At 66.9% G+C, this 55,937-nt stretch carries 56 protein-coding genes and 1 tRNA gene (2 of these 57 only partly in view); 36 read left to right on the top strand and 21 right to left on the bottom strand.

The window, feature by feature from the left end; genetic code table 11:
- The 17 genes from folP to dhaM all read left to right on the top strand — a co-directional run.
- On the top strand, positions 1–537 hold the 3' portion of the coding sequence (gene folP / locus QNO00_RS09725) for a dihydropteroate synthase (protein ID WP_284024387.1). The gene continues 366 nt to the left of window position 1, outside the view; 537 of the gene's 903 nt are visible here — the last part of the coding sequence; the start codon falls outside the window, past its left edge; it ends in the stop codon at positions 535–537.
- Between the two features lie 2 nt (positions 538–539).
- A complete protein-coding gene (gene folB / locus QNO00_RS09720) occupies positions 540–938 on the top strand; it encodes a dihydroneopterin aldolase (RefSeq protein WP_284024386.1) in 399 nt (132 codons plus the stop codon).
- Positions 935–1,435 carry a 2-amino-4-hydroxy-6-hydroxymethyldihydropteridine diphosphokinase gene (gene folK, locus QNO00_RS09715; RefSeq protein ID WP_284024385.1) on the top strand — a complete coding sequence of 167 codons (501 nt, stop codon included), beginning with the start codon at positions 935–937 and terminating at the stop codon, positions 1,433–1,435. The genes folB and folK overlap by 4 nt, the downstream gene beginning before the upstream one ends.
- Before the next feature lie 7 nt (positions 1,436–1,442).
- The gene (locus tag QNO00_RS09710) at positions 1,443–1,958 is read left to right on the top strand and encodes a DUF3180 domain-containing protein (RefSeq protein ID WP_284024384.1); all 516 of its coding nucleotides are present in this window, start codon (positions 1,443–1,445) and stop codon (positions 1,956–1,958) included.
- Complete coding sequence (locus QNO00_RS09705; RefSeq protein WP_284024383.1) at positions 1,951–2,463, top strand: PH domain-containing protein; 513 nt, start codon at positions 1,951–1,953, stop codon at positions 2,461–2,463. Before QNO00_RS09710 ends, QNO00_RS09705 begins: the two co-directional genes overlap by 8 nt.
- The gene (locus QNO00_RS09700) at positions 2,460–4,022 is read left to right on the top strand and encodes a PH domain-containing protein (RefSeq protein ID WP_284024382.1); all 1,563 of its coding nucleotides are present in this window, start codon (positions 2,460–2,462) and stop codon (positions 4,020–4,022) included. Before QNO00_RS09705 ends, QNO00_RS09700 begins: the two co-directional genes overlap by 4 nt.
- A complete protein-coding gene (locus QNO00_RS09695) occupies positions 4,009–4,932 on the top strand; it encodes a Rossmann-like and DUF2520 domain-containing protein (protein WP_229966561.1) in 924 nt (307 codons plus the stop codon). Before QNO00_RS09700 ends, QNO00_RS09695 begins: the two co-directional genes overlap by 14 nt.
- The gene (gene panC / locus QNO00_RS09690; RefSeq protein WP_284024381.1) at positions 4,929–5,852 is read left to right on the top strand and encodes a pantoate--beta-alanine ligase; all 924 of its coding nucleotides are present in this window, start codon (positions 4,929–4,931) and stop codon (positions 5,850–5,852) included. The genes QNO00_RS09695 and panC overlap by 4 nt, the downstream gene beginning before the upstream one ends.
- Positions 5,853–5,982: 130 nt before the next feature.
- Positions 5,983–7,437: a lysine--tRNA ligase gene (lysS, locus tag QNO00_RS09685; RefSeq protein ID WP_284024587.1), complete on the top strand. Its 1,455-nt coding sequence runs from the start codon at positions 5,983–5,985 to the stop codon at positions 7,435–7,437.
- 3 nt (positions 7,438–7,440) lie between these two features.
- A complete protein-coding gene (locus tag QNO00_RS09680) occupies positions 7,441–7,623 on the top strand; it encodes a hypothetical protein (RefSeq protein ID WP_229966563.1) in 183 nt (60 codons plus the stop codon).
- A gap of 97 nt (positions 7,624–7,720) precedes the next feature.
- Positions 7,721–8,047 (top strand): histone-like nucleoid-structuring protein Lsr2, encoded by a 327-nt coding sequence (locus tag QNO00_RS09675; protein WP_229966564.1) that lies wholly within the window; start codon positions 7,721–7,723, stop codon positions 8,045–8,047.
- Positions 8,048–8,165: 118 nt separating this feature from the next.
- Positions 8,166–10,673, top strand: a complete 2,508-nt coding sequence (locus QNO00_RS09670) for an ATP-dependent Clp protease ATP-binding subunit (RefSeq protein ID WP_229966565.1) — start codon at positions 8,166–8,168, stop codon at positions 10,671–10,673.
- Between the two features lie 147 nt (positions 10,674–10,820).
- Entirely contained in the window at positions 10,821–11,336 is a 516-nt protein-coding gene (locus QNO00_RS09665; RefSeq protein WP_229966566.1) for an amino-acid N-acetyltransferase, read from the top strand.
- Positions 11,337–11,509: 173 nt separating this feature from the next.
- Positions 11,510–11,686, top strand: a complete 177-nt coding sequence (locus QNO00_RS09660; protein WP_104159952.1) for a CsbD family protein — start codon at positions 11,510–11,512, stop codon at positions 11,684–11,686.
- Between the two features lie 216 nt (positions 11,687–11,902).
- A complete protein-coding gene (dhaK, locus tag QNO00_RS09655) occupies positions 11,903–12,901 on the top strand; it encodes a dihydroxyacetone kinase subunit DhaK (RefSeq protein ID WP_284024380.1) in 999 nt (332 codons plus the stop codon).
- Between the two features lie 3 nt (positions 12,902–12,904).
- Positions 12,905–13,546: a dihydroxyacetone kinase subunit DhaL gene (dhaL, locus tag QNO00_RS09650; RefSeq protein ID WP_229966568.1), complete on the top strand. Its 642-nt coding sequence runs from the start codon at positions 12,905–12,907 to the stop codon at positions 13,544–13,546.
- Positions 13,543–14,289, top strand: a complete 747-nt coding sequence (gene dhaM, locus QNO00_RS09645) for a dihydroxyacetone kinase phosphoryl donor subunit DhaM (protein WP_284024379.1) — start codon at positions 13,543–13,545, stop codon at positions 14,287–14,289. Before dhaL ends, dhaM begins: the two co-directional genes overlap by 4 nt.
- Positions 14,290–14,304: 15 nt before the next feature.
- On the opposite strand, the gene QNO00_RS09640 is transcribed toward dhaM, so the two are convergent.
- Positions 14,305–15,252, bottom strand: a complete 948-nt coding sequence (locus QNO00_RS09640; RefSeq protein WP_284024378.1) for an iron-sulfur binding domain-containing protein — start codon at positions 15,250–15,252, stop codon at positions 14,305–14,307.
- An 87-nt stretch (positions 15,253–15,339) separates the two neighbouring features.
- Between QNO00_RS09640 and QNO00_RS09635 the strand changes: the two genes are divergently transcribed.
- Positions 15,340–16,083 carry a hypothetical protein gene (locus QNO00_RS09635; RefSeq protein WP_284024377.1) on the top strand — a complete coding sequence of 248 codons (744 nt, stop codon included), beginning with the start codon at positions 15,340–15,342 and terminating at the stop codon, positions 16,081–16,083.
- On the opposite strand, the gene disA is transcribed toward QNO00_RS09635, so the two are convergent.
- From disA to QNO00_RS09620, 3 genes are all read right to left on the bottom strand, one after another.
- Positions 16,084–17,160 (bottom strand): DNA integrity scanning diadenylate cyclase DisA, encoded by a 1,077-nt coding sequence (gene disA, locus QNO00_RS09630; protein WP_229966572.1) that lies wholly within the window; start codon positions 17,158–17,160, stop codon positions 16,084–16,086.
- Between the two features lie 166 nt (positions 17,161–17,326).
- Positions 17,327–18,694, bottom strand: coding sequence for a DNA repair protein RadA (gene radA / locus QNO00_RS09625; RefSeq protein ID WP_284024376.1), 1,368 nt, complete (start codon positions 18,692–18,694; stop codon positions 17,327–17,329).
- Positions 18,695–18,783: 89 nt separating this feature from the next.
- A complete protein-coding gene (locus QNO00_RS09620) occupies positions 18,784–19,914 on the bottom strand; it encodes an FUSC family protein (RefSeq protein ID WP_229966574.1) in 1,131 nt (376 codons plus the stop codon).
- Between the two features lie 248 nt (positions 19,915–20,162).
- Here QNO00_RS09620 and pstS point away from each other — a divergent pair, with 248 nt between their 5' ends.
- The 4 genes from pstS to pstB all read left to right on the top strand — a co-directional run bounded on the left by pstS (position 20,163) and on the right by pstB (position 24,359).
- Positions 20,163–21,290, top strand: coding sequence for a phosphate ABC transporter substrate-binding protein PstS (gene pstS, locus QNO00_RS09615; RefSeq protein ID WP_502863300.1), 1,128 nt, complete (start codon positions 20,163–20,165; stop codon positions 21,288–21,290).
- Between the two features lie 171 nt (positions 21,291–21,461).
- Positions 21,462–22,394 (top strand): phosphate ABC transporter permease subunit PstC, encoded by a 933-nt coding sequence (gene pstC / locus QNO00_RS09610; RefSeq protein WP_229966575.1) that lies wholly within the window; start codon positions 21,462–21,464, stop codon positions 22,392–22,394.
- Complete coding sequence (gene pstA, locus QNO00_RS09605; RefSeq protein WP_229966576.1) at positions 22,394–23,497, top strand: phosphate ABC transporter permease PstA; 1,104 nt, start codon at positions 22,394–22,396, stop codon at positions 23,495–23,497. The genes pstC and pstA overlap by 1 nt, the downstream gene beginning before the upstream one ends.
- Positions 23,498–23,579: 82 nt before the next feature.
- Positions 23,580–24,359, top strand: coding sequence for a phosphate ABC transporter ATP-binding protein PstB (gene pstB / locus QNO00_RS09600; RefSeq protein WP_229966577.1), 780 nt, complete (start codon positions 23,580–23,582; stop codon positions 24,357–24,359).
- A gap of 67 nt (positions 24,360–24,426) precedes the next feature.
- Here pstB and QNO00_RS09595 read toward each other — a convergent pair whose 3' ends face one another.
- The 3 genes from QNO00_RS09595 to QNO00_RS09585 all read right to left on the bottom strand — a co-directional run bounded on the left by QNO00_RS09595 (position 24,427) and on the right by QNO00_RS09585 (position 26,930).
- The gene (locus tag QNO00_RS09595; protein ID WP_229966578.1) at positions 24,427–25,437 is read right to left on the bottom strand and encodes an inorganic phosphate transporter; all 1,011 of its coding nucleotides are present in this window, start codon (positions 25,435–25,437) and stop codon (positions 24,427–24,429) included.
- Positions 25,438–26,055 carry a DUF47 domain-containing protein gene (locus tag QNO00_RS09590; RefSeq protein WP_229966579.1) on the bottom strand — a complete coding sequence of 206 codons (618 nt, stop codon included), beginning with the start codon at positions 26,053–26,055 and terminating at the stop codon, positions 25,438–25,440.
- Between the two features lie 230 nt (positions 26,056–26,285).
- A complete protein-coding gene (locus QNO00_RS09585) occupies positions 26,286–26,930 on the bottom strand; it encodes a hypothetical protein (RefSeq protein WP_229966580.1) in 645 nt (214 codons plus the stop codon).
- Between the two features lie 259 nt (positions 26,931–27,189).
- On the opposite strand from QNO00_RS09585, the gene QNO00_RS09580 reads away from it, so the two are divergent.
- Positions 27,190–27,265, top strand: a tRNA-Lys gene (locus tag QNO00_RS09580).
- 532 nt (positions 27,266–27,797) lie between these two features.
- Here the strand turns inward: QNO00_RS09580 and QNO00_RS17380 are convergent.
- Both QNO00_RS17380 and QNO00_RS09570 read right to left on the bottom strand, forming a co-directional pair.
- Positions 27,798–28,199 (bottom strand): CDGSH iron-sulfur domain-containing protein, encoded by a 402-nt coding sequence (locus QNO00_RS17380; RefSeq protein ID WP_502863299.1) that lies wholly within the window; start codon positions 28,197–28,199, stop codon positions 27,798–27,800.
- Positions 28,196–29,290, bottom strand: coding sequence for an iron-containing redox enzyme family protein (locus QNO00_RS09570; protein ID WP_284024375.1), 1,095 nt, complete (start codon positions 29,288–29,290; stop codon positions 28,196–28,198). Before QNO00_RS09570 ends, QNO00_RS17380 begins: the two co-directional genes overlap by 4 nt.
- Before the next feature lie 207 nt (positions 29,291–29,497).
- On the opposite strand from QNO00_RS09570, the gene QNO00_RS09565 reads away from it, so the two are divergent.
- Positions 29,498–30,094, top strand: coding sequence for a hypothetical protein (locus QNO00_RS09565; protein WP_229966584.1), 597 nt, complete (start codon positions 29,498–29,500; stop codon positions 30,092–30,094).
- A gap of 48 nt (positions 30,095–30,142) precedes the next feature.
- Here the strand turns inward: QNO00_RS09565 and QNO00_RS09560 are convergent, their stop codons facing one another.
- A complete protein-coding gene (locus QNO00_RS09560; protein ID WP_284024374.1) occupies positions 30,143–30,724 on the bottom strand; it encodes a dihydrofolate reductase family protein in 582 nt (193 codons plus the stop codon).
- A gap of 137 nt (positions 30,725–30,861) precedes the next feature.
- Between QNO00_RS09560 and QNO00_RS09555 the strand changes: the two genes are divergently transcribed.
- The 3 genes from QNO00_RS09555 (at position 30,862) to QNO00_RS09545 (ending at position 32,812) form a co-directional block, all read left to right on the top strand.
- The gene (locus QNO00_RS09555; RefSeq protein WP_284024373.1) at positions 30,862–31,176 is read left to right on the top strand and encodes a GNAT family N-acetyltransferase; all 315 of its coding nucleotides are present in this window, start codon (positions 30,862–30,864) and stop codon (positions 31,174–31,176) included.
- 173 nt (positions 31,177–31,349) lie between these two features.
- Positions 31,350–32,081, top strand: coding sequence for a hypothetical protein (locus tag QNO00_RS09550; RefSeq protein WP_229966587.1), 732 nt, complete (start codon positions 31,350–31,352; stop codon positions 32,079–32,081).
- Entirely contained in the window at positions 32,078–32,812 is a 735-nt protein-coding gene (locus QNO00_RS09545) for a hypothetical protein (RefSeq protein ID WP_229966588.1), read from the top strand. Before QNO00_RS09550 ends, QNO00_RS09545 begins: the two co-directional genes overlap by 4 nt.
- 227 nt (positions 32,813–33,039) lie before the next feature.
- On the opposite strand, the gene QNO00_RS09540 is transcribed toward QNO00_RS09545, so the two are convergent.
- The 4 genes from QNO00_RS09540 to QNO00_RS09525 all read right to left on the bottom strand — a co-directional run bounded on the left by QNO00_RS09540 (position 33,040) and on the right by QNO00_RS09525 (position 38,319).
- Positions 33,040–33,315 carry an HPr family phosphocarrier protein gene (locus QNO00_RS09540; protein ID WP_229966589.1) on the bottom strand — a complete coding sequence of 92 codons (276 nt, stop codon included), beginning with the start codon at positions 33,313–33,315 and terminating at the stop codon, positions 33,040–33,042.
- Between the two features lie 70 nt (positions 33,316–33,385).
- A complete protein-coding gene (ptsP, locus tag QNO00_RS09535) occupies positions 33,386–35,095 on the bottom strand; it encodes a phosphoenolpyruvate--protein phosphotransferase (protein ID WP_229966590.1) in 1,710 nt (569 codons plus the stop codon).
- A 30-nt stretch (positions 35,096–35,125) separates the two neighbouring features.
- Positions 35,126–37,288 carry a PTS fructose transporter subunit IIABC gene (locus QNO00_RS09530; RefSeq protein WP_284024372.1) on the bottom strand — a complete coding sequence of 721 codons (2,163 nt, stop codon included), beginning with the start codon at positions 37,286–37,288 and terminating at the stop codon, positions 35,126–35,128.
- Entirely contained in the window at positions 37,288–38,319 is a 1,032-nt protein-coding gene (locus QNO00_RS09525; RefSeq protein ID WP_229966592.1) for a 1-phosphofructokinase family hexose kinase, read from the bottom strand. Before QNO00_RS09525 ends, QNO00_RS09530 begins: the two co-directional genes overlap by 1 nt.
- 350 nt (positions 38,320–38,669) lie before the next feature.
- Between QNO00_RS09525 and QNO00_RS09520 the strand changes: the two genes are divergently transcribed.
- The 3 genes from QNO00_RS09520 (at position 38,670) to QNO00_RS09510 (ending at position 40,646) form a co-directional block, all read left to right on the top strand.
- A complete protein-coding gene (locus tag QNO00_RS09520) occupies positions 38,670–39,326 on the top strand; it encodes an alpha/beta hydrolase (RefSeq protein WP_284024371.1) in 657 nt (218 codons plus the stop codon).
- Positions 39,327–39,455: 129 nt separating this feature from the next.
- A complete protein-coding gene (locus QNO00_RS09515) occupies positions 39,456–39,731 on the top strand; it encodes a GlsB/YeaQ/YmgE family stress response membrane protein (RefSeq protein ID WP_229966594.1) in 276 nt (91 codons plus the stop codon).
- Between the two features lie 165 nt (positions 39,732–39,896).
- Complete coding sequence (locus QNO00_RS09510; RefSeq protein WP_229966595.1) at positions 39,897–40,646, top strand: hypothetical protein; 750 nt, start codon at positions 39,897–39,899, stop codon at positions 40,644–40,646.
- A gap of 146 nt (positions 40,647–40,792) precedes the next feature.
- Here the strand turns inward: QNO00_RS09510 and QNO00_RS09505 are convergent, their stop codons facing one another.
- The gene (locus tag QNO00_RS09505) at positions 40,793–42,049 is read right to left on the bottom strand and encodes a DUF445 domain-containing protein (protein ID WP_284024370.1); all 1,257 of its coding nucleotides are present in this window, start codon (positions 42,047–42,049) and stop codon (positions 40,793–40,795) included.
- Between the two features lie 239 nt (positions 42,050–42,288).
- Between QNO00_RS09505 and QNO00_RS09500 the strand changes: the two genes are divergently transcribed.
- Genes QNO00_RS09500 through QNO00_RS09490 form a run of 3 tightly spaced genes read left to right on the top strand, consistent with a single transcriptional unit; the run spans position 42,289 to position 45,050 of the window.
- Positions 42,289–44,133: a glycoside hydrolase family 15 protein gene (locus tag QNO00_RS09500; protein ID WP_284024369.1), complete on the top strand. Its 1,845-nt coding sequence runs from the start codon at positions 42,289–42,291 to the stop codon at positions 44,131–44,133.
- Positions 44,130–44,525: a DoxX family protein gene (locus QNO00_RS09495; RefSeq protein WP_284024368.1), complete on the top strand. Its 396-nt coding sequence runs from the start codon at positions 44,130–44,132 to the stop codon at positions 44,523–44,525. The genes QNO00_RS09500 and QNO00_RS09495 overlap by 4 nt, the downstream gene beginning before the upstream one ends.
- Before the next feature lie 9 nt (positions 44,526–44,534).
- A complete protein-coding gene (locus QNO00_RS09490; RefSeq protein WP_284024367.1) occupies positions 44,535–45,050 on the top strand; it encodes a metallophosphoesterase family protein in 516 nt (171 codons plus the stop codon).
- 75 nt (positions 45,051–45,125) lie between these two features.
- On the opposite strand, the gene QNO00_RS09485 is transcribed toward QNO00_RS09490, so the two are convergent.
- The 5 genes from QNO00_RS09485 to pta form a co-directional block, all read right to left on the bottom strand.
- Positions 45,126–46,469: an MFS transporter gene (locus QNO00_RS09485; protein ID WP_229966600.1), complete on the bottom strand. Its 1,344-nt coding sequence runs from the start codon at positions 46,467–46,469 to the stop codon at positions 45,126–45,128.
- Between the two features lie 241 nt (positions 46,470–46,710).
- Positions 46,711–47,895, bottom strand: coding sequence for a zinc-dependent alcohol dehydrogenase (locus QNO00_RS09480; RefSeq protein WP_229966601.1), 1,185 nt, complete (start codon positions 47,893–47,895; stop codon positions 46,711–46,713).
- Between the two features lie 101 nt (positions 47,896–47,996).
- Entirely contained in the window at positions 47,997–48,506 is a 510-nt protein-coding gene (locus QNO00_RS09475) for a hypothetical protein (RefSeq protein WP_229966602.1), read from the bottom strand.
- Between the two features lie 134 nt (positions 48,507–48,640).
- Positions 48,641–49,798 (bottom strand): acetate/propionate family kinase, encoded by a 1,158-nt coding sequence (locus tag QNO00_RS09470; RefSeq protein ID WP_284024366.1) that lies wholly within the window; start codon positions 49,796–49,798, stop codon positions 48,641–48,643.
- Entirely contained in the window at positions 49,798–51,870 is a 2,073-nt protein-coding gene (gene pta / locus QNO00_RS09465; protein WP_229966604.1) for a phosphate acetyltransferase, read from the bottom strand. The genes QNO00_RS09470 and pta overlap by 1 nt, the downstream gene beginning before the upstream one ends.
- A 357-nt stretch (positions 51,871–52,227) precedes the next feature.
- Here pta and QNO00_RS09460 point away from each other — a divergent pair, with 357 nt between their 5' ends.
- The 3 genes from QNO00_RS09460 (at position 52,228) to QNO00_RS09450 (ending at position 55,125) form a co-directional block, all read left to right on the top strand.
- A complete protein-coding gene (locus QNO00_RS09460) occupies positions 52,228–53,775 on the top strand; it encodes an APC family permease (RefSeq protein ID WP_229966605.1) in 1,548 nt (515 codons plus the stop codon).
- A gap of 68 nt (positions 53,776–53,843) precedes the next feature.
- On the top strand, positions 53,844–54,176 hold the full coding sequence (locus QNO00_RS09455) for a thiamine-binding protein (RefSeq protein ID WP_229966606.1): 333 nt from the start codon (positions 53,844–53,846) through the stop codon (positions 54,174–54,176).
- A 70-nt stretch (positions 54,177–54,246) separates the two neighbouring features.
- Positions 54,247–55,125 (top strand): spermidine synthase, encoded by an 879-nt coding sequence (locus QNO00_RS09450; protein ID WP_229966607.1) that lies wholly within the window; start codon positions 54,247–54,249, stop codon positions 55,123–55,125.
- 105 nt (positions 55,126–55,230) lie between these two features.
- Here QNO00_RS09450 and QNO00_RS09445 read toward each other — a convergent pair whose 3' ends face one another.
- On the bottom strand, positions 55,231–55,937 hold the end of the coding sequence (locus QNO00_RS09445; RefSeq protein WP_284024365.1) for an NCS2 family permease. It continues 724 nt past the right edge of the window; the window shows 707 of its 1,431 coding nt (coding positions 725–1,431); its start codon lies off the right edge, out of view; its stop codon occupies positions 55,231–55,233.

Here is a 55,937-nt window from a genome sequence, read left to right as displayed (position 1 = left end):
GCGGAAAAGGCCATCCAGGCCGGCGCCGCCCTGATTAATGACGTCTCCGGCCTGGAGGTGGATCCCGCAATGCCGGCGCTGATCGCGCGCACCGGGGCTCACTACGTGCTGATGCACAGCCGCGGCGCCGTCCGCAGCAGCGACCCGCACGCCGAGTACGACTCCGTCGTCGATGACGTGATCACCGAGCTGACGAAGCTCCGGGACCAGTTCTACGCCGCCGGAGCAACTCCTGAGCAGATCATCCTCGATCCCGGGCTGGGCTTCTCCAAGCACGGCAACGACAACTGGGAACTGCTGCGCAGCATCGGCAAGTTGAACGGTCTGGGCCACCGGGTCCTCATCGGCGCTTCCCGGAAGCGTTTCCTCGGCTCCCTGCTGGCCCGCTCCGGCAAAGCGGCCCCGCCCCTGGAACGCGACGACGCCACGGTGGCCATCACCGCACTCGCCGCCTTTTCCGGCGTCTGGTGCGTCCGGGTGCACAACGTCGGCCCGAGCCTCGACGCCGTCAAGACCACAGCAGCATGGAAGGCATAGACATGGAAGCCGGCAGCGCAGCCACCCGCACCCGCGCACGCGACATCATCACCCTGACCGGAATCACCGCACGGGGATTCCACGGAGTGTTCGACGAGGAGCGGCGCAACGGCCAGCCTTTTGTGGTGGACGTGGTGCTGCACGCCGACCTGCGGCCGGCCGGCCTCAGCGACGACCTGACATTGACCGCCCACTACGGCGAACTCGCTGAGCAGGTGGCCGCCATCATCGCCGGCGAACCGCTGAACCTGATCGAGGCACTGGCGGAGCGCATCGCCGGCGCCGTCCTGGACGGCTTTGCCGGCATCAGCGCCGTCGACGTCACCGTCCACAAACCGCAGGCACCCATCACCGTTCCCTTCGGCGATGTCTCAGTGACAATCCACCGGGACCGGCTGTGACCGGCGCCGGGGCCGTGACCGCGGTCCTCGCCCTGGGCAGCAATCTCGGCGAAAGCCGGGACACGCTCTCCCTCGCCGTGGCCGAACTGGCCAACCATCCCGGCGTTCGGCTCCAGGCGGTGTCGCCGGTGGTGCGGACCCGTCCGGTGGGCGGGCCTGAACAGCCCGACTACCTGAACCTGGTGGTCTCCGTGGAAACCGACCTGCCGCCCCACGACCTGCTGGCCCACTGCCAGAGCGTGGAAAACGCGCACCACCGGGAACGCGAGGTGCGCTGGGGGCCGCGCACCCTCGACGTCGACATCATCACCTACGGCGACTTGGTGCTCGACGACGAAACCCTCACCCTTCCGCATCCGCGGGCGCACACCCGTGCCTTCGTGCTGCAGCCCTGGGCCTGGATGGATCCGGACGCCGTGCTTTCAGGCACCCCGGTTGCCGAGCTCGCCGCCCGTGCCGAGGATCTGCCGGGACTGGAAATCTTCGAGGGAGACTGATCCGGCCGTGTCGAGCATTAAATACCGCTGGCTCGCCGTCATCGCGGTTGCCGCCGGCATTGTTGGCTGGCTGGGAAACTACTGGGCCGTCCGCAATTCCCTGCCCGCGCCCGTCCTCAGCGTGTACGGGCTGCTCGCCGTCCTCTTGATCTCCGGCGCGACCCTCATCCTGGGCCTGCGCGTTCGGCGCTGGCAGCAGGGCAACCGGAACCGCGAGCTGGACCCGATCGCCGCCGCCCGGACACTGGTCCTGGCCCAGGCAACGGCCTACGCCGGGTCGCTGCTGCTGGGCTGGCACGCCGGCATCTTCCTGGAGCAGGTACCCCTGTGGTCCCTTCGTCCCGGGCACAGCGCCACGTGGTCCTCGCTGGCTATGATCGCCGGAGGAGTTCTTATGATCTCCGTCGGTCTTCTGGTGGAGCGGTTCTGCAGGCTCCCCCCACCGGACGACTCCAACGGGCACGGCGGCACCGCTGCCGGCCCGGACACCAGACGTGAACCGGGAGACGGAGAATATGCCTAGCGAAGCAATCGATCCGGACGGAATCAACTGGGAGCACATCTCGCCCCGGTACCTCACCGTCCGCCTCATCGGCTGGGCCGTCGAAGCCCTGCTGACCGTGGCTCTGGCCTGCACCCCGCTGATCCTGCGGGCTGCCGGGGTGTGGCTCTCGGCTCCGAGCTGGCTGGCCTGGGGCCTGCCGGCAGTGGTCGCAGCGGCCTATCTGTGGCGCGGAGCCCTGCTGCCGCGGCAGGTGCGCGCGGTTTGCTACGCCGAACGCAACGAGGACTTCCTGCTGCGGCGCGGCATTTTCTACCAGCGCACGCTGGTGGTTCCCTATGGCCGGATGCAGTACGTGGACGTGACGGTCGGTCCCCTGGAACGGGCCTTTGGCCTGTGCTCTCTCAAGCTGCACACCGCGGCGCCCGGCACCAACGCCGTCCTGCCGGGCCTGCCGGCGTCCGAGGGAGCCCGCCTGCGCGAGCACCTGTCCGAACGCGGCGAAACGCAGCTGGCCGGGCTGTGAGCATCCCACGCAGCGGGGAATGGGCCCGCGTCCACCCGGTGTCGCCCCTGGTGCGCGGCTGGATAGCCCTGGCCGCGATTGCCTTTGTGTTCGGCCGGAACCTGGTCGAGGACCTGATCGGCGTTGGCAGGGACGACGACGGCGGCGGCGGGGGCAGGACCGCGCCCGCACCCGACGGCACTGTGCTGCTGATCGGCATTGGCATCCTCGCGGCGATCCTGCTGATCATCGCCGCCGTCTTCTTCCTGTCCTGGTGGTTCACGCGCTATCAAGTAACCGATGACCACGTGCGGGTCCACTCCGGCGTCGTATTCCGCCAGCAGCGCCAAGCCCGCCTGGACCGCGTTCAGGCCATCGACATTGTCCAGCCCCTGCTGGCACGGCTCTTCGGCCTGGCCGAACTGCGCTTCGAGGTGGCAGACGCCGGTGAGTCCGCCGTCCGGCTGGCGTTCCTCAAACTCGACGACGCCCAGCAGCTGCGGACCATGATCCTGGACCGGGCCTCCGGCGCGCCGGCAGCGGAAGCGGGCGCCGGCGGCGAGGACGCTGACGTCCCTCCGGGCGGACGGCAGGTTCCGGGCCCCGTTGAGGCTCCGGAGCAGCCGATCCTGGAGCTGCGTCCCGGGCGGGTCATAGCCGCCACCCTGCTCTCCGGAACCACCCTGTTCCTGCTGGCCGGCGTCGCCGGCGTCACCATCCTCACTGCCGTCACCGGCGAGGCCGTCAGCCTGGCCATCCTGTTCCCCCTGCTCTTCGGCGCCGTCGGCGGCTACTGGACCGAGTTTTCCACCTCGTTCAATTTCCGCGCCTCGGTGTCCCGGGACGGAATCCGCGTGCGCTACGGGCTGCTGGACACCCGAACCCAGACCGTCCCGCCGGGCCGGATCCAGGCAGTGGCCGTCAAGCAGTCGCCGCTCTGGCGGCTCACCGGCTGGTACCGCGTCTCGGTCAACGTGGCCGGTTACGGCGATGCGGCCACGTCCGAAGGACAGGCCCGCACCAAGCTGCTTCCGGCCGGAACCCTGGAAGAGGTTTTCGCCATCCTCGCCCTGGTGCTGCCCGAGCCCGGCACCGACCGGCCGCTGGATGTCTTCACCGCCGGAATCGCCGGCCGGGACTCCGGCGACGGCTTCACGACCACACCCCGCCGCGCCCGCTGGATCGCACCGCTGGCCTGGCGGCGCAACGGCTTCGCCCTCACGGAAACGGCGCTGCTGGTCCGCAGCGGCGCCCTGTGGCGGGCACTCTCAGTGGTTCCGCATGAACGCACGCAGTCCATGTCGCTGGAGCAGGGTCCGCTGCGCCGGCGCTTCGGCACCGCCGACCTGGTCCTGCATTCCACCCCCGGGCCGGTGCATCCGCGGATCCGGAAAATCGATGCCGCCACGGTCCGCGGCCTGTTCCTGGAGCAGGCGGTCCGGGCCCGCGAAGCCCGGCGCCGTGACCGCAGCGGCCGCTGGAACCAGGCAACAGGTTCCGGACCGGTTGACCCCGGCAGCATCAACCCCCACGCCATCAGCAACACCGTTTCGAAGGAGCACCCCCATGAACAGCGCTGACGCCAGCACCGCCGAAAAACGACGGCGGGGCAGGCTCGGCATCGGGGTCATCGGTGCCGGGCGGGTCGGGGCAGTGCTCGGGGCTGCCCTGCGCGCAGCCGAACATGCCGTCGTCGGCGTCTCTGCGGTAAGTGAGGAAAGCCGCGAACGCGCTGCCAACCTGTTGCCCGGCGTTCCCGTCCTGGACATTCCGGAAATCGTGGAGCGCTCCGAGCTGGTGCTGCTGGCAGTGCCGGACGACGCCCTGGGGCCGCTGGTCTCCGGGCTCGCCGCCACCAACGCCTGGCAGGCCGGACAGCTGGTGGCGCACACTTCGGGCCGGTTCGGCACCGATATCCTCGAACCCGCCCGCCGGGCCGGGGCCATTCCGCTGGCCCTGCACCCGGCCATGACCTTCACCGGGATGAGCCTTGACCTGACCCGGCTGGCCGATTGCTCCTTCGGCGTCACCGCCCCCACCGCCGTGCTGCCCATCGCGCAGGCCCTGGTGGTGGAAATGGGCGCCGAACCGGTGGTCATCGATGAGGCCGACCGGGTCAACTACCACCTGGCCCTGGCCCACGCCTCCAACCACCTGGTGACCATCACCGCGCAGTCCACGCAGCTGCTCAAGGACATCGGCGTCGAATTTCCGGACCGCCTGCTGGGTCCGCTGATGCGCGCCTCCCTGGAAAACGCCCTTGCCTCCGGCGAGCATGCGCTGACCGGCCCTGTGGCGCGCGGGGACGCCGGCACGGTGGCGGCGCACCTGAGCGAAATGGCCGACCAGGACAGCGCCGACCTCCGGGACACCTACCGCGCCCTGTCGCTGGCCACCGCACGCCGGGCCATCGACCGCGGGCTGCTCAGTGCGGCCCGCGGCCAGGCCGTCATCGATGCCCTGACCCTGGATGCGGAAGGACCGCGGTGAGCACGCCGCTGGTGCTGCGCACGGCAGCGGACCTGCGGGCTGCCGTTGCCGAGGCGCTGGCTGCCGCCGGCGGCACCGGCCGCGACGGTGTCCAACCTCCCGCGCTCGGACTGGTGCCGACCATGGGCGCGCTCCATCACGGCCACCGCGCCCTGGTGGAGGCCGCGCGGGCCGAGAACGACGTCGTCGTCGCCTCGGTTTTCGTCAACCCGCTGCAGTTCGACGACGAGGATGACCTGCGCCGCTATCCGCGCACGCTCGAGGCGGATGTGGAACTGCTTGGCGACGCCGGCGCGGACCTGGTCTTCGCGCCGTCGGAGGCGGAGGTCTATCCGGACGGCCCGCCGCTGGTGCGGGTCAGCGCCGGCGAGCTGGGAGCCCGCTACGAGGGAGCCTCCCGGCCCGGACACTTTGACGGTGTGCTCACGGTGGTGGCCAAGCTGCTGCACTACGCCCAGCCCGCCCGCCCGGCGCGCTACCGCGCCTACTTCGGGCAGAAGGACGCCCAGCAGCTGGCGCTGATCCGCCGAATGGCCGCTGACCTGAACTTCCCGGCGGACATCGTGGGAGTGCCGGTGGTGCGCGCCGCCGACGGGCTGGCCGAGTCCAGCCGCAACGTTTTCCTGGACCCGGAGCACCGGCGGGCGGCAACGGTCCTGTCCCGCGCCCTGTTTGCACTGCAGCACCGGGTCTCTGCCGGCGCACCTCCGGACCTGGCCGCCGCCGTCGCACTCGTGAAAACCGAAGCCCTGGTGGAGCTGGACTACTTCGACATCGTGGATCCGCAGACGCTGCAGCCGCTGCCCGCCGGGAGCGGGCCGCTGCGAAAGCCTGCGCTGGCGCTCCTGGCCGCGCGCATCGGATCGGTGCGGCTGATCGACAACCTGCCCTTGGCGCCCGCAGCCGGAGAGGGTCCCTAGCCCACTGATCTGTGCGCCCGCCGTGAACCGGCTGGCGATCTGCCGTAAACCTCCGCCGCGCGGCTCTGTAAACTTAAGTATTGTGACCACATCTAACTCCGTACCCGAAGCAGCCGACACCTCCGAGCAGATGCGCATCCGCGCCGAGAAGCGGGCCCGCCTCATCGCCCGGGGCTCGGAAGCCTACCCGGTGGGCGTGGAGCGCACCCATTCCCTGAAAGAGGTCCGGGAGAAGTTCGGACACCTGCAGGCCGACGAAACCAGCGGCGAAACCGTCGGCGTCACCGGCCGCGTGGTCTTCATCCGCAACACCGGCAAACTCTGCTTTGCCACCCTCCAGGAGGGCAACGGCACCCGGGTGCAGGCCATGCTCAGCCTGGCCGTCGTCGGCGAAGAGTCGCTGGCGGACTGGAAGGCCCTGGTCGACCTCGGGGATCACGTTTTTGTCCGCGGCGAGGTCATCTCCTCCCGCCGGGGCGAGCTTTCCGTCATGGCGGATTCCTGGTCGATGGCCTCGAAGGCCCTGCGCCCGCTGCCCGTGCTGCACGCCGGCCTGAATGAAGAAACCCGGGTCCGGCAGCGCTACGTGGACCTGATGGTCCGCGACGAAGCACGCGAGATGGTCTACAAGCGGGCCGCGATCATCCGCGGCGTCCGGGACACCCTGCACGGCCACGGCTACGTGGAAGTGGAAACTCCCATGCTGCAGCTGGTCCACGGCGGAGCGGCCGCCCGTCCCTTTGAAACGCACCTGAACGCCTTCGACCAGAAGATGACCCTGCGCATCGCCACCGAGCTGTACCTGAAGCGGGCGGTCGTCGGCGGGATCGAGCGGGTCTTCGAACTGGGGCGGATCTTCCGCAACGAGGGCGTGGACTCCACGCACAGCCCCGAATTCACCACGCTGGAATGCTACGAGGCGTATGCCGACCAGTTCGTTATGGCCGACCGGATCAAGGAAATCATCCTGCACTGTGCGGATCTGGTGGGCAGCCGGCAGATTGAGACCGAGGCCGGAACTATCGACCTCGACGGGGAATGGAAGTGGCTGTCCGTTTATCCCGCCCTGTCCGAGGCCGTGGGTGAGGAAATCACTCCGGACACCGACGCCGAAACCCTTCGCCGCGTTGCCGAAAAGCACGAGGTCAAGGTGGATCCGAAATGGGACGCCGAGAAACTCGCAGTGGAACTGTTCGGCGAAATCGTGGAACCAACCCTTATCCAGCCGACGTTCGTCTACGATTATCCGCCCTCGGCCCAGCCGCTGGCCCGGCCGAACCGAAATGATCCGCGCCTGATTGAGGCCTGGGACCTGATCATCGGCGGCATGGAACGCGGCACCGCATTCTCGGAGCTCATTGATCCGGTCATTCAGCGCGAACGCCTGACCGAGCAGTCCCGCCGGGCGGCCGACGGCGATGACGAGGCCATGGCCCTTGACGAGGACTTCCTGCGTGCCCTTGAATACGGTGCACCGCCCATGGGCGGTATCGGTCTCGGAATTGACCGCCTTGTGATGCTTTTCACGAACACGGGTATCAGGGAAACAATTTTGTTCCCCCTCCTAAAGCCGGAAATGGGTTAGACCATGGAATACGTTGAAGTTCTACTGCCCTCAATCTGTGTCGGAGGTCTCTTTTATTTTGCGATGAAGGCCCTGCTGAATGCGGACCGTTCAGAACGAAAAGCGCTGGCTGAAGCGGAACGTGAAGCTGATCTGGCGGCAGATCGGGAAGCAAGTAGTTCGGCATCTGAAAAAGAAAGTAATTAAATCGCCGACTACGCTTTGACGGGGCATTCAAAATTGCGCCATACTCTAAGTGGTCTCATTATCGTTTTTTCCCGGTTTAACTGCTTAGGAGCCTGTCGTGGCGCAAAAGGTAAAAATCATTCTGGTCGATGACCTCGATGCTGGAAGTGCGGATGAGACCGTCCGGTTCGGTCTGGACGGCTCACAGTACGAGATCGATCTGTCGACCGACAATGCAAAGAATCTTCGTGCGGCCCTGAAGCCGTACCTTGATGCCGGCCGCAAAGTGGGCGGACGCACCGGCCGCCCCCGCAGCACGGGTTCGGCACGCAACAATGAAGCGGCGCAGATCCGCGAGTGGGCCCGGAACAACGGGTACACCGTTTCGGAACGCGGACGCGTGAACAGCGAAATCATCGAAGCCTACCGGGCTGCCCAGGGCTAGAGCGGATCATGGCCCCGGGGACTTTCCGGGGCCTGTGGTCACGCCTAGGGCGAACATGCTCCTTAAGCACGCGCTGGACACGTAGCATCGAATTACGCGTTAGCTAGGAGTGTGCCTCATGTTTGAAAGATTTACCGACCGTGCCCGTCGCGTTGTCGTGCTTGCCCAAGAAGAGGCTCGCATGCTCAACCACAACTACATCGGCACCGAGCACATCCTGCTCGGGCTCATTCATGAGGGTGAAGGCGTCGCAGCTAAGGCCCTGGAATCCCTGAGTATCTCACTCGGTGCCGTGCGCGAGCAGGTGCAGGAGATTATCGGCCAGGGCCAGCAGGCCCCGTCCGGCCACATCCCCTTCACCCCCCGCGCCAAGAAGGTTCTGGAGCTCTCCCTGCGGGAGGCCCTGCAGCTTGGCCACAACTACATTGGAACCGAGCACATCCTGCTTGGCCTGATCCGTGAAGGCGAAGGCGTGGCAGCCCAGGTGCTGGTCAAGCTCGGCGCCGACCTCAACCGGGTGCGCCAGCAGGTTATCCAGCTGCTGTCCGGCTACCAGGGCAAGGAGCCCGTCAGCTCGGGCGGCCAGCAGCAGGAAGGCCAGCCCGCGGGTTCGGTCGTTCTGGACCAGTTTGGCCGCAACCTCACCCAGGCTGCACGCGAATCCAAACTGGATCCCGTCATCGGGCGCGAGCACGAAATGGAACGGGTCATGCAGGTCCTGTCCCGCCGCACCAAGAACAACCCTGTTCTGATTGGTGAGCCCGGCGTCGGCAAGACCGCAGTCGTCGAAGGGCTGGCCCAGGCCATCGTCCGCGGCGACGTGCCGGAAACCATTCGTGACAAGCAGCTCTACACCCTTGACCTCGGATCCCTCGTTGCCGGCTCCCGGTACCGCGGTGACTTTGAGGAACGCCTGAAGAAGGTGCTCAAGGAAATCCGCACCCGCGGAGACATCATCCTGTTCATCGATGAGATCCACACCCTGGTTGGTGCGGGAGCCGCGGAAGGCGCCATCGACGCGGCCTCCATCCTGAAGCCGATGCTGGCCCGCGGTGAACTGCAGACCATCGGTGCCACCACCCTGGACGAGTACCGCAAGCACATCGAGAAGGACGCCGCCCTCGAGCGCCGTTTCCAGCCGATCCAGGTCAAGGAACCTTCCGTTGCGCACTCCATCGAGATCCTGAAGGGCCTGCGGGACCGCTACGAAGCGCACCACCGCGTGTCCATCACGGATGCCGCACTGACGTCGGCCGCGACCCTGGCCGAGCGCTACATCAGTGACCGGTTCCTGCCGGACAAGGCCATTGACCTGATCGACGAAGCCGGTGCCCGGCTGCGGATCCGCCGGATGACGGCGCCGCCCGAGCTCAAGGAAATCGACGAGAAGATCTCCGCGCTCAAGCTGGAGAAGGAATCAGCCATTGATTCCCAGGACTTCGAAGGCGCCGCCTCCCTGCGGGACAAGGAGCAGAAGCTCCACGACCAGCGCGCGGAAAAGGAACGCCAGTGGAAGTCCGGCGGCCTGGATGACATCGCCGAGGTGGATGAGGAACTCATCGCCGAGGTGCTTGCCAACTCCACCGGCATTCCCGTGGTCAAGCTCAACGAAGAAGAATCCACGCGCCTGCTCAAGATGGAAGACGAGCTGCACAAGCGCGTCATCGGTCAGGACCAGGCCATCAAGTCCATCTCGCAGGCCATGCGCCGTACGCGTGCCGGACTCAAGGACCCGAAGCGTCCGGGTGGCTCCTTCATCTTCGCCGGCCCCACCGGTGTCGGTAAGACTGAGCTGGCCAAGGCGCTGGCGGAATTCCTCTTCGGCGACGAAGAAGCCCTGATCACCCTGGACATGTCCGAATACTCCGAGAAGCACACGGTTTCCCGGCTCTTCGGTGCTCCTCCCGGGTACGTCGGCTACGAAGAAGGCGGGCAGCTGACCGAAAAGGTCCGCCGCCGTCCGTTCTCCGTGGTGCTGTTCGACGAGGTGGAAAAGGCCCACGCGGACCTGTTCAACTCGCTGCTGCAGATCCTCGAAGACGGCCGCCTGACGGACAGCCAGGGCCGGGTGGTGGACTTCAAGAACACCATCATCATCATGACCACCAACCTGGGAACCCGGGACATCTCCAAGAGCGTGTCCACCGGTTTCCAATCCGGCACCGACACGAAGACCGGCTACGACCGGATGCGGGCCCGGGTCACGGAGGAGCTGCGCCAGCACTTCCGCCCCGAGTTCCTCAACCGTGTTGATGACACGGTGGTCTTCCCGCAGCTCACGCAGGACGAGATCGTCCAGATCGTTGACCTGTTCCTGGAACGCCTGGGCAAGCGCCTGGCGGACAAGGGCATGACCATCGAACTGACTCCGGCCGCCAAGGTCCTGCTGGCGACCCGGGGCTACGATCCCGCCATGGGTGCCCGGCCGCTGCGCCGGACCATCCAGCGCGAAATCGAGGACCAGCTGTCGGAGAAGATCCTGTTCGGGGATCTCAAGCCCGGCGAACTGGTTTCCGTGGACGTGGAGGGCGAAGGCGACGACGCCAAGTTCACGTTTGTGGGCCACGGCGCGCCGAAGGCCCTTGAGGAAGCGCCCTCGGCAATTGAAGCCGGCGTCGGCGACTAACAGCCGAGCTGCCGGCCAACGGCACACGCTATGAGAAGGACCCGGTGGCATCCGCCCGCCGGGTCCTTTTCATGTGCCGTGCGGGAAGCATGCGGATCCCCGGCGCCCGCTTTACGCAGTGGCCCCGGGCGGTCCTAGACTGAACCGGTGACTTCTCCCTTGACCATCACTGTCCGCCGCGCCCGCACCTCCGACGTTCCCCGCATCCGGGCCCTCGTGGCACCGCTGGCGGACGAGCGGATCCTGGTGGCCAAGGAAGCCGTGGCCTACTACGAGGGGCTGCAGGAGTTTCGGATCGCTGAAGGGCCCGACGGCGAGGTGGTCGGGTGCGGGGCGCTGCACGTGATGTGGGAAGACCTGGCGGAAGTCCGGACCCTGGCCGCTGACAGCAGCTGGCGCGGCCGCGGTGTCGGCCATATCCTGCTCGAGGCGCTGCTCGCCGAAGCCGCCGAGATCGGTGTCCGGCGCGTTTTTTGCCTGACCTTCGAGGTGGAGTTTTTCCGGCGCCACGGATTCGAGGTGATGGCCAACCAGTCGGCGGTGGATCCCGAGGTCTATTCGGAGCTGCTGCGCTCCCACGACGAAGGAGTGGCCGAGTTCCTGGATTTGGCCCGGGTCAAGCCCAATACCCTGGGCAATACCCGCATGATCCGTTCCCTGTAGCCGCATCTTTCCGGGGGCGCCGCTGTTCGCGAACAGAGTAACCGGACGATATTGCTGGCATTTCGCCGCCACAAATGGATACGCTCAGGGTACTTAGCATCACCAACGGCCCGAAGAATGAGTGACAGTTTATGCTGCCGCACCGGGCCACGATCAGAAAGCGGGATCCACTTATGGGCGCAGATGACAAGGTGCAGAATTCAGCCGAGAAGCTGGGCGGCAAGGTAAAGGAAGGCCTGGGAAAGGCCACCGGCAACGAAAGCATGGAAGCCGAAGGCCACGGTGACCAGGCGAAAGGCAGTGCCAAGCAGGCCGGCGAAAACATCAAGGACGCTTTCAAGGGCAAGTAGGTCCTGAGAGCAGGGCGCGGGAGGGGTTATCCAACCCCTCCCGCCGCTGTTTAACCAGGGGTCGGCGACGGGCTCTCCGGCGGGCTTCCCTGCCACGTCCGGCCTGTCCAGCGGGCACATGCCGGAGTAGGGTCTTGAGCAACTCAGGGTTAATTCCTGGAACCGGCAGCGGCGCCGTGCCGGCCGGGACGCCTTCGCTGAAGGAGCTGCTCGAGAATGAAGAAACTCATCAATGACCCGCGCCGGGTGGTTACGGAATCGCTGGCCGGCTTTGGGCTGGCACATCACGACCTGGTTCGGGTGCACAGCGACCCGGACTTTGTGGTGCGCAGGGAGCCGGCGAGGGACAAGGTGGCCCTGGTGTCCGGCGGAGGAAGCGGCCACGAGCCGCTGCACAGCGGGTATGTGGGCCGCGGCATGCTGGATGCGGCGGTGCCCGGGGCGGTCTTCACCTCCCCCACCCCGGACCAGATCCTTCCCGCAATCACCGGTACCGACACCGGAGCCGGGGTCCTGCTGATCGTCAAGAACTACACCGGCGACATCCTGAATTTTGAGACTGCCGCCGAGCTGGCCCAGGCGGAAGGCGTCAACGTCGCCACGGTGGTGGTCAACGACGACGTCGCCGTCGAAGACTCGCTGTACACCGCCGGACGGCGCGGGGTGGCCGGAACCGTGCTGCTGGAGCGCATTGCCGGCGGTGCTGCGGAGCGGGGGGATTCGCTGGAGCAGGTGGCGGCAGTGGCCGAACGGGTCAACGCCAACGTCCGGTCCATGGGAGTGGCCCTGGCGCCGTGCACCGTTCCCCACGCGGGAGAACCCAGCTTCACCCTGGCGGAGAACGAGATTGAGTTGGGCGTGGGCATCCACGGCGAACCTGGCCGGCATCGGCTGCCGATGGCGCCCGCCGACAGCATCACCGACCAGCTGCTGGACCCGGTCCTCAGCGATCTGGGCGCCGCGTCCGGGGACAAGGCCCTCCTGTTTGTGAACGGCATGGGCGGCACGCCGCTCAGCGAGCTGTACATTGTCTACCGCAGGGCCGCGGAAGTCCTGGCCGAGCGTGGCATCCGCATTCAACGGTCGCTGGTGGGCAACTACATCACCGCGCTGGACATGCAGGGCGCGTCAGTGACGGTGCTGCGGCTGGACGAGGAGCTGACCGAGCTGTGGGATTCCCCCGTGCACACGCCGGCGCTGCGCTGGGGGGTCTGAGGGATGGCACTGGATGCGGCATGGGCCGCCAAGTGGATGCGTGCCAGCGCTGCGGCCATGGCCGAGAACCGGCAGCGGCTGATCGATCTGGACCGGGACATCGGCGACGCCGACCACGGCGAAAACATGGACCGGGGCTTTTCCGCCGTCGTGCAGAAACTGGACGCCGAAGGCACGCCGGCCACCCCCGGCGACGTCTTGAAGCTGGCAGCCATGACCCTGATGTCGAAGGTCGGGGGCGCGGCAGGACCGCTGTACGGGACGGCTTTTCTGCGCGCCTCGACCGCGGCGGGCAACAGCCCGGAGCTGGACCCTGCCGCCGTCGTCGCGGTCCTCACCGCCGCCCGGGACGGCATCGTGGCGCGGGGCAAGGCGGAACCCGGAGACAAGACCATGGTGGATGCGTGGACCCCCGCAGTGGAAGCAGCGCAAACTTCAGCAGCGGCGCAGGCGAGCAGCTTGGAGGTGCTGTCCGCGGCGGCAAACGCCGCCAACGCCGGATTGGCCGGGACAGAACCGCTGATCGCCCGCAAGGGGCGGGCCAGCTACCTGGGGGAGCGCAGCGCCGGACATCTTGACCCCGGGGCGGCCTCCACGGCCCTGATCCTGCAGGCGGCGGCCAGGACAGCGGGAGAGGGCACATGAGCGTAGGTCTGGTCATCGTTTCCCACAGCGCCAAACTGGCGGAAGGCGTCCGGGAACTGGCGGCGCAGATGGCCGGCGACGTGACGATCGCGCCGGCCGGCGGTACTGACGACGGCGGCATCGGCACCAGCCTCGACAAGATCACCGCCGCCATCGCCGTCGCTGACACCGGCGAGGGCGCGGTGCTGCTGGCCGACTTGGGCTCGGCCGTCATGACCGCCGAAATGGCAGTGGAATTTTTGGACGATGAGCAGCGCGGCCGGGTGCGGCTGGCAGACGCGCCGCTGGTGGAAGGAACCGTGGCGGCCGCCGTCGCTGCGCAGGGCGGCAGGACACTCGCCGCCGTGGTGCAGGAGGCTGAGTCCGCCGGCCGCATCCCGGCCCGGGCACCTGCTGCAGCGGCGGGCACGGCAGCGGGCACGGCGGCCGGGGGAGGGGCCGGGGAGTCGGAGGACGGCCTGGATGGCTTCGACCCCGACGACGACGGTGTGCACACCGGATCGTGGGAGATCATCAACCGGGCCGGCCTGCATGCCCGTCCGGCAGCCGCCGTCGCCCAGGCGATGTCCGACCTGGATGCTGAGGTGCGCATCAACGGCGTGGACGCGAAATCGGTGATGATGCTGATGTCCCTGGGCCTCGGTCCGGGACAGACCCTCACCGTGGCAGCCCGCGGCCCCGATGCCGCCCGGGCAGTGGACATCATGGCGCTGGAGGTGCGGAACGGTTTCGGAGAGATCTAGCGTTCCCGGCGAGAGTCAGGCCGGCAACTGCAGGCCGCTCTCGGTCTCCTCGGCCAGCCGGTCCGTCAGGAGCCCGGCCAGCGCCCGCTCGAGCTGCTCGGCCGGAGCGTTGAGCGCGTGCAGCGCCGCCAGCGGGGCGAGCTCGGGATCAGCCTCCGGCGCCACGAGGTCCAACGGACCCAGCAGCAGCGTCCGGAGCACCGGGCCTCTTGCCTGCCGCAGCACGGCCATGACGGCGCCGCGGACCTGGCGGTCGGTGCCGGCCCAGGACTGGCCCTTGGGGATGTAGTCCGGGGCAGGTTTTCCGGCCGCCACCCACGCGCAGTGCCGGAGCACCGGACAGACCTCGCACTTGGGGCTGCGGGCGGTGCACACCAGGGCGCCGAGTTCCATGACCGAGGCGTTCCAGGCGACGGAAGCGGCGTCGTCGTCGGGCAGCAGGGCAACGGCCAGGCGCATTTCCGCGGCGTTCAGTGCCGGCGCGGGCAGGGCCTTGCCGCCGACGGCGCGGGCATGGACCCGGCGGATGTTGGTGTCCACCACCGTTTCCCGGCGGCCGAAGGCGAAGGACGCGACTGCCGCAGCGGTGTAGGTCCCCACTCCCGGCAGGGTCAGGAGCTCGGCGGAGGTTTCCGGAACGCGGCCGCCGAAATCGGCGGTCATGGCCGTGGCCGCTGCGTGCAGGCGAAGGGCGCGGCGGGGATAGCCGAGCCGCCCCCAGGCGCGCACTGCTTCCCCGCTGGGTTCGGCAGCCAACGCGGCAGGAGTGGGCCAGCGCGCCATCCACTGCTCCCACACCGGCAGCACGCGGACCACGGGGGTTTGCTGGAGCATGATTTCACTGACGAAGATTCCCCACGGGCTGCAGCCGGCCTCCCGCCACGGAAGGTCGCGCGCATTGGCGGTGAACCAACTGATGATCTCCGTATGCAGCTGCGGCGCCTGCTGCGGACCCGGTCCCATGCAATCTCCCTCGGTTATGACCAGCAATACTCTACTGACCGGCGTGGTGCGGCAGGTAATCCGGACCCGTATACCTAGCCTTAAGGCATGGTTGGTAATGGATCATCAGACTCCTCTTCGGGGAACACAGCATCAGAGCACACAGCGTCAGGGAACACCGCCCCCGGACACCCGAGCGCGGCCGTCTACCGGCGTCGGCGGATAGTCGCCGGCCTCCTCGGACTGCTGGTTCTGATCGCCCTGATCGCGGGCATCGCCGCCGTGGCGAACGCGCTTCGCGGAGACGAGCCGGCGGCCGCCGACAGCGGCACTGAAGCCACCATTCCCGGCCCGGACAACAAGCAGCCCGGCGCCGCGGACACCACGGCAGCTCCCGGCGGAAAGCCGTCTCCAAAGCCAACCGCCTCCTCACCCGCGCCGAGCGGCGGGGCTGAACCGGCGTCGAAACTGTGCCCGGAAGAATCCGTCCAGGTCGCTGCCACCACCGACGCACTGAGCTATTCCGCAGGCACAACTCCGGTGCTGACCATGACGGTGACCAACAACGGCGCTGAGCCATGCGACGTCAACGTGGGGACCAGCCAGATGGAATTCACCGTCACCAGCGGCGCCGACCGGATCTTCTCGTCACGGGACTGCCAGCAGGCCGGCGAGGACCTGCTCAAAACCATCAAGCCCAACAGTGTGGAAACGGCCAAGTTCACGTGGGAGCGCCAGCGTTCAGCACCCGGCTGCTCGGAGGTTCCCAGCAATCCGAATCCGGGAACCTACATGTTCACCGCCCGGCTGGGAAACATCAGCAGCGGGACCTCGGTTTTCGAACTCGAGTAGCTACATGAACCGGTCAAGCAGGCTGGTCTCGGCAATGCGGGAGAGCCCTTCGCGCACCATGCGGGCGCGCTGGTCTCCGATGCCGTCCACGGTCATCAGATCGTCAATGTTGGCGGCCATGAGGTTCTGCAGCCCGCCGAAGTGGTCCACCAGCCGGTTCGCGACGGTCGGCGGCACCGATTTGATGTTGCTCAGCAGCCGGTAACCGCGCGGCTGCACCACGGCCTCCAGGGAATCCTGTCCGGGCTGGAAGCCAACGACGGCGGCGATCTTGCCCAAATCGACCATGTCCGAGTCACTGAGGTTCTGCAGGGTGGCGACCTGGTCCTCGGCCCGGCGCTGGCCGTCATGCAGGTCGGCGTAGTCGCGGACAATCATCTCGCTGCCCGGGCCCAGGCCCGCCGTCAGTTCTTCGAGCTGCAGGGACAGCAGCCGGCCGTCCACTCCGAGTTCGAGGACGTACTGGGAGATTTCCTCGGAAATCCGGCGGACCATCTCCTGGCGCTGCAGGGTGACAGCCACATCCCGGACGGTGACCATGGCCTCGATCTCCAGCGCCGACAGCGAGTTGGTGACCTGGTCCAGGCGGGCGCGGTAGCGCTCCAGGGTGGCCAGCGCCTGGTTGGCGCGGGCCAGCACCGGTTCGGAGCCCTCCAACACGTGGCGGAGGCCCCGGACATAGAGCTGGATGATTTGCATGGACTGGCTGACCGAGATGATGGGGAATCCCGTTTCGACGGCCACGCGCTCGGCTGTGCGGTGGCGGGTGCCGGATTCATGCGTCTCAATGGTGTGGTCCGGAACCAGCTGCACGGCGGCCCGCAGAATGGTCTTGGCATCATTGTCACAGACGATGGCACCGTCCATCTTGGCCAGCTCGCGCAGGCGGGTGGGGGAGAAATCGATGCCGATGTCGAAGCCGCCGGAGCAGATGGAGTCAACGGTGCGATCGAACCCCAGCACGATCAGGGCTCCCGTGCGGCCGCGCAGGATGCGTTCCAACCCGTCGCGGAGCTCGGTTCCGGGCGCTACCCGGGCCAGAGTGGCTTTCAGCGAATCTTCGGGACTGCGTGCCATGGTCACTTCCTTCCGGCCATCGGGCCCACGGGCGTTCTGGGCGGGCGCTGCACAGACACTTTCCCTATAGTAGTGGTCCGGCAGGGGACAATGGCGACTTTTGTGCCGTGCGCAGCACAGAGCCGAGCCGGCCCGGCGGCCGCCGCCGGGATCGCGCGCGGGCCGCCTAGAACAGCAGCTCGAGGGCTTCCGTGAGGGTGGACACCTCCCTCACCTTGAATCCGGCCGGAACCGCGACCGGGCCGTTGGGCGACGCCGGAACCACCGCATGCGTGAAGCCCAGGCGCTCCGCTTCGGAGATTCGCCGGGCGATGCCGGGAACGGGCCGCACCTCGCCGGCCAGGCCGACCTCCCCAAATGCGATCAGCTGCGCCGGCAGCGGCTTGTTCATTTTGGCCGACGCCACGGCCAGTGCCACGGCCAGATCGGTGGCCGGTTCGCTGAGCTTGACCCCGCCCACTGTGGCCACATAACTGTCATCCTTGGCCAGGTTCATCGACGCCCGCGCCTGCAGGACGGCCAGGAGCATGGCCACCCGCGAGGAATCCAGTCCGCTCGTGGCGCGGCGGGCCTGCGAGTTGCTGGTTTCGGCGAGCAGGGCCTGGACTTCGGCGACCAGTGGCCGTTTTCCTTCGAGCGTGACCGTGATGCAGGTGCCCGACACAGGTTCCTTGGTGCGGGAGACAAAAAGCCCGGACGGATCGGCGAGCCCGACGATTCCGTCCTCGGTCAGGTCGAAGCAGCCCACTTCGTCGGTGGGACCGTAGCGGTTCTTCACGGCCCGCAGCAGCCGCAGCCGCGAGTGGCGGTCTCCGTCGAACTGGCACACCACATCCACCAGATGCTCCAGCAGCCGAGGCCCGGCAATGGAACCGTCCTTGGTGACGTGTCCCACGAGCAGGGTGGTCATGTTCCGGGTCTTGGCGGCATTGATCAGGGAGGCAGCCACTTCGCGCACCTGGCTGACCCCGCCGGCGCTGCCGTCCACGGCCGAGCTGCTCAGGGTCTGCACCGAGTCAACGATCAGCAGCGCCGGTTTAACCTGCTCCACCTGGCCCAGGGCTTGGCCCAGGTCAGTTTCAGCACTCAGATAAAGAAAATCGGACACCGCGTTGATGCGTTCGGCGCGCAGCTTCACCTGGGCGGTGGACTCCTCGCCCGTGACGTACAGAACGTCCCGGCCAAGGTTTCCCACCTTCGCGGCAACATCCAGCAGCAGCGTAGACTTGCCCACCCCCGGCTCACCGGCCAGCAGGATGACGGCGCCCGGGACCAGCCCGCCGCCCAGGACCCGATCCAGCTCGTTCACGCCGGTGGGCTGGTAGGAAGCGGAAGTGGCATCGACGTCGGCGATCCGCAGGGCAGGCCGGGCCACGGTGGCCGCGGCCGTGGTGCGGGCCACCACCTCGCTGGCTTCCTCGACGGTTCCCCAGGCCTGGCACTCCCCGCACCGGCCCACCCACTTGGCGGTGGTCCAGCCGCATTCTGCGCAGCGGTAGTTAGCGGTTTTTGCGCGGGTAGTCTTCGTGGCCATGGAATCAGGCTATCCCGCGCCGGTGACACTTCTGTTCCGGCCGGCAGCGCTGGTCAGCAGGCCACTTCCGCAGGCCACTCGCGCGGGCCTCACACGTCCGCGAGGTAGCCCACTGCCTCTTCATGGGTCAGGCCGGTGGACTCGAGCAGGTCCACCACCAGGGGCCGAAAGAGCATGACGAGGGCGTCCCCCTGGATGTCAGTGACCCCCAGTGCGCCGGGGTTCAGCTGCGCACCAACCAGGGCCAGGCCGTTGCGGGCCTGCCGCAGATGCTTCTCGCGGGTTCCGCCTGATTCCCCGCCGGCCAGCGCACGGGCCAGGATGTCGACGGCGTCCGCCGTGTCGTTCACGACCTCGGCAACACGCTCAATGGCCTCGTCGTGCAACGCCGCATGGTTGATGACCGACGTGGTGCGCCGGGCGAAGACCCTGCTGTTGCGCACCGCCAGATCCAGATAGCCGATGGAACCGCGCAGGTCGCCCAGCTCGGCGAGATGCCGGCGATAGGCAGGGGAGATGCGGGCCACCTCCCGGGCGTCACGGACGCTGCGGGCCACGGCGTCGAGCTGGGGCTGGGTGTTGCGGGCACGCACCAGGGCATGCCAGGCGATGGTCGAGTCGCTTTTCGCCACCGCTTCAGCGCACTGGCGCAGCACGGCCGAGAGCTCATGCAGCAAATCCCGGACATTGGACTGCGGTTCCCGCCGCGGATCGCGCGGTGCCAGCATCGTCACCACCAGGGCAAACAGTCCGCCCACGATGGCATCGAGGCTGCGCGTGAACACGCCGCCGTCCGGTGCCGGAAGCAGCACCACCAGCAGCGATTGCAGGCCCAGCTGGGTCGTGAAGATAACGCCGCGGTCCAGGAAGCGCGCCAGCATCAGGGAAACAAAGAGGACGACGGCGGCCTGCCACAGGCCGGTGCCCAGAACATGCAGGAGCAGTTCTCCCACGGTGATGCCCAGGGTGCAGCCCACGCCCACTTCCAGGACCCGCCTGGTGCGCGGCTCCCGGGAGAAGCCGAGCGAGATCAGGGCTGCCGTGGCTGCGAAAAGCGGGCCTTCATGGCCCAGGACATACTGCGCAAACGCATAGGCGCCCACGGCGCACACCGTCATCTGCGCGGCGGGAAGGATGGAATTGCGGCTGCGGTGAAGCCCCACCCGTATCCGGTTTCGGAGGAATCCCCGGCTCCGGGCAAGACGGTCGTATGGGGGCATGCGAACAGTCTATGGGGCCTCCGCCCCGGCCTCCATCCGGAGGCTCTCCGTGACGGCCGGTGCAAATACTTCTCCCGGGGATTGTTCCACCGCAGGCAAACGTTCCCTGCGGCTCTGTTTGCCGTTCACCTGTCGTTAACCTTGCCCGGCCACCATCTGTGAAGGGGCGGAAATTGGTCCGTCCCGGCGAACGGTTTCCTCACTGCCCTCGCCGCTCCCGCGAAACTCGCCCTTGAAAGGGAACAGACGTGTTGGTAAATGGAAAAGTCCGCACAGCCGCCATCCTCTCGGCAGCTGCCCTCGCCCTGTCAGCCTGCGGCAGCGACAGCGCTGCCGCCCCCGGCGGCGGCACCGCGCCGTCGTCGGCTTCGGACAGCACGCTCACCGGAACCCTGTCCGGGGCCGGAGCCTCCTCGCAGGACTCAGCCATGCAGGCCTGGATCGCCGGCTTCAGCGCGGAAAATCCGGGAGCCGCGGTGCAGTATTCGCCGGACGGATCAGGAGCCGGCCGCGAGGCGCTGCTGGCCGGGGGCGTGCAGTTCGCCGGATCCGATGCCTACCTGGACGAGGAAGAGGCCGCCGCAGCCGCGCAGGTCTGCGGCCCGGACGGCGCCCTGCACATCCCCGCCTACATCTCTCCGATTGCGGTGGCCTTCAACCTGCCGGGCGTTGAGGAACTGAACCTGGATGCCGACACCATTGCCAAGATCTTCCGCGGCGAGATCACCGCATGGAACGATCCCGCCGTCACGGCGACCAATCCCGGGGCCGAGCTTCCCGGCACTCCCATCACCCCGGTGCACCGCGGCGATGAATCCGGAACCACCGAGAACTTCACCGAGTACCTTGCAGCGGCGGCCCCGGAAGCCTGGACCGACGAAGCGTCAGGTGAATGGCCCGCCGGGATCGGCAACGGCGAAAATGCTTCCGGAACCGGCGGCGTGGTCTCGCTGGTTACCTCCACTGAGGGCGCCGTGACCTTCGCCGACGCCTCAGCGGCGGGAGGCCTGGGTGCGGTCAACGTGCTGGTGGGCAGCGAGTACGTTCCGCTCAGTTCCGAAGCCGCGGCAAAGGCCGTCGAGGCATCCACCCCGGTTACCGGCGAGGGCCGGCCGGACGCGGACATGGCCATGAACCTGGACCGGGACACTGCGGAATCCGGTGCCTACCCGGTGGTTCTGGTTTCCTACCACGTCTACTGCACCGCCTATGAGGACGCCGCAACCGTCGACCTGGTCCAGGCCTTCGGAAACTACGTGGTGAGTGAAGAGGGACAGGCAGCCGCCGCGGACGCGGCCGGCAACGCGCCGCTCTCGGATGCCCTCCGTCAGGAAGCCGCGGCCGCCTTGGACAGCATCAGCGTTCTGCAGAAGTAACAACCGTGGGACAGTGAAAAGGCGCGGAAGCGGAAGCCCTGCGCAGGCGGAAAACCGTTGCACAGTGAAGGACAGCCGAAGATGTGGACAGTTTCACTGTGGCAAAGGGAACCTGCGCAGGGTCAGTAGAGTGTTTAAGTAGATGCCAGTGAAGAACCGAAGGGTTGTGCAGTGTCCAGCAAGTCCATAGAAGGCACCGGTGGTGCCGGCCGTGCCGGAGACAAAGTCTTTTCCGGCATAACTCTCCTGGCCGGCTGCCTCATCCTTCTTGTCCTGTTTTCCGTGGCCATGTTCCTGCTCTGGCAGGCGCTGCCCACGTTCACCGCGGACCCCGCGGACATCAGCGGCGGAAAGGGTTTCCTCACCTACATCTGGCCGCTGGTCATCGGCACGGTGATCGCCGCGGCGATCGCCCTGGTCATCGCGACCCCGGTGGGAATCGGCGTCGCGCTCTTCATCTCGCATTACGCCCCCCGCCGGATCGCGCAGAGCCTCGGCTACCTCATTGACCTGCTCGCGGCCATCCCTTCGGTGGTTTACGGCGCCTGGGGCATGATGGTGCTTGCGCCGGCCCTGGTGGGTCCGTACACATGGCTGGCGGACAACGCCGGCTGGATCCCGATCTTCTCCGGCCCGGCCAGCCAGACCGGAAAGACCATGCTGACCGCCGGGATCGTGCTGTCGGTCATGGTGCTGCCGATCATCACGTCGCTGACCCGGGAGATCTTCCTGCAGACCCCGAAGCTGCATGAGGAGGCCGCCCTGGCCATGGGCGCCACCCGCTGGGAAATGATCCGGATGGCAGTGTTTCCCTTCGCCCGGGCGGGCGTGGTCAGCGCCGTCATGCTGGGACTGGGGCGCGCGCTCGGCGAGACCATGGCCGTGGCCCTGGTGCTCTCCTCCGGCGGCCTGATCCCCAGCCTGATCCGGCCGGGAAACCAGACCATCGCAGCGGAAATTGCCCTGAACTTCCCTGAAGCCTACGGGCTGCGCCTGTCCGAGCTGATTGCCGCCGGCCTGGTGCTGTTCCTGATCACCCTGGCCGTGAACGTGATCGCGCGCTGGATCATCAGCCGCCACAAAGAATTCTCCGGAGCCAACTGATGCAGACACAAACACTGAGCCGCCGTCCGGCCACGCTCACCAAGAACCGGCTGCCGCGCTATGCGGTGTGGGCAGCCCTGGGTGCGGCCGTCATCCTCGGGGCTGCGCTCTCGGCCCTGATCGGCTTCGGCATCGCCAGTTTCGCCATCTTCACAGCGGTGATCTTCGTAGTGTCGGCCACCGCGGTGACGTGGATTGTGGAAGGCCGCCGCCGAGCCGTGGACCGCTTTGCCACCTACCTGGTCTGCGGGTCCTTCCTGCTGGCGCTGGTTCCGCTGATCTCGGTGATCTTCACCGTCCTGTCCAAGGGCCTCGCCGGCCTGAGCCCTGACTTCCTGTTCACCTCCATGGGCGGCATGACGGGAGCCGTGGACAACACCAGCGTGCAGACCGGCGGACCCGTGCTGGGCGGGGCGTACCACGGCATCGTGGGCACGCTGCTGATCACACTGTGGGCCACGATCATCTCGGTGCCGATCGGCCTCCTGACCGCCGTCTACCTGGTGGAATACAGCCACGGCGGGCCGCTGTCCCGGGCCATCACGTTCTTCGTTGACGTCATGACGGGCATCCCCTCCATCGTGGCCGGGCTCTTCGCCGCCGCCTTCTTCGGACTGCTGTTCGGCCCGGGCGTTCGCACCGGGTTCGTGGCCGCCGTCGCCCTGTCGGTCCTGATGATTCCGGTGGTGGTACGTTCCACCGAGGAAATGCTGAAGATCGTTCCGAACGAACTGCGCGAAGCCGCCTACGCCCTGGGCGTGCGCAAGTGGCGGACCATCCTCAAGGTGGTGGTGCCGACGGCGATCTCCGGCATCGCGTCGGGCGTGACCCTGGCCATTGCCCGCGTCATCGGCGAAACGGCCCCGCTGCTGGTCACCGCCGGCTTCGTGAACACCATCAACATGAATGTGTTTGCCGGCTGGATGACCACGCTGCCCACCTTCATTTACCGGCAGCTGATGAGCCCCACGTCGCCCACCAACACCGATCCCAGCACCCAGCGGGCCTGGGCCGCGGCGCTGCTGCTGATCATCATGGTGATGCTCCTGAACCTCGGGGCCCGCCTGATCGCCCGGCTCTTTGCGCCCAAGACCGGCCGCTGACCCGGCCCAAGCCGCACTTCGGCGGCTGCCTGCACTCCACAGCAGCCCGCCGCCACCGAAAATTCCGAACAGAAGGAAACACATGTCCAAGCGAATCGACGTCAAGGACCTCAACGTCTACTACGGCGACTTCCTGGCCGTAGAAAACGTCAACATCAACATTGAGGCCCGGTCCGTCACGGCGTTCATCGGTCCCTCCGGCTGCGGCAAGTCCACGTTCCTGCGGACGCTGAACCGGATGCATGAAGTCCTCCCCGGTGCGCGGGTGGAGGGCGAAGTGCTGCTCGACGGGGAGAACCTCTACGGCCCCGGCGTGGATCCGGTAACCGTCCGCAGCCACATCGGCATGGTGTTCCAGCGCCCCAACCCGTTCCCCACCATGTCCATCCGCGACAATGTGCTGGCCGGCGTGAAGCTGAACAATAAGCGCATCTCCAAGTCCGACGCCGATGACCTGGTGGAAAAGTCCCTCACCGGCGCCAACCTGTGGAAGGAAGTCCGCGACCGGCTGGACAAGCCCGGTTCCGGGCTTTCCGGCGGCCAGCAGCAGCGCCTCTGCATCGCCCGCGCCATCGCGGTGTCGCCGGAAGTCATCCTGATGGATGAGCCGTGTTCGGCGCTGGACCCCATCTCCACGCTGGCCATCGAGGACCTGATTGAGGAACTCAAGAGCGACTACACGGTGGTGATCGTGACGCACAACATGCAGCAGGCCGCCCGGGTGTCGGACAAGACGGCGTTCTTCAACATTGCCGGCACCGGCAAGCCCGGCAAGCTGATCGAATACGCGGACACCCCGGTGATCTTCAGCAACCCGGCCCAGAAGGCCACTGAGGACTACGTCTCCGGCCGCTTCGGCTAAGGAGTACCGCTTCACCGGGGAGTCCGCCCGGAGTGCTCAGAGCAGCGCGTGAAGCCCGAGGGAGTGCTCAGAGCAGCGGGCTGAGCGCCAGGAACAGGATGCCGCCGAGCACTGCGGTTACCGGCGCCGTGGTCAGCCAGGTGACCAGGATTTCCCGCAGGGGAATGAACCGGACCGTTGAAAACCGCTGGTTGGCGCCGGCGCCCACAATGGCCGACGTCATGGTCTGCGTGCTCGACAGCGGTATCTGCAGCCACAGGGCACCCGTGAACAGCATGGAGGAGCTGACCGCCGTCGCGCTCATGCCGCGCAGCGGATCGATGCGCACCAGCCGGTTGCTCAGCGTGTGGCTGATCCGCCAGCCGCCGAAAAGGCTGCCCGCGGCGAGTGCGGAGCCGGAGAAAATCTGGACCCAGAGGGGAATGCCGGTGTCGGTGGCGGAGCCTGCTGCCACCAGCGCCAGGACAATAACCGCCATTGTCCGCTGGCCGTCCTGCATGCCGTGGCCCAGCGAGAACGCCGATGTGAAGACTGACTGGGCGATCCGGTTTCCGGCGTCGCCGCGCCGCGGCGAGCTGTAGCGCATGAGCCAGGTGGCCGGAAACACCAGCAGATAGGCGAGCCCGAAGGCGACAACGGGGGAGAGCAGCAGCGGCAGGACGATCTGCTGCAGCAGCACCTGGTAGGACTCGGCGATGTTGGGCCCGCCCACCAGTGTGGACGCTGCGCCCGAGCCGACGATGCCGCCCACCAGCGCGTGCGTGGAGGAGGAGGGCATGCGCCGCCACCAGGTCCACAGCCCCCAGCCGCACGCGGCCAGCAGCCCGGCGATCAGGATGCCCAGCCCTGACGTTCCTTCGGGCAGCTGGATAAACCGGTCAGCCAGCACCAGGGCCAGGGCGGTGCTCAGCAGGGCGCCGGTCAGGTTGAAGACGGCGGCCAGGACGACGGCGACCGTGGGAGTCAGGGCCCGGGTGCGCACCGCGGTGGCAACCGAGTTTGAGACGTCATGAAAGCCGTTGATGAAGGCGTAGCCTCCGGCGAAAAGCACGACGGCGGCCAGCAGGACCGTCTCCACCTAGGATTCCCGGACCAGGATGCCGCCCACTGCAGTGGCGCACCGGCGAAGCTGCGTGGTGGTTCCGGCCAGCTGCTCGGCCAGGTCCCGGTGGCGGGCGTAGCTGAGTGGTTTGTGGTCGCGCAGCAGTTCGGAAATCCAGATCCGGTGCGTGCGCTCCGACCGCTTGGACAGCCGCAGCATCTCAATCCAGTAGTCATCGAGGTCTTCCAGCGAGGCCAGGCGGCGCATGGCGCCGACGGTCAGTTCCGCCTGCCGGCCAATCACTTCGAGCTGTTCGGCGGCACGGCCGGAGATGCCGGTGAGGCGGTACAGGGCCACCACTTCCGCGGCTGCATCCAGGTTCTCCATCGCCGACATCAGGATGAGCGAAAGACCATAGAGATCCTCGCGCGGCAGCGGATTGATGAAACTGGACCGCATCTGCGTCATCAGGGCGAAGTGCAGGTCCGTCGATTCGGCTTCGAGCTGGTGCATTTGCTCAGCGAGGCGGTCATAGTCCGCCGCTTCGGCGCCAAGGACTTCGGAGAGCGTGCCCGCGCCGCGCACCAGCACGCTTCCCATCTTGGACAGGATCTCAAGCCCGGCATTTTCCTGAGGAAAGAGCCGCAGCCTCACTGGGTAACCCGGAAACGTCGGGTGCCGTATCGGCCCTGCAGGAAGTAGGTCACGGGGCTAAGATTATCGGCTGGTCGGGTAGACACAAAAGCGGTGCCGGACCGGGAGCGCCTCTCGGCGGAAGGCCGCTCGAAGCGGCTCTAAGTTGAAGCCCGGGGGTTCCGCAGTCCGACACCAATTTCAGTTTTCTACTCTTCGGCGACGATGTCAACACGAGCGCCGGCGGGCCCTTAATCCAGCTCTCCCCGGCGCCATGCAGCAGCGGAGTGCTCCAGGTCCTCGGCCGTCCTGACGAGCTGGCGTGCGTTGCGGGTCAGCTGGCTGGCCGTCCCGGCGCTTCCGGTCTCGGCTGAATCCGCATGATGGGTCTGCCCCAGGGCAACCACGCGGCAGAAGGCGGCAAAGCGCTCCAGCGCCACATCAAACTCCCCTTCGAAGGCTCCGGAGAGGATGGTGTCGGCCATGGCCTTGACCTCGTCGGCCCCCAGCGGCTCGGCGACGCCGGCGACGACCTTGGAGACCTGCGCGACGTCCTTGCCCGCCGCGTAGTACGAGGCGATGCGCTCGGGATTCTGCTGGGTGGCAGCACGGAGGGCATACAGGCGCCACAGGGCGCCGGGCAGGGAGCGCGGAGGGCTTTCCGCCCAGAGTTCCGCAATCGATTCGAGCCCCTGCTTGTCGGCGAGCTTCACCAGGCGGCGGGTGATCTCCGGATCGTCGCTTTCGCGACCGTGGTGGACCAGGGCCTGGGCAGCCAGATGGGCTGCTTCCGAAACCCGGGCCGGATCCGCGCCTCCGGGGAAGTTGGCGAAATCCAGGGGAGCGTACAGCTTGGGCTTGTGATGCCGTGGCGGCAGAGAATTCGACTCACTCATATTTTGAGAATACTCCGCAGCGGGAACGGGCGTCGAGGCGGCTCCGCGCCGTCCGGCCGGACCTGCCAAGCCGGGCTCCCGCGGCGAAACGGCAAGACTCCCGGGGCTGTTTTCGTGAGATGCGTCCCGCGTGCGATAAAGTGGAGAAGTCGATTCGTCGACGGCTGGAACGAACCGGGGAAACCGGAGGAGATCCGCAGGGAAACCTGCAGGAAACCCTCGGTGCCACGGGTTTGGAAAGCCGTCCCGATATGGCGGGGGGCCTTTAGCTCAGTTGGTAGAGCATCGGACTTTTAATCCGTGGGTCGTGGGTTCGAGCCCCACAGGGCCCACCATGGAATGGGCCGGTTCATTCGTTAGCGGATGAACCGGGACTTCGGCAGCACCCCGGTCTTCGGACCGGGGTGCTTTCTTTTTGCTCAGCAGCGGCGGTGTGACCGCGGCGATCGAATCCGACCATGGGTGCGCTCTCGGAGAGTAGGTTGCGGGAGAAACCGACCGTATGTGCACTCTCGGTGGGGGCCGTGCGGTGAGTGTGCAGGTATGGCGACTTCAGTGCACGGTGGCCCACCGAGTGTGCAGGTATGGCGACCTCACGGCATCGAATCCCGCCATAGGTGCGCTCTCGGAGAGCAGGTTGCGGGAGAAACCGACCGTATGTGCGCTCTCGGTGGGGGCCGTGCGGTGAGTGTGCAGGTATGGCGACCTCGCAGCGAGGCGGCATACCCAGCTGGGGTGCCGGGTGCTAACCGATCAGCCATTTTTCAGGGTGCAGTGGAAGCGATGAACCTCCCCCTGGGCGCGGCGCGGCCGTCGACCCGGCCTTCTGGGTGATCTTCAGACCGGGTCAGGCGGGAGCGGTGCCGTTCACTGCTCTTTGCTGCCGGCTTCCTCTTCGGCGTTCAGCCGGCTAACGACGGCGGCGGGCACCGGACGGCGGCGGGTGGTGTCGAACTTCATCAGTTTGTGCGTTCCGTCGCAGTACGGCTTGATGGCAGATCCTCCGCACCGGCAGAGGGCGACAGTTTCCCGGTCCCGCGGGATGGGAACGCCATCGGGGGTGACAATCTCAAAGTTTCCACGCACCAGGAGCGGCCCGTTGGGGCAGGCAACCACTGAGGCCGCCGGGCCGGCGGATCCGGGTTCCGAATCCGCCGGAGATTCCGCCGTCGGGCAGCCGCCGCAGTGGTCCGCCCCGCCGGGCCGGCCCGCCGCGCCAAGGGCAGCAGGGCCGGCCGGGTCCGGCAGATCGGGGCGGGAGGAGGTCACGGCGTTGCTCCGGCAGCCACTGCCGCCGCAGCGAGGGCGCCGTCTGCCGCGCCCGAGGCATCCGCGGAATCCACTGATCGCAGGGAAGAGCGGCCGTCCTGCCAGGCGGTGAGCTGGTCCTCGCCCATCATTGCGTCCAGCGTCAGCACCGTGGCCGCGCCGAAAATCACATCGGCGAGCAGCTCGGGGTCCGACTCCACCAGCCCGCCCGCCAGGTCCCGGGCAGCAATCTGCTCGTGCACGGCGTCGGCTTCCACGTGTTCGTCGAAGTAGTACGTGACGTCGTCGTCGAAACCAAGCCGGCGGAAACCGCGGGCGTAGAAGGAATTGGGAATGGACGAGGTGATTTCAAACGCCGCCAGGTGGCCGGCGATGGCACCGCGCAGCCGCCGGTTCAGCCCGAACAGGGACATGGCATTGGATGAGGCCAACGTCACTGCGGGTACGAAGTCCAGGTACCACCCGTACGCCGTTTCCAGCTCGAGGCCCTTCATCGTCACGCCGAAGAGGTGGGAATGCATGCGTTCGGGGCGTCCGCCGCCGTACTCGTCGGCCTGGATTTCAATCAGCGCCGCCTTCGCCCGGCCCACGGGCAGGCGGGGAATGGCCCAGCTGTGGGGATCGGCTTCCTTCAGCTGGTACACGGAACGCAGGATCAGGAACTCCTGCAGCTGTTCCTTGGTCGCCTTGGAGGCGACGTAGCGGGAAACGCTGGGACCGTCGTCGTCGGCTGCCATCCGGAACAGTTCAGCGGCCACTGCCTCGCTGGTGGGCTCGGGCAGCCCGGGAACGGGGACGACGCGGCGCAGTGCGGCCTCGAATGCCTCCTCGAGCTCCAGGCGCAGGCCGACGAGTCCCGGATGCCATTCCAGGCTGTCCGGGACACCGTCCAGTCCGCTGTAGTGCAGTTCGTAGAGGCAGAAAAGGGCCAGCTGCAGGTCCTCGTCACGGAGGATGTCGGCGGTTTCTGCGGCGGCCTGCCGGGACGCCGCCGTCAAGGCCGCGAGCCGTTCTGCTGCCGGCGCATCCGGGGCACGCAACAGGTCAAGGAGTGCGGTGCTGACGGGTCCGCGCGGTGCGGGGATTTTCATTCTTATCCTTTGTGCTCCGTGTAAAGGTGCTCCGTTGCGGTAACGGCAGGGGCCGCGGCCGGACGGTAAATGACGGACATCAGCATACTTGGTAATTCCCTGCCGGTCCCAACCAGTCCGGTACTGCCGCGGCGGACATTGACCTTTCCGCTCATCCGGCGTGAGATGGGAGAAGCAGACTCAGCCACCCGTGGAAAGGGGACGTCAGTGCCGCACATCGATGCCGGATCCGGATTCCTCATTCCCGCGCTGATCCTGATGGTTGCGGCCCTGGCCCTGACCGCCTTCAGAGTGGATGTGGCACTCGCCCGGAACGACGGCGAGAACCTGTTCTGGGTGGGCCTCACCGGGCTGCTGACGGCTCTGCTGGCCGTGGCCTGGGCCGTTGCCGGCAATCCGGAGGCGGGGCCGTGGATTGGGCTGGCTGCGGTCGCCGGGGCAACCGGCGCTGCATCCTGGGTGCGGGTCCGCAACCGGCGGCGCGGGGAGAAGCGGAGGCGGAGCGAACGCCGGCAGCGCATTGCCGAGCTTGAACGCCGCCATGAATCGGTCCTGCTGAGCTGGAGCGCCTACGAGCTGGACGATTGGAAGGCCATGGAGAAGCCGGGGCTGCAGGATGCGGCCAAGCCGGAAACCAGGGCGTTGCTGCGGGCGATGAAGGCAGCGGCGGCGCTCCGCCCGGCCGAGGGGTCGGCCGCGGCGCTGAGCGAGGCCGAACTGGGCAACTACGGTGCCGCCGTCGCGGGGCTGGAAAAGGCCTGGGAGAGCGCTGAGGCAACAGCCGGGGGCGGGCAGGCCGCCTAGCCGGAGGAGCCGTTCGCGGGGACTTCGTCCAGCATCCGCTTAGGCCGGTCAGCGGCGCACCCGATAGCGCAGGTGAAGCACCCGGTTTCCCTGTATCACCACGTCGGGTTCCTCCAACAGGTGCTGGGCGTGGACCGACCCGAAGTAGCGCTTGCCGGACCCGAACACGACGGGTGCGACGTCCATGCGCACTTCGTCGACCAGGCCCGCGGCAAGCGCCTGGCCACCGACGTCGCCGGCGGCGACCTCGACAATGCGGTCACCCGCAAGCTCCTGCGCCCTCGCCACGGCCGCCTCGACGCCGTCGACGAAATGGAACGGCGCCTCGGGGTCCCAGCCCTCGGGCTCCGGCCGGTGCGTCACGACAACCACATGGTCGATTCCGCTGGGGGGCGTTCCGTCCCAGCCGTCGGTCAGGTCGAAGACATGGCGGCCGGCGATGGTCGCCCCGACCTGGTCCCAGTACGACCGGGTGTAATCGTAGGACGCTTGCGACACCTTCAACTCGCCGCTCTCGTCCAACGGCACGTCACCGCTGAGCAGCCAGTCGAACAGCGGTCCGGGCTGGTCGTTCCCGTCCGCGATGAAGCCGTCTACTGACACGGTGCCGGACAGAACTACCTTGGCCATGGGTGCTCCTCTGCTTGAGGCCTGGGCACGTACGCAAGGCCCACGGTAGCGCCGTCGCCCCGCCCCGAACATCCCCTGCATTGCGAAGAGCCGAAAAACTCTGGACGGACCGGCGGTTTGGTGTCAGGCTCATGGGCATGACCGGGCACAGCAGGGACGATGTTGACCTTTCCCGCAATTCCGAACAAAGCCGTTACGAGCTCCGAATAGGCGGTGAGCTGGTGGGCACGGCCGACTATGTCGAAGAGTCGGATTCAGTGGCCCTGACGCACACGGTGGTCCGGGTTCAGTGGCGGCATCAGGGGTATTCCTCGATGCTGGTGAAATTTGCCGTGGAAGACGTTATAGCGTCTGGGCGGCGGATCAAGCCTTATTGTTCCTACGCCGCGTCCTACCTGGGGAAACACCGGGAGTTCAGCCACCATGTGTCCTGGCCGCAGGCGGCCCGCTGAGGTTTCCGTACAGGAAATGCGGGAAGAAGGCGGATCAGCAGCGGGAAATAACTTTCCGCTGCGTTAATTGAAGCTGACTCCCCGCTCTGCATATGGGGGGAACGCAGAAGGGGGAGCCAGTAAAAATAGTATAGTTGCATCCGTCCGGAGAAACCAATCGGCGGGAGTCGCCCGTGGCAGTGTCTGCCAAAGCTTTTCAGAGCTGGCGCTCCATGATGGCTCCGCGCGAATCAACGGCGGACCTTTGCCGGATGGCGGGCATCAAACGCTCGACTTTGGCGCAGCAGCTGGTCCGCGGAAAAGTGTCGGAAACCACCGTCGTACGGGTGGCCAGGGCCTGCGACCAAGATCCGGTGGCGGCACTCTCATACTTTGAGGAGTACCGGGATCTGCTGGCCGGTTCCCGCCCTCCGACCGCCGGCGAGCTGATCAGCCAGGTGTCCTACATCTGCATCCTGCAGCTGCTTGTGGCCCGAAGCCTGGAGCCGCTTCCGTCCCCCGGCGAGCTTCCTTCCCTGTGTTCCTATCCGCATCGGAACTCGGTGCGGGCCTGGTTTGAAGCCGTCGACCCCGGGGACCTGCGGCAGCAGCTCAGTGCCCGGAGCGGTGTGGCGCCGCAAAACCTCTCCGCCCAGCTCACCGCCGGCCGGCTGGCCACCGAGCTCGCCGTTGAAGCGGCCCGTCTGGCCGGGGTCTCGCTGACCAGCGGACTGGTGGCCACCGGCCTGCTCACTCCTGACGAGTGCGGCTGGCCGTTGAATGGGCGCGAGCGGGCACTGGCTGAGTTGTCCGACGCGGACCTGGTGTTTCTGGCACGGGACCGGCTGGATACTCTTGGGAAAGCGTTGAAGAAGTTCGAAAACGACGAGAAAAACAACTCAGCACTCTTGGAGCAATTGGGATGACATTACAGTGGACCGCCTTCGGGGTCACGGCTTTCTTCGCCCTGCTTCGGGTGCCCGGCGTGATCCGGGGTGAAAACCGCGGCATATTTGCCGCCCTGGTCCTCATGGCATTGGCGGTGGCGCTTGGCATTCCCTTCTTTTACCTTTCGCTGGATGCGCTGCTGGGTGGAGTGAACATTACGAATCTAGTCATCCGGTACTCGCTGTTTGCCATCTTTCTGATCCTCGGCCTCAAACTTGCCGCCGCCTTTAACTCGCCACGCGCCCGCTGGCTGATCGGCGGACCCGTGGGGCTGAGCGTCCTGGCGGCGGCTGTGGCGGCAGCGGCCGTGCTCTTCGTCATCAGCGACCTGCCGGAATCTTCCACGGCCCTTGAGGCGTATCGGGGCCAGAACACCGTCCTGGCGTACAGCGACGTCGGAAGGGTCTACACGGCTTATGTTGCGGCGTGCCTGGCACCTGCCCTGTCCGCCTACGCGGCTGATTCCCGGCGGCGATGGGATATCCGGCTCAGTGCCGGTCTCATTTCACTCGGAATGGCGGCTGTCGTCATCCACTCCCTGCTAAGCGTGGCGCTGTGGGGCCTGGAGCGGGGTGCCTGGGACTTCCTGCTGAACTATGGGGCAGTCATCGTGGTAGCGCTTGGGCTGACCATCATGTGGAACTCACGCCGGGTTGCCAAAAAGAACCCGGAGCTCGGCTCACTGGCGACGGTATTGGGTTCCAGATAAAGAATTGGTATCGGGCATTCACATTTTCATCATCCTGTGTCAGAATTATGATTATGTAACATCCGCTGCCTGTGGGGGGTCAGCGTGAGGTTACGACCGAAGCCAGCGGATTATGTCCGCTGGCTTCGTTGTATCCGTTCACTGGAATAACGGTGGACGCATCAAGCGGGAGCTGCCGGGTCACCGGGAGCTCCCGCTTTATTCATTTACCGTCGAATGCGGCGCTCTTACGCGTCGAGGTCGGTTTCCAGGATTTTAACCAGGGCGTCGAGGGCGTCGTCGGCGCCTTCGCCCTCGGCGCGCAGCACCACTACGTCACCGTTCGACGCCCCCAGGCTCATCAGCGAGAGCATGCTGGCTGCGTCCATTGCTTCCTCGGCAGGCTCCCCCTCCATCGCAATGGTGACGTCCACGGGCTGCGCCGCCGCGGCCTCGGCGAAGATCGATGCCGGGCGTGCGTGCAGGCCCACGCGGCTGGCAATTGTGGCTTTCCGTTCTGGCATTGGGATTCCTTCCGGTTGTACTCATGATGTGGTGGATGGGAGATGGCCGCACCGGGTGGCGGGGAAGCTGTCACAGGCCCAGCTCTTCCAGTCGGCTGAGCCGGCTGCGCACGGCGGTCCGCGCCTCGGCAGCTGAGGCGGCGGCCAGCGCAACAGAGGCCAGCTCCCGCGCTTCGCTGATGGTGACGGAGGCCAGGACCGCCCCCACGCCCGCCAACGCCCGCGGTGTCATGGACAGCGTATTCACGCCCAGCCCGGCCAGCACGACGGCAAGGGCAGGGTCCGCCGCTGATTCGCCGCAGACGCCCACATTCCTGGGTGCTGACCGGGCGTCCGGCCCCGCCGCGGCCTCGGCGGCGCGGGCGCCGTCGACAGTGCTCTTGATCAGCTGCAGGACTGCGGGCTGCCAGGGGTCGTTCAGGGTTGCCAGGGGTCCAAGCTGCCGGTCTGCTGCCATCGTGTATTGAGTGAGGTCGTTGGTGCCGAGCGAGGCGAAACGCACCTTGGCCAGAATCGCCGACGCCATGACGGCCGCGGCCGGGACCTCTATCATTACGCCGGGAACGGCCAGCCCCGCGGCGGTGCACTTGACCGCAAAGTCGGCGGCTTCCTCCGCCGTCGAAATCATTGGCGCCATCACCCAGACGTCGGCCTCGTGGGCGCCCCCGGCGATGGCGATCGCCTCCAGCTGCCGGCCCAGCACGCCCGGGGAGGTGCTGTCGGTGCGGTACCCCCGCACCCCCAGCGCCGGGTTGGGTTCGGTGGTGTCGGTGAGGAACGGCAGCGGTTTGTCGGCGCCGGCATCCAAGGTGCGGACCACCACCTTTCGGCCGGGAAAGGCGTCAAAGACAGCTCCGTAGGCCTCTACCTGCTCCTCCACGCTGGGCTCGGATTCCCGCCCCAAAAAACAGAATTCCGTGCGCAGCAGGCCGATGCCCTCGGCCCCCGCGACGGCGGCGGCGCGGGCATCCTTGCCGGAACCCACGTTGGCGAGCAGCGGAACGCGGTAACCGTCCGACGTCGTGCCCGTTCCGCTGAACGGCGGCAGGGAAACCCGGGACGCGTACTTCTGCGCCGCCTCCCGCTCGGCGGTGCCGGGGTCCACGATGACGGTGCCGGAAGCCCCGTCCAGATACAGGCTGGCGCCGTCGGTTATGGATTCGGCGTCCACCGCACCGACCACTGCCGGCAGCCCCAGGGAGCGGGCCAGAATGGCGGTGTGGGACTGCGGACCGCCGCCCGAGGTAACCAGGCCGATCACCTTGGCGGGATCGAGCGTGGCCGTGTCCGCCGGAGCCAGTTCGTCGGCGGTCAGGATGAACGGAACGTCGGAATCCGGGATTCCGGGGGCAGGAAGCCCGTCCAGCCGGGCGACGATCCGGGACCGGACGTCCAGGACATCCTGGGTGCGCTCGGCCATGTAGCCGCCCAGGCTCTGCAGCATTGCCGCCACTTCCAGCCCGGCCTCCCACACCGCCCGGTCCGGAGCCATGCCGGCATTGATGTGCTTGCCGGCGGCCTTGAGCAGCATCGGGTCCGTGGCCATCATGGCCGTTGCATCCAGCACGGCTTTGGCGTCGCCGGAGGCCGTTTGGGCACGGTGCCGCAAGTCAGCGCGCACCTCTTCGGCAGCATCCTTCAGGCGGGCCTTTTCGCCATCAACCGTGCTGTCCGCCCCGAACCTGGCGTCAGTCGGCGGCTCGGGCACCGGCGGCGGCATCCGCAGTGAGGGGCCCAGCACCCGCCCGGCACTGACTCCGATTCCCTTGATGGTCCGCATCAGTGTGCCTCTCCATGGGTTAGGGGTGCGTTACGCAACGACCGGCTCCTCGGTTTTCTTGGAGGTCGTGAGCCGCTTGAGGGCCACGTACATCAACCCGCCGGCAACCATTCCGGCGAGAATGGCAACAATAAACATCAGCACGTTGCCGATCGCGAAGAAGACGAAGATCCCGCCGTGCGGTGCCTGCGACGTGACGCCGGCAGCCATGCAGATGGCCCCTGCAACGGCGCCGCCGACCATGGAGGACGGGATCACCCGGAAGGGGTCCGCTGCGGCGAACGGAATGGCGCCCTCGGAAATGAACGCCGCACCGAGCAGCCACGCGGCCTTGCCGTTCTCCCGCAGGGCCATGCTGAACTGCTGCTTGTCAACGACGGTGGCCAGGGCCATGGCCAGCGGGGGCACCATGCCCGCAGCCATCACGGCGGCCATGATCTGCCATGGGGCCTGGTTCTCGAAGCTGCCCTCGCCGAGCCCGGCAACCGCAAAGGCGTACGCCACCTTGTTGATGGGCCCGCCCAGGTCCGATCCCATCATCAGGCCCAGGACAATGCCCAGGACGATGGCGGCTGCCCCGGACAGGCCGGACAGCCAGTCGTTCAGGGCAAGAGTGAGCCCGGCGATGGGCCCGCCGAGGACCAGAATCATCAGCCCGGAGGCTATGAGGGAGGTTATCAAGGGAATAATCACCACCGGCATCAGACCGCGCAGCCAGGTTGGCACCCCCCAGCTGCCCACCCATTTGGCGACAAACCCGGCCAGCAGGCCGCCGATCAGGCCGCCGATGAACCCGGCATCCATGAACAGCGCGACGGCACCGGCAGTGAACCCGGGGGCGATGCCCGGGCGGTCGGCCAGGGCGTAGGCAATGTAGCCGGCCAGCGCCGGAACGAGGAAGCCCAGCGACAGGTTGCCGATTTTCCAGAAGACGGCGCCCAAATAGCCCAGCAGCCCTTCGGGGCCGGGGGAGAAGAGGGTGTTGCCGTCCAGGATGACGTCGCCCGTCAGGACATCGTCATCGTTGGCGAGCGAGAGCTCGTAGCCGCCGAGCAGGAACCCCAGGGCAATGAGCAGGCCGCCGCCGGCCACGAAGGGAATCATGTAGCTGACGCCGGTGAGCAGCGCACGCTTGATCTGGCTGCCGAATCCCTCGCCCTCACCGCCCTGGGAGGCGCGTTCCTCGCCGCCGTCCCCGCCGCCGGCAACCTTGCGGGAATTGGGGTCCTGGGCCGCGGCAATGGCTTCGTCGATCATGACCCCGGGCTCATCGATGCCCCGCTTGACCGGGCCGCTGACCAGCGGCAGCCCGGCGAACCGGCCCTTGTCGCGGACGTCGACGTCGGTCGCGAAAATGACGGCGTCGGCGTTCCGGATAACCGAGGAATCCAGGGGCGTTGACCCGGCCGACCCCTGCGTCTCCACCTGCAGGTCGATTCCGCGTTCCGCTGCCGCTGCCGCCAGCGAATCCGCGGCCATGTAGGTGTGGGCGATCCCGGTGGGGCACGCCGTGACAGCGACCAGGCGCCTGATCGTGCCGCCGGCGGCCTGGCCGCCGGCTTGGTCAGCGGCTTCACTGCCGCGGCCATTCCCCCCGCCGCCGGCCGCAACTCCGGATTCGGGGCCGCCTGCGGGGTGGGCGCCGCCAGTGCCACCTGCGGCTGCACTGGCCCCGGCTGCACTGGCGCCGGTGACGCCGGCTGCGCCCGACGACGTTCCCGCCTGCGATTCCGGCACGGGACCCAGGCCCAGGGCGCCGTCCACCAGGTTGACGATTTCCTGCGGAGACTGCGCGGTCCGCAGTGCCCCGGTGAAATTCTTCTTGATCAGGGATCGGGCCAATTTGGCCAGCAGCTGCAGGTGTTCTTGATCAGCGCCTTCCGGTGCGGCGATGAAAAAGACGATGTCCGCCGGACCGTCCTTGGCGCCCCAGTCCACCGGAGGATTGATGCGGGCCATGGCCAGCGTGGCTTGGGTGACGGCCGAGGAACGGCAGTGCGGAATGGCGATGCCGCCGGGAACGCCCGTGGCAGTCTTGGCTTCACGTGCCATGGCATCCGAATAAAGCTCGTCGAAGCTGGTGGCGCGGCCGCCTGACACGACATTCCTGACCAGGTGCCGGATCACTTCGGCACGCTCAGTCCCCAGGTCCTGGTCAAGTGTGACCAACTCAGGTGTGATGAGTTCAGACATTAGTCTTGCTCCTTAGTGGATGCAGCCTCTGCGGAATCATGGTGCGGCGCTGAAACCGGGCCCGCTATTTCAGTCACGGTCACGGCGCCGGGATCGGTTTGGGCGAGAGTGGGTACCGTGGTGCCCGGCAGCGCTGCGGCCGCCGCCCCATGGGCAACAGCTTGGCGCAGACAGTCCCGCGGCGGGGCACCGGCGACGTCGGCCAACAGGAAGCCCGCCAGCGCCGAGTCCCCGGCGCCGACGGTTGAAACAGCCTCAACGGGCGGCCGGGTGGCCTGCCAGGCACCCTCGGCAGTGACCAGCAGCGCTCCCTTGGGTCCCAGGGTGGCCAGAACCGCCCCGACCCCCCGGGCGATCAGGGTTCGCGCCGCAGAGACAGCCAGCGAAGGATCCTGTTCGAGCTCATCCTCCGTGCCGATGCCCGTCACTTCCGCCAGCTCCTCCGCATTCGGCTTCAGCAGGTCCGGTGCGGCGTTATGGAGGAGCGCCCCGAGGAGCGGAGCACCGGAGGAATCAATGGCTATCCGCGGCGCCCGTTCGCCGAAGCGCTGCCGGACGGCATGGGCCACGAGGGCATAGACATCCGGTGAGGCGCCCGGCGGGAGGGAACCGGCGAGCACCAGCCAGGACGCCGGGGAGCCGTCCTCTCCGGCCGCGCACGTCGTGACCAGCAGGGAAATAAGACCTTCCTGTTCCTCGGCATTGAGGGGAGGCCCCGGCATGTTGATCTTGGTTGTGGTTCCGTCCGGTTCGGTGAGCGTGATGTTGCTCCGGAGCCTGGCCGGGATGGGGAAGTTCGCGTAGCTGACACCGGCGGTGCGGAGCCCGGTCATCACCGGGTCGTTGTCCTGGCCGGGAAGGACGGCAACGGATTGGAGGCCGGATGCCGTCAGCGCCCGGCACACGTTGACACCCTTGCCACCGGGATCCTCGCTGATGGCAGCGGCGCGCTGAACGGCGCCGCGGACCAGCGTGCCGGGCAGCACGACTGTCCGGTCCAAACTGGGATTGACGGTGAGGGTGACGATCATTGAACCACCATTATTCGAAATCCTGGGGGTGCCGCGGATCGCCTCTGCGGAGGGCGCTCTGCGGCGCAGTTGCGGGGAGGGAACCAAGGGCAGGGGCTCGGCGGGGTCGGACGGGGCTCCGTGGTGAGGCCCCTCCAAGGGCGTGGAGGACAAAACATGAACACCTGCAATCTGTGGCCTATGCCACGTCTGGTGCACTCAATTGACTGTATTTTGGTTGATCGGTGATTGCAATGGGCTGCCATTCCAGCGCCCTCCGGGGGTCCAAACGGGCGGATTCATGAGGGTTGATGCGGGTTTCCCGGGTGGGTGACACTGATCGTGCGGGCTCTCATGGCTAAGGTGGGGGCATGGAAAACGTACGCTGGTCCGCGGGCCCTGATGCCCGTGCCGGGACCCATCTCCTGATGATGCTTCACGGATACGGCGCCGACGAAACCGGCATGGCCGAACTCTTTCCGTCCCTGCCTGCCGGGGTGACCGGAGCCGCGCTGCGGGGCACGTTCCCGGTGGGGGACGCCCACGGCTGGTACCTGCTGGATCCCTCTCTCCGGGCGGACACCGCCGAGGTGCTCGAGGCTGCCACCGGGCTCCTGGCACGGGTGGACCGGATCCGCGCCGAGGGATCCTTTACCGGTGTTTCACTGCTCGGATTTTCGCAGGGCATGGCGATGGCAGTGACGCTCCTGCGGCTGCGGCCGGCGGGATTCAGCGCCGTCGTCGGGCTGTCCGGTTTCGTGGCCGAGAACGAGCTGCTGGCCATGGCCGAGCCGCTGCCTGAGCCGGTTCCGTTCTTCTGGGGGCGGGACCGCAACGACTGGGTCATCAATGAGGATGCGATTCTTCATACCCGGAATTGGCTGCAGGAGAATACGTCTTTGACGGCGCGGACCTACCCTGGGATGGGACACTCCATCGGGGCGGAGGAGGCCCGGGATGTGGGCATCTTCCTGCGGCGTTATGTAGCACCCTCAGCGCATGAGGACGCGGAATACAAAGCCTGCTAACATTGATTGGGGGAGAAATAAAATCAGATTCAACTACTACCTAAGCATGCTTATGAAGTAGAGTGGAAGAAAGCGCGGCCCACAGGTCGTTCGAATTATCACTCGTTCACACAGCAAGGAGTATTCATCATGGGTTTCATTGCTTTCCTTATTCTGGGTCTTATCGCCGGTGCAATCGCCAAGGCCATCCTTCCGGGCCGCCAGGGCGGCGGCTGGATCGCTACTCTCGTTCTCGGCGTCGTCGGCGCCCTGCTGGGTAGCTGGATTGGCGGCGCAATCTTCAACAAGGGCACCGACATCTTCTCGCTGACCTCGATTGCCACGTGGATCTTCGCGATCCTGGGTTCCCTCATCGTTCTCGCGATCTACGGCTTTGTTACTCGCAAGAGCAGCAACCGCGCGTAGTTTCTGAACTCCGCACCACGGGTGCGGGATTCATGCAGTCAAAGCGGGGCCGGCGGATTATCCGCAGGCCCCGCTTTTGCTGTACCGGCCTCGCGTAGGCTGGTTAACCGGGCGCGGTGCGTGCACCGGTTGCCCCCAGAGTTCGAGTCGAAGAGGAGCGTTGCCGTGGGTTTTGCATCCAATCGTGCCTTCAAGGTTGCCGGAGGTGCCGTCTTCGAGAAGGACGGAACACCCAAAGCCTCCCTCCTGAGGGCGATGGAGCGGGCGGTCGAGGTCCAGCGGCCCCTTGTCCTTGCCAACATCCGCAGGCTGCAGCGCAAGCATCCCGACGCGACGCCGTCGGAACTGGTGTCGATCATCGAGAAGCACTACCTGGCCACAGTGACCGGAGGGGGCGCGGCAGTCGGGGCGACCGCCGTCGTGCCCGCCATCGGCACCATGGCGGCGCTGGGGCTGTCGGCAGCCGCAACCGTGGGGTTCCTCGAGGCCACTGCGCTGTTTGCCCAGTCCGTGGCGGAGCTGCACGGGGTGCAGCTGCTGGATCCGGAACGGTCCCGCACCATGGTCATGGCCATCATGCTCGGTGAAGAGGGGACCGCCATGATGCAGTCCGTTGCCGGCCGGGGCGGCAAGCCCTGGGCGAGCTCCCTGGGCGGCATGTCCTCCGGGCTGATGGGCGGCGTGGGCTCCTCCATCCGCAAACAGTTCATGAAGCGCGTGGTGGCCCGGCAGGGAACCGCCATGCTCGGGCGCGCGCTGCCGCTGGGAATCGGTGCGGTGGTGGGCGGCGCCGGCAACCACGCGATGGGCAAGGGCGTCATCAAGACGGCCCGCAAGGCCTTCGGCCCGGCGCCGGAGACGATCAGCGGTGAACTGGCCGAGGACCTTCGCAAACTGCCGGACAGCCCGGCCTAATCCCCGGACCTATCCCCACCACGCTCCCTTCAGGACGGGCCGTCGCCTGCGGACTGCCCGTCCTGAAATTGTGTGCCGGCCTTGACGGTGCTGTTTGGACGAATAGCTGCCTGGCCGGATAGTGCTGCCTGACCGGAGAGTGCTGTCTAGCCGAAAACGGCGTGGGCGATGGTGAAGATGACCAGCCCCGCCAGCGAGCCGACCACGGTGCCGTTGATCCGGATGAACTGCAGGTCCTTGCCCACTTGGAGCTCGATCTTTTCGGACGTTTCCTGCGCATCCCAGTGCTCAACCGTTTCGGTGATCACGGCGGCAATGTCGCTGCTGTAGGTCTTCACCAAATAGCCGGCGCCGTCGGCGATCCAGTTGTTCACCTTCGCCGCGAGCTCAGCATCGGTGGCCAGCCGGCGGCCGAAGTCCTGCACCGCTGCCTTGAAGTTGCGCGTCAGTTCACTGTCCGGGTCATCAACGGCCGTGGTCAGGGCGTTCTTGATGGTTGCCCAGGTCTGGGTGATGAGCTGCTGGACCCGGGGATCGTCGAGGACCTGCTCCTTGATCGCATCAGCCTTGGCCATGACCTCCGGATCCTCCTGAAGGTCCCGCGCCAGGCCCTTGAGGTAGTTGTCCAGGGCGCGGCGCAGTTCGTGGTTCGGATCATCCTGCACGGCGCGCAGGAAGCGTCCCACTTCCACCTGCACACGGTCTCCCACCAAGTCATCCACAAAGGACGGAACCCAGGAGGGTGAGCGCTGGGTGACCAGCTCGGAGATGACGTCAGGGTTGGCGGCCACCCAGTCGTTGATGCTGTCCACCACCAGGTTCACCAGCTGGTGGTGGTGCCCCTCCTCGAAGACGCGCTCCGCCACGCGGCCCATGGGCGGCCCCCAGGGCGGATCAACCACGTGCCGCCGGAACATGGACTCGAGGACGCTCTTGACGGCGTCGTCGTCCAGGACCCGCAGGATTCCGCGGATGGCTGCCGACCCTTCGGTGGCCACCCGGGCCGCGCTTTCCGGGCGTTCCAGCCAAGCCCCGGCCTTCTGTGCCAGTTCCATGGATCCAAGCTTCTGCCGGATGACCTCCTCGGAGAGGAAGTTGCTCTCCACGAACTGGCCCAGTGACGCACCGATCTGGTCCTTCTTGCGGGGAATGATGGCCGTGTGAGGAATTTTCACTCCCATCGGGTGCTTGAAGAGCGCGGTGACGGCAAACCAGTCCGCCAGTGCGCCCACCATGCCGCCCTCGGCCGCCGCACGAACGTACTGCAGCCAGGGATAGCGCTCCTGCAGGGCAAAGGAAAAGACGAAAACGACGGCGAGCGCCACCAGCAGGCCGGTGGCGAGCATTTTCATCCGCCGAAGGCCGGCGGCGCGCTGGACGTCGTCGAGCAGGGGGACACTCATGCGCGGGCTCCAACGGTCCGGATGCGCCGGACGCGCCGGACGCTCCGGCCGGGAGGTGTCGAAAGTACGTTCAAAACCGCTCCTCGTGCTTGTGCCGGTTCGTGTGCCCCGGGCCAGTTGGTTCCGGGACAGGAACCATCCAGACAATCTAATCAGTCTGCTGGGCAGGGTGCCATGCGGGCAAACGCAGGGCGGCCGCCGGCATCCTAGGACTGGCGGCAGCACTGTGGTTGAGTGGAATGATGGCTGCTCCCATCGAGGACTATGCGCTGGTTTCGGATCTGCACACCGGCGCCCTGATTTCCCGCCGCGGGAGCATCGACTGGCTGTGCCTGCCCCGGTTCGATTCGCCGTCGGTGTTCGGCGCCCTGCTGGGGACGGAGGAGCAGGGCCGGTGGCTGCTGGCGCCGGAAGCGGAAGCCGCCGTCGTCGTGCACCGGAGCTATCTCCGATCCACCTTCATCCTGCAGACCCGCTGGGCCACCGACACCGGAAGCGCCTTGGTTACCGAGTTCATGCCGGTTGGCGACCGGCGGGCCTCGATCGTCCGGCGGGTGGAGGGAATCAGCGGCACCGTGGACATGCGCCAGGAGTTGGAGGTGCGCTTCAACTACGGGACGGTGCTGCCTTGGATGCGGCGCCACCCGTACCCGCACGGCAAACTGCTGCTGGCCATCGCCGGCCCCAGCGCGCTGGTGCTGCGCGGAGACAACCTGCCCGTGGCGAAGGACCACCGCCACGCGGGAAGGTTCAGCGTGGCGGCCGGGGAGCGCGTTGACCTGGAGCTGACCTGGTACCGCTCCCACACCGAGGTGCCGGATCTCATCGACGTGAACGCCGCCTTGGCGTCCACAACCGCGTACTGGGAGACCTGGGCGGCGCACTGCGAGCCCGCCGGGCAGTACCTGCCGGCGGTTCTGCGCTCGCTGCTGGTGCTGCGGGCACTCACCCACGAGTCCACCGGCGGCATCGTGGCGGCCCCCACCACCTCGCTCCCTGAAATCGCCGGCGGGGAACGGAACTGGGACTACCGCTACTGCTGGCTGCGGGATGCGGCGCTGACCCTCGAAGCGATGCTGGGGCACGGATACGCGGATGAAGCCCTGCACTGGCGGAACTGGCTGCTGCGCGCCGTGGCCGGGGATCCGGAGGACCTGCAGATCATGTATGCCGTGGACGGCGCGCGGGACCTGCCTGAGCGCGTCCTGACACAGTTCTCCGGTTACGGCGGGTCCGCGCCCGTTCGGGCGGGCAACGGGGCGGTCTCCCAGTACCAGGCCGACGTCGTCGGGGAGGTGATGGTGGCACTCGCCAGGCTGCGGGATCACGGGGTGGCGGAGGACCATTTCTCCTGGCCGTTGCAGCGCGCGCTGATGTCCTTCCTGGAGCGCCATCTCGACGATCCCGATCACGGCATCTGGGAAATGCGCGGCGAACCGCAGTACTTCACGCATTCCCGCGTCATGATGTGGGCGGCCTTTGACCGGGCGGCCACTGCGGCCAGGACCCACGGCCTGGATGGGCCCGTGGACCGGTGGGATGCGCTGCGGGACGGGCTGCGCGACGAGATCATGAACCACGGCTTCAACCGGGACCTGAACTCCTTCACGCAGTCCTACGGCAGCACCGAAGTGGATGCTGCCCTCCTGCTGCTGCCCCAGGTGGGTTTCCTGCCGCCCGACGACGACCGCATGCTCGGCACCGTGGCGCGGCTGGAGAAAGACCTGCTCACAAAATCCGGCCTGCTGCTGCGGTATGCCACCGAAGCCGGCCTGGACGGGCTGGAGCCCGGCGAAAACCCCTTCCTGGCCTGCAGCTTCTGGCTGGTGGAGCAGTACGCCGCCACCGGGCGCATGAAGGAAGCCACCGCCCTGATGGATCAACTGGTGGGATACTCCAATGAACTGGGGCTGCTGAGCGAGGAGTACGATCCGGTGAACAACACCATGGCCGGGAACTTTCCCCAAGCCTTCTCCCACCTGGCCCTGGTCCGGGCCGCTGATGCACTCAACGCCGTCGCCTCGCCGGACCGGACAGCCACAGCGCCGACCGGCGCCGTTTCCTCGAGCGAAAGAAGCACATGAACCGTCAAAGCCTTTCCGCTGCCGCCATGGCATCCCTGCTGACCGCCAGTGCCGTCAACCACTTCCGCAACCCGGGGTTCTACAACGCAGTGGTTCCCCGGAGCATCAGCACGGACACCGGCGGACAGCTGGGCGTGCTGACGCGGCGCCAGTGGACGCACCTGAGCGGCGTGCTCGAGTTCGCCGCCGCCGCAGGACTCCTGCTGCCGGCCACCCGCCGCAGCGCCGCCACCGGGACCACCCTGATGTACGTGGCGTTCATTGCAGGGCACCTCAGCGCCCTGCAGCGCGCCTTCGGCCCCCGCGGGTCCGATCAGCAGAAGGTTATCCATCTGGCGCGCCTGCCGCTGCAGCTTCCGTTGATCCGCTGGGCCTGGAGCCTGCGCCGCTAGGGGCCGGGGATGGCTGTGCACCTGCTGGTGCTTTCCGATACGCACCTGCCCAAGCGGGCGCGGGAGTTGCCGGATCCGCTCTGGCGGGACATCGAGGCGGCCGACGCGGTGGTCCACGCGGGCGACTGGGTCAGCGAAGATTCGCTCACTGAAATGCTGCAGCGGTCCCGCCGCCTCATTGCCTGCTACGGCAACAACGACGGCGGAGCGCTGCGGACCCGGTTGCCGCTGGTGGCCACGGCCACGGTGGAGGAGGTGAGGCTCGCGGTGATCCACGAAACCGGTTCCGCAGCGGGCCGGGAGAAGCGCATGGACGAGCAGTTCCCGGACACCGACCTGCTCGTGTTCGGGCACAGCCACATCCCCTGGGACACGGTGACGCCGGGCGGCCTTCGGCTGCTGAATCCGGGCTCCCCGACGGACCGGCGCCGCCAGCCTTTCTGCACCTACCTGCGGGTCACCGTGGACGGAAAAAGCGTCACCCCGGAGCTGGTCCGCCTCCCGCCCCGGCAACCGGTCAGATAAAACGAGCACCGCCCCGCCTGCCCGGGCAACCGGGCGGGCGGAGCGGCGCTCGCAGGGGGCTGGGCCGGGCCGCGGTTAGGCCGGGACGGTGTCCTTGTCGAGGGTTTTCCTGCTGACGTTCCGGCGGCTGCTGCGCAGGCAGGCAATGGCCGCGCCGCCCACCAGCATCGGAACGATGAAGAGGAAGTAGAGGTTGCCGGGCTCCCAGCCGCCGTCGATCAGCGAGCCGGCGAGGATCGGGGAGATGATGGCACCCACCCGGCCCATGCCGGTGATGAACCCGACCGCCGTGGCGCGTACGTCCGAGGAATAGTAGACGGGACCGATGGAGAACATGCCGGCGATGCCCGCGTTCACCAGGAAGCCCAGCAGGGCGGCCGCCAGCAGTGCCGTGGGAAGCGCGCCGGTGGAAACCGCGTAAACCCCGAACCCGCCCGCAGCGAGGACAAAGAACGTGACCAGGACCCACTTGACGGCGAAGCGGGCGGCGATCAGCCCGAAGACGATGGAGCCGATGATCGCGCCGAGGCTGAAGAGCACGCCGGCGTCGATGCCGTCCTGCGCCGTGAAGCCGCTGGCCGTGACCAGCTTGGGCGTCCAGGAGTTCGCGAAGTAGAAGCTGGCCATCAGCATCATGAAGGCGACGGACAGGAAGACCGTGGTCGCGCGGTACTGGCCAGAGAACAGTGCCTTCCAGCGTGAGCCGACGGTCAGCGCGGTGCCCTGGGGGATGACGGGCAGTTCGGTGATCCGCGGCTGGTCCAGGCGGGCCAGGATGCGGTTGGTCTTGTCCAGTGCGCCGTCCGGACGCTTGGTCATCAGGTAGTCCAGGGACTCGGGCAGGAATTTCAGGATGAACGGGATCATGGCGAGCGTGATGATGCCGCCGAAAATGAATGCCGCGTGCCAGCTGTAGGCCGAGATGAGGATGCCCGCGATGATGCCGCCCAGCATGCCGCCGATGGGCTGTCCGGCGCTGTACAGGCTGATGGAGGTGGAGCGCCGCTTCGCCGAGGAGTACTCGGAGACAAAGACGTTCAGGCTCGCCTGCATGGTGCCGATTGCCAGTCCGGTGATGAAGCGCAGAGTGAAGAGGATTTCGTAGCTCGGCGCGAAGGCAGAAGCGAACATGCCCGCGGAAATCACCACCGCACAGATGAGGATGGTTTTCTGCCGGCCGATGATGTCCGCCACCTGGGCCACCAGGATCGAGCCGACGGCCATGCCGAAGAGGGCAGCGGAGAGCAGCATGCCCAGCTCGGCGCCGCTGAGGTCCCAGTGCTCGCTGATCGAATTGGCGCTGAACGCCATGACCAGGACGTCAAAGCCGTCGATCATGTTCAGGGCGACGCAGATGGCGACGATGCCAAACTGCATGCGCTTCATGGGAGCCGCCTCGATGCGTTCCTTGATTTCCATGGGCTTACCTAACTCTTGCTCGTGCGGCGACTGCGAGCTGCAGTGTTCGCATAGTGAACGGGTGTTCTCTGAGAGAACCGTAAATGAGTGTAGGGCCACATGGGGGTGTGGTGTTAATTACACAAGCGGGTGGCTGTGAAGTGCGGCCACGGGTCGGTTGGGCCGCGCCAGAGTCCCGGGTTAAACGACAAAAGCCAGAACCCTGGCCGGGTTCTGGCTTTTGACGGTTGTTCCGCGGAAGTTAGTTCATCCCGGGCTGGAAGACCACCTTGATGCAGCCGTCTTCCTTCTTCTGGAACTTCTCGTACAGCTCCGGAGCGGCCTCGAGGCTGGCCTGGTGGGTCACCAGGTTGGTCACGCCCAGCGGATCGGCGGAATCCTCGACCAGCGGCATCAGGTCATCGGTCCAACGCTTGACGTTGCACTGGCCCATGCGCAGGGTCAGCTGCTTGTCGAACATGGCCATCAGGTTCATCGGGTCGGCCGTGCCGCCGTAAACGCCGCTCAGGGACACGGTGCCGCCGCGGCGGACGGCGTCGAGTGCTCCGTGCAGGGCAGAAAGGCGGTCCGTGCCGGCGGTTTCCATGGCCTTTTGGGCCAGCTTGTCCGGGAGCAGGCCGACTACGGTCTGGGCGGCCTTGCCAACGGGGGAGCCATGGGCTTCCATGCCGACGGCGTCCACGACTGAGTCCGGGCCGCGGCCGTCGGTCATTTCACGCAGCTCGTCCGCGACGTCCTTGTGCAGGTCCAAGACCTCCACGCCGTACTGGCCGGCCAGGTCCCGGCGTTCGGCCACGGGATCGACACCGATCACCCGGTAGCCGAGGTGGGTGCCGATCCGGGCGGCAAACTGGCCAACCGGGCCCAGTCCGTAAACAGCCAGCGTGCCGCCGTCGGGCACGTTGGCGTACTGCACGCCCTGCCAGGCGGTGGGGAGGATGTCGGAGAGGAAGAGGTAGCGGTGGTCCGGCAGTTCCGAGCCCACCTTGATGGGGCCGTAGTCGGCGTGGGGCACGCGCAGGTACTCGGCCTGCCCTCCCGGAACGGAACCGTAGAGTTCGGAGAATCCAAAGAGCTGCGCTCCGGAGCCCTTTTCGCGGACCTGGGTAACTTCGCACTGGGTCTGCAGCCCCTGGCGGCACATGAAGCAGGTGCCGCAGGCGATCTGGAAGGGGATGACCACCCGGTCGCCCTTCTTGAGGCTGGTCACTGCGGAACCGACCTCTTCCACGATGCCCATGGACTCATGGCCGAGGATGTCCCCCTCCTTCATGTACGGCATCAACACGCCGTACAGGTGGAGGTCTGAGCCGCAGACGGCGGTGGACGTGACGCGGATGATGGCATCGGTTGGTTCCTGGATCACCGGATCCGGAACGGTCTCGACGCTGACGGACTCTTTACCCTGCCAAGTTACTGCTCTCATGTGCGAACCTCCTGCTAGTAGCCCTGAGTGCTTTGAATGTAACCTCATTGTGGCAAATAGTAAGGTTGCTGACAAAGTGCCCGGCGGCTCGGCAGGTCCGACTATCGTTTACGCGGCTGGAATCCCCGGTCCGGGAGCATCAGTGGATCCCTCTGCCGGAAGGCGCGTTCGGCAGCCTCCTCATTGGTCAGGGGACGGCCCGGGACTGCCGGTTCCGGCACGGCAGCGCCCGGATCTGGCCGGCAGGCCGGAAGGCTCGGCGGCACCAGGATCTCGACCGGCACCACACCGCCCTGGTCGGAGCTGGGCAGTCCGGACCACCCCTGTCCCGGGCCGGCGGCGAGGGCGCCGCCGCTGACCGCGGCATCGGCGCCGTCGCGCAGCAATTCGAGGGCGTCCCGATCCACGTGCGCAGCCCGGAGCAGATTCACACTCACCGCGGCTCCCAGGGTGCCGGTGTGGGTCAGGATGTTCACCAGGGTCGGATAGGTGGCCGCGGTGAGGCACCCCCGCACTTCCAGGGAAGCCAGGCGCAGGTGGGTGTCAATCCGAACCAAGACTCGAAGCGCGTGGTCGGATGTCAGGTGTTCCCGTGAGGTTGTGCTTTCCATGAGATCCTCCCCAAGCTGGTGGCAGGCGGCCTTTGCTTGACCGGGTACCTGACGGTAACGGAAATAACGGCGAGATGTCAGCCCTGGCCGGCGGTTACCGGCTCTGCACTCGCTTTCGTCCGAGTATGTGCCCGTTACCCGTTCGGTGTGCCGGCCGGCTGGGTGGAATCCCGGGCCACCGTGTCGGCGGTGGCTTCAGCGATTGCTTCCTCTTCATCCGTCGGCACCACCAGCACCGGAATGGCCGATTCGGCGGTGCTGATCAGCCGGGTTCCGGATTCCCGTTTCCGGTTCGCAGCGCTGTCCAGCACGATGCCCAGGGCGCCCAGCCGGTTCACCGTCATTTCGCGGAACTCCCAGGCGTTCTCACCGATTCCGGCCGTGAACACCAGGGCCTGTGCTCCGCCGACCGCCACATGGTACGCACCGATGTACTTCGCCAGCCGGTACGATGCGACTTTCAGCGCGAGGGCCGCTGCCTCATCCCCGCCGGCTGCCGCCTCCGTCAGCGTCCGCATATCCGATGCTCCGCCCAGCGCCAGGAGGCCGGATTCCCGGTTCAGCAGTTTGTCGAGCGAATCGGCGTCATACCCTTCGCGCAGCAGGAACACCAGGATGGACGGATCGACGTCGCCGCTGCGGGTGCCCATGACCAGCCCCTCCAGCGGCGTGAAGCCCATCGACGTGTCGATGCTCCTGCCCTGCTGAATCGCCGCAGCCGACGCTCCGTTGCCCAGATGGGCAATGACGGCGTTGAACTCGCCGGGCTCGATGCCCAGGAAACGCGCCGCGGCCGGAGCCACAAACCCGTAGCTGGTCCCGTGAAAGCCGTAGCGGCGGATGCCGTACTTCCGGTACAGGCTGTTCGGGAGGGCGTAGCGCCAGGCATGCTCCGGCATGCTCCGGTGAAAGGCGGTGTCGAAGACCGCCACCTGGGGGATCTTGGGCCATTTGTCATGCACGGCCCGGATGCCGCGGGCGCTGGCCGGGTTATGCAGGGGCGCCAGCGGGCTGAGGCGTTCGATCGACCGGACAATCTCGTTGTTGATGAGGACGGGCGCGCTGAAGCGCTCGCCGCCGTGCACCACCCGGTGCCCGACGGCGTCGATGCTGCGGCCGCCGAGGACGTCGGGCAGGAGCCGGCTCAGCTGCTCCAGGGCCGCGCCGTGGTCCGGCACCGCCTCCTCGCCGATCCGGTCGATGATGCCCTTGGCCAGAAGTTCACCGCTGGCGGTGTCCCGCACCTGGTACTTGAGGGAAGAGGATCCGGAATTGATGACCAGTACCAGCATCAGGCGTCCTGTGCCTGGACCGCGGTGATGGCCACGGTGTTGACGATGTCCTCGACTGTGCAGCCGCGGGAGAGGTCGTTGACCGGTTTCCGCAGTCCCTGCAGGATCGGCCCCACCGCCACCGCGCCGGCGGACTGCTGCACGGCCTTGTAGGTGTTGTTGCCGGTGTTGAGGTCCGGAAAGATGAACACGGTGGCGTGTCCGGCCACATCCGAGCCCGGCATCTTCGAGGCGGCTGTTGTGGCGTCCACGGCGGCGTCGTACTGGATGGGGCCCTCCACCGGAAGGTCGGGGCGGCGGCTGCGGACGATTGCGGTGGCCTCCCGGACCATTTCCACCGATTCGCCGTGCCCCGAGGCACCCGTCGAATAGGAAAGCATGGCCACCTGCGGCTGCACTCCGAACCGTGCCGCGGTCTCGGCCGAGGCCAGGGCGATGTCCGCCAGCTGCTTGGCATCCGGATCCGGATTCACGGCACAGTCGCCGTAGACCAGCACCCGGTCCTGCAGCAGCATGAGGAAAACCGAGGAGACGATGTCCACACCCTCCTTGGTGCGGATGAATTCCAGCGCCGGACGGATGGTGTTCGCAGTGGTGTGGGCCGCACCGGAGACCATTCCGTCCACCCGTCCCAGGTGGACCATCATGGTGCCAAAGTATGCCCCGTGAAGCATACGTTCGCGGGCGTCGTCGAGGGTGACGCCCTTCTTGGCCCGCAGGACCGCGTATTCGCGCGCAAAATCGTCCCGCAGCGCACTTGTGGCCGGGTTGATGATGGAGGTGCCGCTGAGGTCGATGCCCTCGCTGGCGGCCAGGTCCCGCACTTCCCCCTCCGGTCCCAGCAGGGTCAGCGTGCAGACGTCCCGGCGGTGCAGGATTTCCGCTGCCCGCAGGACCCGGATGTCCAGGCCCTCGGGCAGGACGATGTGTTTTCGCTGCGCGCGTGCCCGGACGATCAGCTGGTTCAGGAAACGAAGCGGCGTAATCTTTTCCGGGCGGGGCAGCTCCAGCCGCTCCAGCAGCTCGTCCTCGTCGACATGCCGGGTCCACACCCCGAGGGCCGCCGCGACTTTGCGGCGCTGGCCGGACGATATTTCCCCGCGCACCCGGCTGACCTGCCGCGCGGCAGTGTAGGTGTCGACGTCGACGGCAAACACCGGAAACGGGGCCTGGGACAGCAGCGCCAGGATTCCGGGATCGATCGGCAGGCCGCCGGTGAGGACCATGCCGCTGGGTACGGGAAACTCCGGCGCGACGGCAGAGGCCAACGCGGCCACCATGACGTCCGCCCGGTCGCTGGGCGCGATCACCAGGTTGCCGTGGTCCAGCTGGGAAATGAAATTGCCGACGGTCATCGCGGCGACCTTGACGCCGACGACGTCGCGCTCCAGCGAGGCGCTGCCCGCCACCTGCCGGGCGTGCAGTGCCTTGGCGACCTCCGACATGGACGGCTGGGAAATCTCGTTCACTTCGGGCATCACGTACACCGGCCTGCCGGACGCGCCCGGGCGGACAGCCGAGCGGATCTCCTCCACCGCGTCCGGCTGCGAGCGGTTGACCATCATGGCCAGGAGGTCGCACCGTGCCGAATGCAGTTCCCGCCGGGCCACGTCCACGGCGTCGGCCGTGTCCCCCACCGTCATCTCCCGGGCGTTGACCACTGCCACCACCACCGCGCCCAGGTTGTTGGCGAGCCGGGCGTTGAGATCGAACTCGAGCGCGACGTCGTGCCCCGAAAGGTCGGTGCCCTCGATGATCACCACGTCGCAGCGGGCGGCCACTTCGTTGTAGATGGCCATGCACCGGGCATCCACTTCCCCGCGTTCCCCGGCCACCAGCAGCGAACGGAGCTCGCGGCGGGTGAGCCCGCCCCGGCTGGTTTCGGAGGTGAGGTTGAACTTGCGCTGCATCAGCCGCACCATGGGGTCCTGCGCCGGTTCGGTGCCCTCCACGATCGGCCGGAAGAAACCCACGCGGTCCGCGTGGCGCAGCAGCATGTCCGCCAGGCCGAGGGTGACAAGAGACTTGCCGGACCCCGGGGTCATGGCACTGATATAGATTCCGCGGGCCATGGTGTTGTCCGATCTGTGGGCTTGAGGAGCTGAAATTTCAGTGCCTCGTGCTTGGTTGTGGCTGCCTGCCGGGTGGCGTGTTTTTTGGCTGCAGATCCTGCCGGTGGCGGTGGTCGCGCGCCGGCACTGCGGGATACTGTGGCCAAGGACACCTTCACCTTCATATCCTCCCAAAAGGGTCGATCGGTGGCTAGCGGACAGCCGGCGCAGCGGCCGGAATCAGCAACCCTGTGGTCTCGGGTGGACTGCAACATCTCACATGGTGAGATTAAACTGGAGGGTATACCGCCTCCGCCTAGGGCTGCGGCCTAGGATTGGTCGGTTAGTTTTGACGTTTACCCGAACACAAGGACCACCGTGAGTCTCTTCCGAACAAAGCCCATTGAGGATTCCCTGGCGGACGCCGACGAGCCCGGACGCCGGCTTAAGCGGACCCTGACAACCTGGGACCTCATGATCATGGGTGTCGCCGTTGCCGTTGGCGCCGGAATCTTCTCCGTTGGCGCCAATGCCGCCGCTAATTTCTCCGGCCCCGCCGTCACCCTCTCCTTTGTCCTGGCCGCCATCACCTGCGGTCTGGCGATGATGTGTTACGCCGAGTTTGCCACCGCGATTCCGGTCGCCGGATCCGCTTACGTGTTCACCTACGCCACCATGGGCGAGCTGGTGGCCTGGATCATCGGCTGGAACCTGATCCTGGAACTGTTCACCGCTGCTGCCGTCATCGCCAAGTACTGGGGCATCTACCTCAGCGAGGTGTTCAGCCTGCTGGGCCTGGACATCCCGGCCACCGTTGACCTCGGCATCGTGGACCTGACCTGGGGGCCGCTGCTGATCGTTGCGGTCTTCACCGTCCTGCTGGTGATGGGCACCAAGCTGTCCGCGCAGGTGGGCAACGTGTTCACGCTGATCAAGATCGGCGTCGTGCTGTTCGTGATCATTGCCGGCTTCTTCTACGTCAAGGCCGAGAACTACATCCCCTTCATCCCGGACAGCGTGCCGACCGAGTCGCTGGGCAGCCAGAGCGTGCTGCAGCAGTCGCTGTTCTCCTTCATGACCGGTGCCGCGCCGGCCCAGTACGGCACGCTGGGCGTCTTTGCCGGCGCAGCGATCGTGTTCTTCGCGTTTATCGGCTTTGACGTCGTGGCCACCTCGGCCGAAGAAGTAAAGAATCCGGGCAGGACCCTGCCGCGCGGCATTTTCGCCGGCCTGGCACTGGTCACCCTGCTCTACATCGGCGTTTCCCTGGCTCTGACCGGCATGGTTCCCTACCGCGACCTGGCCGCCGTCGAATCGCCGAACCTCGCGACCGCCTTCACCCTCGTGGGCAACCCCTGGGCGGCGCAGGTGATCGCCGTCGGCTCCCTGATCGGCCTCACCACGGTCATCATGGTGCTGCTCATGGGCCTGGCCCGCGTGGTCCTGGCGATGAGCCGCGACGGCCTGCTGCCGCGCTCCCTCTCCAAGACCAGCGACAAGCATGCCACCCCGGCCCGGCTGCAGATCATCTGCGGAACCCTGGTCGCCCTGGTGGCCGGTTTCACCCAGGTCGACGTCCTGGAGGAAATGATCAACATCGGTACCCTTTCCGCCTTCGTGGTGGTCAGCGCCGGCGTCCTGGTCCTGCGCCGCAAGCGCCCGGACCTGAAGCCTGCCTTCCGCGTGCCCTTCGGCCCGGTGCTGCCCGTGCTCTCGGCCCTCCTCTGCCTGTACCTGATGACCAACCTGTCCGTGGAGACTTGGATCTACTTCGCCGGTTGGCTGCTGATCGGCTTCCTGATCTACTTTGCCTACGGGCAGCGGCATTCCCGGCTGAACGACAAGTTCAAGGATCTCCGGATTGCCCAGCGGGCCGAGCGCGCCGAGCGCCTTGAGCGGGAGCAAAGCTCGGCCCCGGAGGCCTGATTTTGCTCTAGCCTGCCTCCTGCCGCCGCTGCCTTGAGTTCTCGGGCAGCGGTGGCAGACTTGGCACTATGCTTGTTGCCTTCTCTGTAGCCCCGTCCGGCGTCGGTCCGGATACTCCCGCAGGCCCCGGCGCTGCTGATGCCTCGGTGCACGACGCCGTCGCCGCTGCCGTCCGGATTGTCCGCGAGTCCGGCCTGCCCAACCGCACCGATTCCATGTTCACCACCGTGGAGGGCGAGTGGGACGAAGTCATGGAAGTGGTTCGCCGCGCCACGGAGGCGGTGGGCCGCTACGGCAGCCGGGTGTCCCTGGTCCTCAAGGCGGACATCCGGCCCGGCCATGTCGGTGAACTCGAGGGCAAGGTGGAACGCCTGGAGGCAGCGCTTAAACTGAAAGCATGACCCCCACCATCAGCCGGACAGCGGACGCCTGCACGACCCGGATTTCCCGGCCCCTCCGGACGGTTGCCTGATGGGCCGGCAGCGGCCGGGCAAGGCCACCGCGGAGGCCGCGGAAACCGCCGGCTCACCCGAAGCCGGGCCGGTGGCCGGGACCTTCCCCATCGACACCGGAACCTGCGAACTCCTGCCCGACCAGTTCAATCCCAACGGGTGGATCCTGAAGGTCAACGGCGTGCACAGTTCGCACATCGACATCGCCGATCCCCGGCAGCTGGACTTCGAGTACATGCGCTGGATCGCCGCCCTGGTGGATACTCACTGGGACGCCGACGCAAAACTGCGCGCCCTGCATCTGGGCGGAGCGGCCTGTTCCATGGCCCGCTACTTTGCCGCCGGCTTCCCGAACGCGCGGCAGGTGGTCGTAGAACTGGACGGCCGCCTCGCTGAACTGGTGCGGGCCTGGTTCGACCTGCCCCGCGCGCCCCTCATGCGGCTGCGGGTGGGGGAGGCCCGCGAGGTTACCGAAACCCTCCACGACGACAGCCGCGACCTGGTGATCCGGGACGTGTTTGCCGGCGCCAAGACCCCGCCCGCCCTGACCACCGTTGAATTCACCGCCGAGGCGGCGCGCGTGCTCGCGCCCGGAGGGCTGTACATCATGAACTGCGGCGACACCCCGGATTTGCGGGGAGCGCGGCGGGAAGCTGCCGCGGTGTGCGCAGTTTTTGCCCACACCGCCATCGTCGCTGACCCGGCCATGCTCAAGGGCCGGCGCTACGGGAACATGATCATCGCCGGCAGCGACCAGCCCTTCGCCGGCCACCCCTCGCTGCCCCGGACGCTGCTGGGCGGCGGAGTTCCCGCCCACCTGTGGGACGACGCGCAGGTTAGGGCCTTCGCGGCCGGCACACGGCCCCTGACGGACGCCCGGTCGGCCGGCGTGAGCTGACGTCCCGGAAGCATCGCCGCCGGCGAATCACGGACCCCGTGCCACACCAAAAAGCCGCCCGAAGTGCATAGCGCACCTCGGACGGCCTTTTGCTGTCGGTTCCGGTTAGACTCCGAGAGCCGAGGAAATGGCTCCCACGGAGAAGAACACCACGAAGGCTGCGGCGACAACGTACATCAGCGGGTGGACCTCCTTGCCGCGGCCCTGGAAGAGGCGGATCAGGACGAAGGTAATGAAACCGGCACCGAGGCCGTTGGCGATGGAGTAGGTGAACGGCATCAGGACGATCGTCAGGAACGCCGGAACGGCCAGCCCAATGTCGCTCCAGTCGATCTTGCCGACCTGCGAGACCATGAGGTACCCGACAACCACCAGTGCCGGGGCGACGGCCTCAAACGGCACCAGGTAGATCAGCGGGGTCAGGAACATGGCCATGAGGAAGAGCAGGCCGGTGACCACGGAGGCCAGGCCGGTGCGGGCACCTTCAGCAATGCCGGAACCGGATTCCACGAAGATCTGGTTGGATGAAACACCGGCTGCGCCGCCGGCGATGGCGCCGGCAGCATCCACCAGGAGCACGCGGTCCACGTTCGGGATGTTGCCGTCCTTGTCGATGGAGCCGGCTTCGGTGGCCAGCCCCACCATGGTGCCCATGGCGTCAAAGAAGATGCTCAGCAGGATCACGAAGGCCAGCAGGGAGGCGGCGACGACGCCGAGGGTTTCGAAGGAGCCGAAGACGCTGACCTGGCCCAGCAGGGAAAGGTCCGGTGCCGCCCATTCCGGCATGCTCGGGGTAACCAGCGCCCAGCCGG

Source organism: Arthrobacter sp. zg-Y1219 (assembly GCF_030125545.1).
Classification (GTDB): domain Bacteria; phylum Actinomycetota; class Actinomycetes; order Actinomycetales; family Micrococcaceae; genus Arthrobacter_B.
The sequence above is the reverse complement of the archived record's forward strand: the minus strand, read 5'-3'. Positions and strand labels throughout refer to the sequence as shown.

What these genes read in the sequence shown, in the direction of transcription:
- folB (WP_284024386.1), top strand. Translation starts at nt 540, where the DNA reads ATGGAAGCCGGCAGCGCAGCCACCCGCACCCGCGCACGCGACATCATC.
- QNO00_RS09705 (WP_284024383.1), top strand. Translation starts at nt 1,951, where the DNA reads ATGCCTAGCGAAGCAATCGATCCGGACGGAATCAACTGGGAGCACATC.
- QNO00_RS09695 (WP_229966561.1), top strand. Translation starts at nt 4,009, where the DNA reads ATGAACAGCGCTGACGCCAGCACCGCCGAAAAACGACGGCGGGGCAGG.
- lysS (WP_284024587.1), top strand. Translation starts at nt 5,983, where the DNA reads ATGCGCATCCGCGCCGAGAAGCGGGCCCGCCTCATCGCCCGGGGCTCG.
- QNO00_RS09680 (WP_229966563.1), top strand. Translation starts at nt 7,441, where the DNA reads ATGGAATACGTTGAAGTTCTACTGCCCTCAATCTGTGTCGGAGGTCTC.
- QNO00_RS09670 (WP_229966565.1), top strand. Translation starts at nt 8,166, where the DNA reads ATGTTTGAAAGATTTACCGACCGTGCCCGTCGCGTTGTCGTGCTTGCC.
- QNO00_RS09660 (WP_104159952.1), top strand. Translation starts at nt 11,510, where the DNA reads ATGGGCGCAGATGACAAGGTGCAGAATTCAGCCGAGAAGCTGGGCGGC.
- dhaK (WP_284024380.1), top strand. Translation starts at nt 11,903, where the DNA reads ATGAAGAAACTCATCAATGACCCGCGCCGGGTGGTTACGGAATCGCTG.
- dhaL (WP_229966568.1), top strand. Translation starts at nt 12,905, where the DNA reads ATGGCACTGGATGCGGCATGGGCCGCCAAGTGGATGCGTGCCAGCGCT.
- dhaM (WP_284024379.1), top strand. Translation starts at nt 13,543, where the DNA reads ATGAGCGTAGGTCTGGTCATCGTTTCCCACAGCGCCAAACTGGCGGAA.
- QNO00_RS09640 (WP_284024378.1), bottom strand. Translation starts at nt 15,252, where the DNA reads ATGGGACCGGGTCCGCAGCAGGCGCCGCAGCTGCATACGGAGATCATC.
- QNO00_RS09635 (WP_284024377.1), top strand. Translation starts at nt 15,340, where the DNA reads ATGGTTGGTAATGGATCATCAGACTCCTCTTCGGGGAACACAGCATCA.
- disA (WP_229966572.1), bottom strand. Translation starts at nt 17,160, where the DNA reads ATGGCACGCAGTCCCGAAGATTCGCTGAAAGCCACTCTGGCCCGGGTA.
- radA (WP_284024376.1), bottom strand. Translation starts at nt 18,694, where the DNA reads ATGGCCACGAAGACTACCCGCGCAAAAACCGCTAACTACCGCTGCGCA.
- QNO00_RS09620 (WP_229966574.1), bottom strand. Translation starts at nt 19,914, where the DNA reads ATGCCCCCATACGACCGTCTTGCCCGGAGCCGGGGATTCCTCCGAAAC.
- pstA (WP_229966576.1), top strand. Translation starts at nt 22,394, where the DNA reads ATGCAGACACAAACACTGAGCCGCCGTCCGGCCACGCTCACCAAGAAC.
- pstB (WP_229966577.1), top strand. Translation starts at nt 23,580, where the DNA reads ATGTCCAAGCGAATCGACGTCAAGGACCTCAACGTCTACTACGGCGAC.
- QNO00_RS09585 (WP_229966580.1), bottom strand. Translation starts at nt 26,930, where the DNA reads ATGAGTGAGTCGAATTCTCTGCCGCCACGGCATCACAAGCCCAAGCTG.
- QNO00_RS09570 (WP_284024375.1), bottom strand. Translation starts at nt 29,290, where the DNA reads ATGAAAATCCCCGCACCGCGCGGACCCGTCAGCACCGCACTCCTTGAC.
- QNO00_RS09560 (WP_284024374.1), bottom strand. Translation starts at nt 30,724, where the DNA reads ATGGCCAAGGTAGTTCTGTCCGGCACCGTGTCAGTAGACGGCTTCATC.
- QNO00_RS09555 (WP_284024373.1), top strand. Translation starts at nt 30,862, where the DNA reads ATGACCGGGCACAGCAGGGACGATGTTGACCTTTCCCGCAATTCCGAA.
- QNO00_RS09545 (WP_229966588.1), top strand. Translation starts at nt 32,078, where the DNA reads ATGACATTACAGTGGACCGCCTTCGGGGTCACGGCTTTCTTCGCCCTG.
- QNO00_RS09540 (WP_229966589.1), bottom strand. Translation starts at nt 33,315, where the DNA reads ATGCCAGAACGGAAAGCCACAATTGCCAGCCGCGTGGGCCTGCACGCA.
- ptsP (WP_229966590.1), bottom strand. Translation starts at nt 35,095, where the DNA reads ATGCGGACCATCAAGGGAATCGGAGTCAGTGCCGGGCGGGTGCTGGGC.
- QNO00_RS09530 (WP_284024372.1), bottom strand. Translation starts at nt 37,288, where the DNA reads ATGTCTGAACTCATCACACCTGAGTTGGTCACACTTGACCAGGACCTG.
- QNO00_RS09525 (WP_229966592.1), bottom strand. Translation starts at nt 38,319, where the DNA reads ATGATCGTCACCCTCACCGTCAATCCCAGTTTGGACCGGACAGTCGTG.
- QNO00_RS09520 (WP_284024371.1), top strand. Translation starts at nt 38,670, where the DNA reads ATGGAAAACGTACGCTGGTCCGCGGGCCCTGATGCCCGTGCCGGGACC.
- QNO00_RS09515 (WP_229966594.1), top strand. Translation starts at nt 39,456, where the DNA reads ATGGGTTTCATTGCTTTCCTTATTCTGGGTCTTATCGCCGGTGCAATC.
- QNO00_RS09505 (WP_284024370.1), bottom strand. Translation starts at nt 42,049, where the DNA reads ATGAGTGTCCCCCTGCTCGACGACGTCCAGCGCGCCGCCGGCCTTCGG.
- QNO00_RS09500 (WP_284024369.1), top strand. Translation starts at nt 42,289, where the DNA reads ATGATGGCTGCTCCCATCGAGGACTATGCGCTGGTTTCGGATCTGCAC.
- QNO00_RS09495 (WP_284024368.1), top strand. Translation starts at nt 44,130, where the DNA reads ATGAACCGTCAAAGCCTTTCCGCTGCCGCCATGGCATCCCTGCTGACC.
- QNO00_RS09490 (WP_284024367.1), top strand. Translation starts at nt 44,535, where the DNA reads ATGGCTGTGCACCTGCTGGTGCTTTCCGATACGCACCTGCCCAAGCGG.
- QNO00_RS09485 (WP_229966600.1), bottom strand. Translation starts at nt 46,469, where the DNA reads ATGGAAATCAAGGAACGCATCGAGGCGGCTCCCATGAAGCGCATGCAG.
- QNO00_RS09480 (WP_229966601.1), bottom strand. Translation starts at nt 47,895, where the DNA reads ATGAGAGCAGTAACTTGGCAGGGTAAAGAGTCCGTCAGCGTCGAGACC.
- QNO00_RS09475 (WP_229966602.1), bottom strand. Translation starts at nt 48,506, where the DNA reads ATGGAAAGCACAACCTCACGGGAACACCTGACATCCGACCACGCGCTT.
- QNO00_RS09470 (WP_284024366.1), bottom strand. Translation starts at nt 49,798, where the DNA reads ATGCTGGTACTGGTCATCAATTCCGGATCCTCTTCCCTCAAGTACCAG.
- pta (WP_229966604.1), bottom strand. Translation starts at nt 51,870, where the DNA reads ATGGCCCGCGGAATCTATATCAGTGCCATGACCCCGGGGTCCGGCAAG.
- QNO00_RS09455 (WP_229966606.1), top strand. Translation starts at nt 53,844, where the DNA reads ATGCTTGTTGCCTTCTCTGTAGCCCCGTCCGGCGTCGGTCCGGATACT.
- QNO00_RS09450 (WP_229966607.1), top strand. Translation starts at nt 54,247, where the DNA reads ATGGGCCGGCAGCGGCCGGGCAAGGCCACCGCGGAGGCCGCGGAAACC.